Here is a 57,671-nt window from a genome sequence, read left to right as displayed (position 1 = left end):
GCGCTGTTCCGGTACGACAATACGATGCCGGCCAGCAGTCCGACCACGAGCGCTACCGCCGTCACCGTCCACGTGATGAATTTAATATGGTTCGCGTTTTCCATGAGCACGGCCTTGGGGATGCCGGCGCGGTACGTCCATCCCGTCTTGTCCGACTGGATGGCGATGACGAGGTCGTCGCCGTAAAACTGGCTCTGTTCGTCCGCACGCAAGCCGTCCGTCCCGTTCAGACGAGCGATTTCCTTTTCCTCAATGCCTTGCCTGCTGATCGTCTTGCCTTCGCGGTCGCTGATGTACGTCCAGCCGCCGTACCGGTCCTTCAGTCCCGTCAGCAGGCTCTGGATCGTCTTCTCGTCGATGATGACGACGACGGTCGCCGGCGACGCGTCGACGAAGCTGTCCAATGGAAGCGATTGCATATACGAAATGACGGATGTCTGTCCGTCGCCGTCCTCGAACGGGCTGAGCGGCAAAATCTCCCGGCTGTGCGGCTTGTTCAGAATCGTATTGCGCCAGTCGTCCAGCGTCATGTTGCGGTAATGCGCGGTCTCGTAATAATGCTCGGGACGGAAATAAGCGGAGCCCGGCGTCAGGACGACGTTATAATTTCGCAGATAAATATAGTAGTTCCGCAGGAAGTCGTTCGTCTGGCCGAAAACCATAACGTTCCGCAGCACGTTCCAGATGCTGTACAAATTGACGTCGCCGTCGCTCTTTTTCTCGTTCATGAGCACGAACAGATCCTGGTTCAGCGCCAACTGCCGCGTGAACCCCTCGACCTCGGCCATTCTGCGTTCCAGCAGCTGCTGCGCGTTCTGCAGCTGAGTAACGCCGTTCTCGATGGAGATCGTCTGCGTGACCTCGATCGAGGTCCGGTAGGACATATAACCCGCGATGCTGGGCAGGATCAGGATGACGAGGTAGGAGAGCAGAAAGTTGCGGTAAATCCTCGAATGCTTCGGCAACGCCCGACCCCCCTTTTTCTAGTAGCACCATTATACACGAAAGACAACTACCGGTCCGCCTGGATCGGCAGCCCCGTAGTTGTCGCAGCTTTGCGTTCTATCTTTCGGTTGGGAGCGCGGAGGAGGCGATCAGCTCGGCGTCCACGGCGACCGTCTCGCCGGCTTGCAGGTTCAAACGAATCTCGCGATTTCCGTATCGGAGCGCAGTCTGCAAGGGAGCACCGGCCCGGATCGTCGCGCCAGTCAGCTCTCCGTCCGCCCAGACAAGGTCGACCTCGGCGTTGCCCCTTGCCTTCAGGCCTCTTATGCTGCCGGTATGCCAGCTCGCGGGAAGCGCGGGCAGCAGATGGATGGCGCCGCCGTGACTTTGCATCAGCATCTCCGCGAAGGCGGCCCCCCCCCCGAAGTTGCCGTCCGCGACGAAAATATTGCTCTCCGCCCCCGCGATACCCGCCTTGGAATACGTCAGCAGATTGTCGAAGCAGAGCCTCCCGACGAGATAAGACAGCTGGCGCAGCGCCAGCTCCCCTTCGCCAAGCCTCGCGAAGCCGCCCGCGAACAGCGCGAGCGTGAACTCCACGTCCTCGAGCTCGGCCGCGTCCATCCGGTTCGCGAGCGTACGCTTCGCCGCTTCGGCCAGCGCAGGCGTATCGCGCGGGGTGATCTGCGCGCCGGGGAACAGCGCGTGCAGATGCGAGACGTGTCTGTGATCCGGCTGTGCTTCGCCGTAATCCTCCAGCCATTCCTGCAGCTGACCGCCCGCGCCGATCTGCAACGGCGGCAGCCGGCGAATCGCCGCGCTCAGTTGCGCCTGGAAGGCTGCGTCCGTGCCCAGCCGCTCGGCTGCATCCAGGCAAAATGCGAACAGATCGCGCACGAGCACCTGATCGAGCGTCGCGCCCATGGACAGCGCATAGCTGCGGTCGCGGTCTTCCCCGACGTAGAAGCTGTTTTCCGGCGAATTGGAAGGCCCGGTGACGAGCCAGCCCGTCTCCGGATGGACGCTCATGTAGTCCAGGAAAAACAGCGCCGCCTCCTTGAGCACCGGATAGGCGCTTCGCCGCAGAAACTCGTCGTCGAGCCCGTATTCATAGTGAACGCGCAGCTGCTCGGCCAGCCACAGCCCGCCCGTCACGTTCAGTCCCCACGAATAATGCCACCCCGGCGCGGTGAAGCCCCAAGCGTTGGAAAACACGTGCGCGACCCATCCCGGCGCGCCGTAGAAGTCGCGTGCGGTGCGGCGTCCCGCTTCCGCCAGGCGCTCCACGTAGCGCAGCAGCGGCAGGTGACATTCGGCCAGATTGGCCGCCTCGGTCGGGAAGTAGTTCATCTCCGTGTTGATGTCGAGATGATAATCGCAGCTCCAGGCCATGCGGTTCGCCTCGCCGTCGTTCCAGATGCCCTGCAGGTGGAGAGGCAGCGCCGAATCCTCTCGCGAGCCGGAGATCGTGAGATAACGTCCGTATTGGAAAAACAGGGCGAACAGGCCGGGATCGTCCACGCCTTCGCGCAAGCGGCTCATTCGTTCGTCGAGCGGCAGCCGTCCGCTCTCCCGGGGACTGCCGAGCGATACCGCCACGCGGTCGTACAGCTTGCGGTAGTCGGCGACATGATCCTCGCGCACCTTCGCGTACCCTTTGGCCGCCGCCCGGTCGACCGCGATCGCGCATTCGCCGCGCCAGTCCTCGCCTTCCCTGCCGTAATCCGTGCTCGCGGCGACGTAGATCCACGCCTCGTCCGCCCCCTCGACGACCAGCCGACCGCCATGCGCCGTCACTTGCCCGCCGCGCGTTACGACTCGGACGCGTCCCTCGGCCCGCACGCCGCATTGGCCGTCGCTATGCATCGTCTCGGTCGCCCGGCCCGCGAACGACAGGACGCCTGATGCGGCATCCGCCGACGAAGTGAAGCGCTCCGTCCGTCCCTCGAGCGCCAGCGCGAACGATACGCCGCCCGGTCTTGCGCTTGCCAGATGGCCGGCGATGACGCCGTCCGGATGGCTCGCCAGCGCTTCGCGGCGGATGCCCGTCCGATCCTCGCAAGCGAACGCGTACAGCGCCGTCTCCAGGTCGAGCTCCCGCGTCACGCCCCCGCCGATGACGTCCCTGAACGTCACGATCAGATCGCACAGCGGCATATGCGTGCCGAAGTTCCCTTTTTCCGACTGCAGCAGCGCTGCTGCGCGCTCCTCGCCGGCGGCATAGTCGCCCCGCCAGAAATTGTCTCTGAGCGCCTCCAGATCGGCTTTGTCCCGCGGCGCGAACGGCGTCTCCTCCGGCTTGCCCGACCAATAGGTGATCTCGGTCAGGCACCAAACCTCGCGCGCCGCATCTCCGTATATGACCGCTCCCATTTTTCCGTTGCCGAGCGGCAAGCCCTGCTTCCAGCCGTCCGCGCCTTTGTCGTACCACAGCTTCGTATCGTTCATCTTCCGTTCACCCTTCGCGTTTCGATCGCTTCCGCCGCTGGCCCCGATGCGATTTCATTTGTTTGATCGTCCGCAAGCTGACGCGAACGCTTTTCATATCGTCATTGATATCGTACCATGAGAGGAGCGTTTCGTATTTGTTAGCGCATCCACCAATTTGACGATTCATCCGGTCATTTTTTGTTCCGCAGGGAGGTTCCGATATGAAAAAGCTGTCCGAAATGACGCCTTATCTCGGCGATCTGATGCCGTACGTGTACGACGGCAGCGCGAACGAAGGGCTTCGGGTGTGCAGCGTGTACGCGATGCATCTGTTCCCCGAAGGCGGCGGAGAGATGGAGATCGAGGGCAGACGCTATCCGCTCGACAAAAGGGCGCTCGTCTTTTTGCGCCCCGGTCAGCCGCACGCGTTCCATATCTCGCCGGAGCGGCCGCTCTCTTCTTTTAATTTGTACTTCGACCTGTGGGATGCCAAAGACCCGGTCTCGCTGAACCGCGTCTTTATTTACGCGCCGGAGCCCTTTCGGCTGGGCGCCGTCTCCGTCGCCAGCCCTTGCGCCGAGCTGGACGCGCTTCCCGGGGTGTCATCGCTCCAGGACGAGCCGCAGCTCTACGACGAGCTGCTGCGCATCGTGCAGGTATACGAACAATCCCGCTACTATCGCAGCGAGATTCTGAACAGCATGATTTATGCATGGATGCTGAACTGGTACAATGCGCGCCATACGCGCCGTCCGAGCGATTACCGGATCGTAAGGCTGCTCGAGCGTCTCGAACGAGACCCCGGCCGGCGCGAGAGCGTCGGCGAATGGTGGGAGATGTGCGGCCTCAGCCGCACATATTTTCACGAGCTGTTCCTTCGGGAAACGGGGTACACCCCCAAAGCCTACCAGCATCGTCTTCGCATGCGAAGGGCGGCGATCCTGCTGCGGGAGAGCGACCTGACGATCACCGCCGTCGCGGACAAGCTCGGCTACCCGTCGATCCATCCGTTTACGCGCCACTTCGGCGCTTACTACGGCGTCAGTCCGATGCAGTACCGCCGTCGTCCTGCAAATCCGACGGGCGTGCCGCCCGCCGACCCTGCGCCCGCTCCTTAAGCGCGCGCACGACGTCCGCGTCGGCCGATCGCGAGCCGATCGGACCGTGGTACACCCGTCCCTTGCGCTCGCCGTGGAAGTCCGAGCCGCCGGTTGCGACGACGCCGTACCGCTCCGCCATAGCCGCATAACGCCGTTCGTCCTCGGCCGTGTGGTCCGAATGGTACGCCTCGACGCCGTCCGCGACGCCGCCGCGCAGCAGCGCTTCTACGGTCTCGTCGGCCCCGTACAATCCGGGATGGGCGACGACGGCTGCGCCCCCGGCTTCGTGAATCCAGGCGATCGCCTCTGCCGGCGCGATCCGCGGGGGCAGCACGTATGCCGGCTTGCCTTCGGCCAAATACCGGTCGAACGCCTCCTGGAGCGAGCCTACCGCCCCCATCCGCACCAGCGCCTCGGCGATGTGCGGCCGGCCGACCGTCTCGTCCGGTCCCCGGTCCCTTCCCGCCGCGCCCAGCACGGCTTCCCAGGAGAGACGCACGCCAAGCTCGTTCAGCCTGGCGACGATCAGCTCGTTGCGCGAATCGCGCACGCGGCGCTGGGAAGCAAGTCTCGCCAAAAATACCGGATCGCGGTCGTCGGCATAATAGCCGAGTATATGAATATCCTGGCCGTCCTGCGCCGTACTGATCTCGACCCCCGGCACGACTTCGACACCGAATGCCTTCGCGGCTTGCCTCGCTTCGTCGAGTCCGGCCACCGTATCGTGATCCGTAATGCCGATGGCGGCGAGGCCCGCCTCCGCCGCCATGCGGACATTGTCCGACGGCCTGTGAAGACCGTCCGACGCGGTCGTGTGGGTGTGCAGGTCCGCTCTGTTCAAGCTTGAATCCCCCTTAAGTAGTCTAGCAGCGCCGCGCCCCCGATCGGCAGATCCGACGATTGCTGGCGAACGGCGTAGAATTGCCGGCGAAACGAAACGCCGCGAATTTTCACCGGCGCGAGCAGCGAGAGCGCAGTCTCGTGACGGATCGTCCAGACGGACACGAAGGACAGCCCAAGTCCCGCCTCGACGGCCGACTTCACGGCGCCCGTGCTCCCGAAGTCGCTCACGACCCGCAGATCGGAAGGCAGCGCGCCATGCCGCAGCAGCTCCTCCTCCATGACCTGCCGCGTGCCGGAGCCCGTCTCGCGCAGCACCATCGGCTCCTTCAGCACTTCATCGAGCTCGACCTCGCCGCGCGCGGCGAACGGATGCCCCGCGGGCGCGACGAGCACAAGCTCGTCGTTCATGACCGGCTCGGCGAGCAGGCCCGGCCCTTCCGCGCGTCCTTCAACCAGTCCGAAGGCGAGACCGTGATTTTCGATCTCCTCTATAATCTCGGACGTGTTGATGATGCGCATGCTCAGCGACAGCTCGGGATACCGCTTCAAAAAAGGCGCGAGCAGCCTCGGCAGCACGTATTCGCCGATCGTCAGGCTGGCGGCGAACTTCAGCCGGCCCTTGAGCTGCTCGGCATGCGCGGCCATGATCGCGTCGGTCTCCCGCATCAGCTCCATCGCCTTGCGCGCTTGCGGCAGCAGGGCGCGCCCCGCATCGGTCAGCTCCAGCTTCTTCGCGGACCGCTGGAACAGCTTCGCCCCGAACCGCTCCTCGAGCGCCTGAATCTGCATCGTCACCGCGGGCTGCGTCATGTGCAGCGTCTGGGCGGCGGCGGAAAAGCTCCCCCTCTCCGCAACCGCGTAAAAGGTGTGGAGTTGATGCACGTTCAGCGCCATAATATCGAATTCCTGCCTTCCGGACATTTGAATGCATTATAACACAATCCGGCGCCGCGATCTTCGCGCTGCGGCCTTCGCCTTTGCCGCGCAAAAAAAAGCATGCCGCGCGGCATGCTTTAATATGAATAGGTTTAGCGACGCTTGCGGTTGTTCTTGATCAGCGTCATGCGACGCGAATGCCGCAGCCAGGAGTAGTACGTCTTCAGATCGCGCAGCTCCATCGTCTCCGACATGCGGCCCAGAAAGGTCACGACGATCATCTTGTGGAGCGGATTGCCGAGCAGGTCGACTTCCTTTTCCGAGACGGCGAACTCCGCCACGAACACAAGGTCGTCGTCGATCGTGTAGACATCCTCTTCGTTGCGATAGTAAGATACGACGCGGCCTTCTTTCAGACACTGCCACAAAAACTCGGCGATATCGGAAAATCCCGTTTTTTCGGATTCGACGCGGTCGGTCCAACGAACGCGAGCGTGATTCGTAATGATGATGTCCGCGACTTTTTTATCCCCAAGCTCAACGAAAAAAGGCTCGTACGTACTCCAACGCTCCGTTTGCTTGTCTTTCACGGGACTTCCCTCCCTCGATCGCATGAGCCAAAAGACCTATAAAGGGTTTGAGTTGCTAGGCATATATATACATTCTATCGCAATTATTCCCGTACATTCAACATTAAAAAAAATAGATTCCATACTTTACATTTATTTTATGTTCGCGCTCCCAAAAAAGCCTTATAAAAAAAGAGCGCCGCCCGGTCGCCGGCGCGGCGCTCCAATCGCTTGTCACTCGCTCAGAGCCCGTAAAACCGGGTCTTGTCCGGCACGTTGCTCTCGTACTCGGTCTTGATCTCGCCCCGGTAGGAGCGCTCGATCTTGCGGACGTAGGGCAGCCGCTGCAGGTTGCGCACCGTGTCCTCCGAGGTATCCGCGTCCATGTAGAGGACGGCGTAATTCATCTTGCGAGACATATAATGCAGGCTGCCGTACTTGTCCAGCGCGCGCGCCGCCTTCCAGTCGCTGAACCATACGATATAGCCGATCCGTTCGGCGAACATGATGCTCCTCCGTTCCGCAAGCCGGCCGAAGCCGGCGTCGTTATTATCCGCAGCCCCCGCTGCCGCAGGAGCAGCTGCCTCCGCTGCCGCAGCCCGACGCTTTGGGATTCGGATCGTTGTCCGGCACCTTGATCGTCTCGGACACCGAATGCGCGATCAGCAGCGACACTTCGTGAAGCAGCAGGTCGACCGCGCGCTCCGCTTCCTTGAAGCGGCGGACCTCCTCGATCTCCTCGAGCTTCGCCTCGGCTTCGTAAACCTTGTCCAGCGCCTCGTTGTAATCGGGGTGAAAGCGTCCGAAGCGCTCGCACTCGCTGAACTTGTCCTTGGCCTTGATAAACTCGCGGATGCGCCGCTGCGCTTCGCCGCTGCGTGCAACGGTACGCTTCCAATATACGTAATCCTCCGTCAAAGCGGAGTGCTTTATCAAATCTCCCAGCTCGAAGGCGCGTGCCGCGATCGCCGTCAGGTCGGCCGCTGGATCCGGCGAGTAGCCGACGGACGCCTCCGCCGCAGGGAGGGATTTAACCATGGTCAAGACTTAACCACCTGCCCTTATGCGCTTGGGATACATGGTCTATCATATCACATATTCGCATCGAGGGGTCAAGTAACCGGTCGGGAAGCGTCCTCACGCGCCGCTTCGGGAAGCAAAATCACCAGCGGGCCGATCTCCGCGGCTTCGAGCGCGACCGGGTGCTCGGCGAGCACCGGTCTGCCGCTGCCGGCCTCCCGGACGAACGGCCTGCCCCAGACGCACCAGCCGCCCGGTTCGGCAGGCATGAGGCGTTCCGGCGCGAAGTCCAGCCACGCGCGCTCCTTCATGAGCCGCAATCCGGCGCTCCAGCCGATCGCCCGCTCCACGATCTCTTTGCGCGTGGAGACGTGATACGGCGCGGGCTGCTTGAGCCAGCCGGGCGGCACGCGCTCGGCGCCGGGAAAAAGCTTGCTCGACAGGACGGGCGGCCTGACGTCCCAGGCTTGCGCCTCGGATGCGACGCGCTTGATGATAGCGGCGTCCACTTCCCCAAACCATTCGTCTCGTTCGCCGTCAAGCGCCTGCGCCTCCTCGGAGCGGTCGTCGGCTTCGTCGCCGGCAATCGGCCGCTCGGCGTCCGTAAGCGGCGAAGACGCATCCGATGGCGTCACGTCGGCTGGCGCGGGCGTTGGGTGAAACCAGTCGCGCAGCGCGACGTCCACCGCTTCGGGCAGCGGCTCGCCCGAGCCGCGCTCCAGCATCGCGCGCGCCTGCTCGAGGCTCGTTCCGCCCGCAAGCGCCCGGCGGCAAGCGTCCGCGTCGATCCGGTAGACGGCCACGACGTCCTCGGACAGGCGGCGCGCCAGCAGCTCGAGCTCCCACCGGGCGCCGGGCGGCACCTCCGGCGGCACGATCGCCTCGAGGTCGGGCATCAACTCGTAGTGTTCGTAGCCGCCCGCCGCCGGCCGCTCGGGAGTCGGATCGATGGTCCACCGCAAGGCGGCGCCTTCCGCACAGTTCCCCGTCTCCATCCAGCCTGCCGCACGCAGAAAGCGGATCCAGCCTTCCGCCGCCTTGGCCGCTTCCGGCGTCGGCATCGCCTTCGCCACATCGGCCCCCAGGTACCAGTGCATCGGCGCCAGGTCGCGCAGCGACTCCGCGGCCTGCCATGCGCCGGGCTCGTCTGCCGCGAGCAGACAGTCCGCCGCCTGCTCGAGCAGGTGCAGCTCCGCTTCGGCGGCGGGCAGCGCCAGCCAGGCCTTCGCGGCCTCGTTCGGCTCGGCCGCGATCGCGCGTCCGCGCCGCCGAAGCATGCCGACGGCATGGCCCAGTCGGAGCGCGAGCACCGCCGGCGCGGGCAGCGCGGCCCAAGCTGCCGGTACGGCCTGCGGCGGGATGTCCTCGGACGCAAGGCGCATCGCGGACGCGAGGCGGGCCGCATCCTGCTTGCGCGGCGCCCCCTTGGCCGTGAGCGGCAGGCCGGTCCGCCGAATCGCCGACCATGCGGCGATCAGTTCGTGGGACAGCGGCGATGCGACGGCATCGCAGCCGTCCGTCCACGTCTCCTCGGGCAGCGGCTGTATGCGCAGCGGGAGCAGCAGCCTGCGCCACACGGCGCACATGTCCGACGGCACGAGCAGCAGCCGGTCCCCCCAGGGACGGTCGATCGCGAACACGATGCCGTCGCGCCGAAGCAGCTGAACGGCAAGCCGCAGCTCGGCCCCCGTCCAGCCGAACGGCGGCTTGCCGCCTTCCGGCGCGAGCTTCTCCTCCGGAAACGGTGCGGGGCCGAAGCGCCTGACGATCAGCGCGAGCGTATCCCGCGCGAGCATCGGCGCTTTCCCGGCCCACTCGGTCGCCCGCGCCGGATCCGCCAGCACTTCCGCGAGGCTGCCGCCTTTCGCGGCTCTGCCGGCCGTCCAGGGGCCTTCGCGCAGCCAGCTCAGGGCGGCTTCGGGCAATTCGCCGACGATCTCCCGCACGTTCATCGCGCGCTGTCCGCGGTCGGCCGCTCCGCCGCGCTCCCGTCATCCGTCCAGTGCCGCACCTCGTAACGGTACCCCTGCTGGACGAGAAACCGCTGCCTGCGGCGCGCATATTCGACCTCGTCCGTATGCTCGCTGACAAGGGAATAAAACGAGGCCCCGCCGCCGTTCTCCTTGGGCCGCAGAATTCGCCCGAGGCGCAGCGCCCCCTCCTGCCTGGTCCCGAAGCTGCCGGAGATCTGGACCGCCACCGCAGCGTCCGGCAGATCGACCGCGAAGTTCGCGACCTTCGACAGCGCCAGCGCGCGGAGCTCGCCCCGATTGAAACGGTCGAACAACGCTTGCCGTTCGCCGTGCGGCATGTCGCCCGTCACGAGCGGCAGCCCCAGCTCCCGCGACATGCGGCGAAGCTGGTCGAGATATTGGCCGATGACGAGCGCCCGCTCGCCCTCGTGACGCGCCAGCAGCGCGCGGACGACTTCGGCCTTGCGCGGATTTTCGCCCGCGATCCGGCTGCGCAGACGCGCCGGCGCCGCCGCATACCGCTCGGCGCAGTCGGGCTCAAGCGGCACGCGCACTTCGCTGCAGGCGGCCTCCGCGATCCAGCCTGCTTCCTCCAGGCTTTTCCATGGCGCTTCGTACGCCTTCGGCCCGACCAGCGCGAATACGTCGCCCTCCCGGCCGCCCCCGCGCACGCTCGCCGCGGTCAGCCCGAGCCTACGTGTCGCCTGCAGCTCGGCGGTCAGCCTAAAGACGGGCGCAGGCTGCAGGTGCACCTCGTCATAAATGATGAGTCCCCAGTTGCGGTCTTGAAACAGCTGCCAATGCGCATTGCTGCCCCGCTCGCCGCCGCGGCTGGTCAGCACCTGGTATGTGGCGACCGTCACGGGACGGACCTCCTTGCGCTCCCCGGTGTATGCGCCGATCTGTTCGTCGCCGAGCGTCGTCGCCCGGCGCAGCTCGCGAACCCACTGGGTGACCGACACCGTGTTCGGCGTCAGGATCAGCGTCTCGCAGGCAAGGCGCGCGAGCGCGCCGATGCCCACCCACGTCTTGCCGGCACCACAGGGCAGAACGACGACGCCGCTGCCGCCCGTGGCAGCCGAGGCGGCTGCGCCGGCAAAGGCGTCGCCGGCAGCGTCTACCGCGACGCCCTCCCTGCCGAGCAGCGCGTCCACCGCCGCCTGCTGGTAATCGCGCAGTCCGGCCGACGGGCCGGTTCGACGCAATGCCAACGGCAGCGGCTCGCCGCTCCGGTAGCCTGCCTCGTCGTTGACCGGATACCCCGCGAGTGCCAGCTCGCGCTTGAGCCAGCCTCTCGCATCGGGGCGCACCACCGCGTATTCGCCTCCCGCTGACAATCGCAGCCAGCCGGACACCGCCTTCAGTTCGGCGACGGCCGCAAGCGTCGCGGGTTCCTTCGCATGCAGGCGGAGCTCTCCGTCCTTCACGCCGAGCCGCAGCTGCCCGTAGCGGGCGAACTGCGCCGCAAGATCCCGCTCAAGCGCCGCGGGCACGCCGTACCTGGACAAGGCGCGCAGGCTCGCCAGGGCTCGCGCGGCCGTCCAGCCCGCAGCCGCCGCATTCCATACGGTGATCGGCGTGACGCGGTAAGTGTGCAGATGGCCGGGGCGCTTCTGAAGCTCCGCGATCGCGCGCAGCAGCTCCTGCGCTTCGCCGAACCCCGGCAGCCGTTCGTCCAGCAGCAGCGTGCCGTCCGACTGGGCGATGATCGGCGCGGTTGGGTTGCGTGAGAGCGTCATAGGTCGGTCGCCTCCTTTTTATACCAAGGATGCCCCCGAATCTCGCTTTTATAAGCGCAGCCCCGGGCAGCCCCCTCCTTTCGCCGGCAGCAAACAAGCCGCCCCTCATCGCCTGGCGCGAAGAAGAGCGGCCTGTCCGTCCCGAAGAAAATGTTATCGTTTTTCCTGAAAGACTCTTGATGCATTTAACCCCTTGTTAACTCACGCCTGCGCCTCGTCCGCCGCGGCGTCGTCCGCCACCGCGATCAGCAGCTTGATCGCGTGCCGCAGCGCGCGCTCGTCGATATCGAAGCCCGGATGGTGATGCGGCGCGGATGAACGGTCGGTCCGGCCTGCGCCGACGAAGAAGAAGCAGCCCGGCCGTTCCTTCAAATAATAGGAAAAGTCTTCGCCGGCCATGATGCGTTCGCACTCGCGAACCTCGCCTTCGTCGTGCGCAACCGCGGCCACGCGCAGGACGCGCGCCGCCTCGCGCGGATCGTTGACGACCGGCGGATAGCCTTCGTAAAATTCGAATGTATAATCGACGCCGTGCAACGCGCAGGCATGCCGGATAATGTCGTCCATCCGGCTGCGCACAAGCTCGCGCACGCGCGGGTCGAAGCTTCGCACCGTGCCGCTCAGCCTGCAGCTGTCCGCGATGACGTTGCGCGCGGTACCGGCCCGGAATTGGCCGATGGACAACACCGCCGCCTCCAACGGGTCGACGCTTCGCGAGACGACGGTCTGCAGGGCGACGACCAGATGAGCGCCCGCGACCAGCGCGTCCTTCGCTTCGTGAGGCAACCCGCCGTGCCCCCCGCGGCCGCGGATCTCGATCTCGAACTCGTCCGGCTCGGCCATCAGCGGACCAGGCCGGGTCGCGATCGTACCGACGGGCAGCGGCGTCCACAGATGGATGCCGTATACGACGTCCACCCCGTCCAGCGCGCCGTCCGCGATCATGCCGATCGCGCCGCCGGGCAGCACCTCTTCGCCGGGCTGGAACAAGAAGACGCGCGTACCCGCCGTTTCATGCCGATGTTCCGAATAATATTTGGCCGTCGCGAGCAGCTGCGCCGTATGTCCGTCGAGCCCGCAGGCGTGCATGACCCCCGGCACCTGGGACGCGTACTCGACATCCTTGGCGTCTTGGATCGGCAGCGCGTCGGTGTCGGCGCGCAGGGCCACGGTTCTGCCGGGCAGCGTCCCCTTCAGCGTGGCGACGACGCCGGTTCCCGACACGCCGCGCCTGACGTTGAGTCCCCACGATTCCAGCAGATCGGCGATCATCGCCGCGGTATTCGTTTCCTTGAACGACAGCTCCGGATGCATATGCAAATGCCTGCGCCATTCGACGGCTTGCCCATGCAGCGACTGCAATCGTTGTTCATCGATGTCCACAGCGTCCGCCTCCTCTACGTAGCTCTTCATTGTTTCCTATTGTAACAGATCGGCGTCCGATTCGACACGGCATCCGCCCGCCCGGACGCTTGCGGCAGGGCGGAAGAACGCTTGCAGAAGGTGTCCAAACCGTCTATGATGGAGGGTGGAAACAAGCCTTGCCGCATTTTTAAAGGAGGAACTTGGGATGTTAATTGAAAATACCGGATTGAACGGAATCCAGATCGATCTGGCCACGCTGGACGAATCGGCCGAAAAAGTGGGCTTCATCCGCTGGCAGTGGGAATATACGCGCGCTACATACGATCTGAAGCTGACCGACGCAGGCACGAACAGCGACTACTTCCTGCGCTTCAGCACGCGCGCGGTCGAAGGCCGGCTGGAAAATCCGGACGCGATTCTGACGATCGAAGCGGTTTACATCGGACGCGCCACGTTCCCGCACGGCCTCGAGTACGAATCGCCGGTGCCCCAGCCGATCCTCAACACCGCGACCTTGCGCCTGAACGAGCTCAGACAGCTGCTCGCTTGACGTTCCGGAGCGACAGACCATGAAGACCTCCGAAGGCTCGCGGGGCGCGCCCGACTTCCTGCTGATGATTTTGACGCTGGCGCTGGTCGGTTTCGGTCTGGTCATGGTTTTCAGCGCGAGCTCCAGCATGGCGGGGGCAACGGAGAAGTTCGGCAACGACGCGTTGTACTTCACCAAGCGGCAGTTCGCTTGGGCGGGACTCGGCACATTTGTGATGCTCGTCATCATGAACGTGCCTTACGCCAAGTTCAAGAAGCTCTTTTTGCCCCTTATGCTATTCACGATCGTGCTGCTTATCATGGTGCCGTTTTTCTCGGCGATCAACGGCGCGAGCAGTTGGATCCGCTTCGCGGGCCTCGGCATTCAGCCCACAGAGCTCGCCAAGCTCGCCGTGATCCTGTATCTGGCGGCGATCATTACGAAAAAGGAGGACAAGTTCCGCGAGTTCAAGCGGGGACTGCTTCCCGTCATGATCGTGGTGGGCTTTATCGTCGGCCTGATCATTTTGCAGCCCGACTTCGGCTCGAGCGTCATCCTGCTGCTGACGGCGACGATCATCATCATCGCGGGCGGCGCCAACCTGAAGCAGGTGCTGCTGTCCGCCGCCGTTCTTGGCGGCCTCGCCGCGCTCGTGCTCAGCATCTACTTCCTCGTCTCGGGCGATGACGGCGGGTACCGCATGGAGCGGATCGCCGCTTATCGCGACCCCTTCTCGGATCCGCAAGGCAACGGCCTGCAGCTGCTTCGCTCGCTCGAGGCGTTCGGCCACGGCGGCTTCTGGGGCGCGGGGCTCGGCAACAGCGTGCAGAAGCTGTTCTACTTGCCCGAGGCGTACAACGACTTTATTTTTTCGGTCATCGCGGAGGAGCTCGGCTTTTTCGGCGTGACGATATTTTTGATTTTTTACGTGCTCTTCCTCTGGCGGGCGCTGATCGTCTCGCTGCGCTGCCCCGACATTTACGGCACGCTCGTCGGCATCGGTCTCGTCTCTCTCATCGGCATCCAGGCGCTGATCAACATGGGCGGTGTCAGCAATGCGATTCCGATGACGGGGGTCACGCTTCCTTTTATCAGCTACGGCGGCTCATCGCTAATGTCTCTGATGATCGGGATGGGCATCCTGCTTAGCATCTCCAGAGAATACAACCGGGTAGGCATCCAACGAACGGAACCTCGCAAAAAAAGCGCGTCGCTGCACGTATGAGCAGCAATGCGCTTTTTTTCGCTTTTTATGTATGCGCCGCGTTCACTTGACCCGAACGGTGAGCGCCTCCTCTTGTTCTGCGCCCGCTTCGTCCTTGAATGCGACGCCTTCCACTTTAACGTTCACTTCAACGACGCGAAGGCCCGTCATATTCTCGACGGCTTCCCGCACGTTCTCCTGAAGGCGGCGGCCCACTTCCTGAATCGGGCTGCCGTACAGCACGACGATGCGCAGATCGATGGCGGCTTCCAGCTGGCCGACTTCGACGGATACGCCCTTCTGCGCGTTTTTGCCGCTCAGACGCTTGGCCAGACCCTCGGACATACCGCCGGACATCGCGGCGACGCCAGGCGTCTCCAGCGCGGCCAGACCGGCGATCGTCGCGACGACGTCGTCGGAGATTCGTATGAGGCCTTCCTGCATTTGTTCCATCATCCGCGGACCACGCTCCCGTTTCGATAATGACTACATTGTAATGGATGTTGTGTGCGCGCGCAACCGATTGGGTATTGTACAAGTAGGCCGCCATTGGATATATTAAGAAATGCCGGTTCGTTACATATTTTTCCGACTCGAGGTGTCCAAAGTTGAAGAAGCTGTTTTTCCCGCTCTTGGCCGTCTTTTTCGTGCTAAGCGCCATCGCGCATTACGCGCACATGAACACCGTGTTCCAGTTCGTCGTCTCGGCGATCGCGGTCGTGTTCGTCGCAGGATTCCTCGGCAAGTCGACCGAGGCGGTTTCCCATTACGCCGGACAGCGGCTCGGAGGCTTCCTGAATGCCACCTTCGGCAATGCGGCAGAGCTCATCATCGCCATCTTTCTCGTCAAGGAAGGCTTGTTCGAAATGGTAAAGGCGAGCCTCACCGGCTCCATTATCGGCAACCTGCTTCTTGTACTCGGCGCCAGCGCGTTCGCAGGCGGACTCAAGTTCAAGGAGCAGAAATTCAACGTCCACTTAGCCGGGCAAAACGCTTCGCTGATGCTGCTCGGCGTAATCGCGCTGTTCGTCCCGGCGATCTTCGTCAAGACCGAGCATATCGGAAGCACCGATGCGTTCCGAATGAGCGAGATCGTCTCCGGCCTGCTTATCGTTGCTTATGTCGGATGGCTGATCTATTCGATGATCACGCACAAGAGCTTCCTGGAGGATCACGCGGACACGCAGGCGGCGCACGGTGAAGTCCCGACCTGGTCCAAAAGCCGCTCCATCCTGTTCCTGATCGTCGCCACCGTGATGGTGGCCTTCGTCAGCGAATGGCTGGTCGGCACGCTTCATACGTTTACCGCGGATTACGGCATGTCCGAACTGTTCGTCGGTGCGTTTATCGTCGCCATCATCGGCAATGCGGCCGAGCATAGCGCGGCGATCATGCTCGCCATGAAAAACAAGATGGGCGCCGCCGTGGAAATCGCAGTCGGCAGCAGCCTGCAGATCGCTTTGTTCGTCGCTCCCGTTCTCGTCTTCGTCAGCCTGCTGTTCACCGAGCAGATGGACCTGATCTTCACCACCGTCGAGATCGCGGCGATCGCCGTAGCGGCGCTGATCACGACTTCGGTCTCCCGCGACGGCTCTACGACCTGGTACGAGGGCAAGCTGCTGCTCCTTGTCTATATCATGCTCGGCGTCGCCTTTTACTTCATCTAAACGCAAAAAAGAAGAAAAGACCTTCGCTAGCGGCTAAATGCCGCTTGTCGAAGGTCTTTGTCGTGCGAGAGGCTTCAGGCTTCGAGCTCCGCCTTCTGCGCCAGCGCTTCGTATAGCAGAGCCAGATTGCGCTCCAATTGACTGATCAATTGCTTGCCTTCCAATTCCTCTACGAGACCCGCCCGCACCGCAAAGTCGACCGCCCGAGAAAAACCGTACATCTGCGTGTCCAGCACTTCTTCGTAAAGCGGGCATTTGCGAGTGGCCAGGTTCTCCATTTGGATGGCGATCAGTTTCTCGATCTTGCCGGCGTCGTCCTGCAGGAGGCGAAGCGCCTTCTCGTTCAGATTCAACATGACATCCGATGAAGCCATTCCCACTCCCCCTGTGCCTATCGTGCCGATTTAATTGCAAACGGCAGTGCCGCCTCTTGTATGCGATATGATGCTTCACTATCATATTAGACGAAAAGCGGCCCAAGCACAAGGACGGGAAAGCGAAAGAAGACGACAAGCGCGCGCGAAAAACCGAATCAGCCGTTATTCTTGCGAATCGCGTAACGCCGGAGCAGAAAAAGCAGGCCGCCCATGCCCACGAGCAGCACGAACGCCATCACCGCTTCGCGTTGGACATACAAGGCGCTCTCCCGCCAGTGCTCGCCGAGCAGCACGCCAAGCAGCTCGAACGTACTTGTCCAAGCGAGCGCGCCAAGAGATGCGTAAAAAAGGAATGGCCGATACGGATGCTTGCCCAGTCCGATGAACAAGGCGGTCATATGCCGAAGGCCAGGCACGAAGTAGCCGGCAAGGACGAGGATATGCCCCCACTTGGCAAAGCGTTCCTCGTGCCTTGCGAGCTTGTCCGGCGTCAACCGCAGCAGCGGTCCGTACTTCGTCAGCAGCGGGCGCCCTAGCCATCTGCCGAGCAAGTAGCTGAGCGACATGCCGGCTACGCTGCCCGTGATCGCGGCCACCATCGTGTAGCCGAGCTTCAGATGCCCTTGCGCCAGCAGGTAGCCCGCCGCCGTCAGCAGCGCTTCGTCGGGCACGGGTATGCCGACCAAGCCTAGCGCCATGGCGAGAAACAAACCGACATAGCCGTATTCGAACACGAGCCCTAGCAATGAATCGGTCATGGATCGTCTGCATCTCCTGGTGCGGGCAGCACGCTGCCCGGATATGTATCGGCGTTATCGCAAACTCGTTAGGTCCCCTGAAGACAAACACCCCGTCCGAATGGACGGGGGAAGCCGATATGGGCACTGCCTGGCACCGCTAGCCCGAAGGCGTCAGTCTACGATCGTGACGTTCAGGTTGTGCTTGGCGAACACGTCGCCGAGCTCCTTCTTCGCCTCGTCCGCGTCCGGACCGTGAACGTGCAGCTCATAAGCATGTCCGCCCACGAGCGTGGTAAACAGGCCCAGGATGCTTTTCACGTCGATGTACTTGTTGTCGGCTTGAAGAACGATTGAAGAACGGAACTTGTTCGCAGTTTGTGACAATTCCACGATTGCAGCGTTGTTGGTCAAGGCAATCCCTCCAAGAATTAGGGTTCACGATTTCATTACCCATCATACTCTGTATCGCGGAACGGTGGCAAGGGGTAAACGCTTCATTTGAGGTTGTCCGGATTTAACCCCTCAAGCTCAGGCAGGAGGAACAGTCCGTCTTTGCGGATCATGACATCGTCGAAATAAATCTCTCCGCCGCCGTATTCGGGCCGTTGGATGAGGACGAGATCCCAATGGATCGCCGAGCGGTTGCCGTTGTCGCAATCCTCGTAGGCTTGCCCGGGCGTGAAGTGCAGGCTGCCCGCGATTTTTTCGTCGAACAGTGTGTCCTTCATCGGGTGAAGAATGTACGGATTGAAGCCCAGACTGAACTCGCCGATATAACGCGCGCCCTCGTCGGTGTCGAGCAGGGCGTTGATCCGCTCGCCGTCGTTCGCGGTCGCTTTGACGATTTTTCCGTTTTCGAACGTGAATGTGACATTTTCATAAGCGAATCCATTATAAACGCTTGGCGTATTGTAAGCGATCGTGCCGTTCACCGAATCGCGGATCGGACATGAGTACACCTCGCCGTCCGGAATGTTGCGGGCGCCCGAACATTTTTTTGCGCCGATGCCCTTAATCGAAAAGGAAAGCTCGGTGCCGGGCCCTGTAATCCGCACCTTGTCGGTCTTCTTCATGAGCGCATGAAGCGGGTCCATCGCCTTGTCCATTTTGGCGTAATCCAGGTTGCATACGTCGAAGTAAAAATCCTCGAACGCTTCGGTGGAACGGCCGGCCAGCTGCGCCATAGAGGCGTTCGGGTAGCGGAGCACGACCCACTTCGTATGCTTGACGCGCTGCTCCAGATGGATCGGATGACGATGCACGCTGTCGAAAAGCGCCATCTTGTCCTTCGGGACGTCGGACAACTCGTTCACGTTGTCGCCGGAGCGGATGCCGATATAGCCCTGCATGCGCTTCATGCGGTCCATCTCGTACGCCGCCCACGTCTCGACCATCTCGGGACGGGCATGACGCAGCAGCTCCCGCGTGACGGAGCGGTCTTCGATCTCGACGTGCGGGTATCCTCCGCGCTTCGCGACCTCTTCGACGAGCGCCTTGAGCAGCTCGCGCTCCGGTCCGATCATCTCGATCAGCACATGTTCGCCGGGCTGCACGTTAACGGAATATCCGGCCAGATTGGCCGCCAACTGTTGAATTCGCGCGTCGCGCATCGATATGACCTCCGATTGATCTGTTCTTGTGCGTGCTAACATTGTACCACCGGGGACAGCGCAATGAAAAATCCCGCACGCAAAAAAGGACAAGCGGAGGACTCCCTCCCTTGTCCCCGGCTAAGCCCCCGCTCAGCCGACCGTCACGCAATTGCGGCCCTGGTGCTTGGCCTCGTACAGCGCCATGTCCGCACGGTAGAACAGCGATTCGACGCTAATCCGCTCGTCGCCCGACGACCACTCGGACACGCCGCACGACACCGTAACCTTTGGCGCGGTCTCTTCCTCTACGCGGCTGCGGATCCGCTCGGCCACCTTGAGCGTCTGGTCGAGGCTGAGCTGCGGCAAGTAGATCGCGAGCTCCTCGCCGCCCCAGCGCGCCGCGATGTCGCTCTCCCGGATCGCGCTGCGGATAATGGAGCTGACCTGGATCAGAATGGCGTCGCCGACCTGGTGGCCGTACGTGTCGTTGATTTTTTTGAAATGGTCGATGTCGACGACGATGAGCGAGCCCGACGCATCTTTTTCCTGCTTGCGCTGAATCCGCTCATTCAAGTAGTGACGCGCATACAGCCCGGTCAGGTTGTCCGTGATGACCATCCGCCGCACCTCGGCGTGCAGCGACGAATTCGACACCGCGAGCCCGATATGCGCGGATAGCACCTGGAGCAGCTTGTAATTTTCGTAGGAAAAGTGGTTCGGCTGACGATGCGTCACCATGATCGCGCCGATCACTTCGCCGTTGAGCAGCAGCGGCGACGCGATGAGCGAACGCGAGCGCGTCGATTCGAGCAGTCGGGATCTCACGGGCGTCGCCGAGTGATAATCCGACAGGATGATCGGCTCCTTGGTCGCCAGCATGACGCCGCAAAAACCGTAATCGATCGTAAAAACGTCGTTGTTCAGCTCGGGTACGTTGGAAGAGATAACATTGAAATGATTCAGCTGCATGTCGAGCTGCAAAATGAAGCAGAAGTCCGCGTTAAATATCGACAGCAGCTCGGACGTGGCGAACTGAATCGTGTCGGACAGCCGCAGACTGCTGTTGAGGCGCTGCGTCAGCTCGTTGATGAGGCGCAGCTCGCCGATCAGCACGTTCGCCTGCTCGTGCATCCGCGCCTTCTCGAACGCCGTACCCGCCCCGCTCGTCAGCGTGGAGACGAAGCGCATGTCGAGATCGTCGAACGGCTCGCCCGCCAGGTCGAGCCGCAGCACGCCGTATACGCCTTGCTTGCCCGCAAGCGGGAAAGCGATCCGGCGAAACTCGCCCGCGCCGTCTTCGCGCCGCTCCCCGTCCATGAACGCCCTCCAGCACAGGTCCATGTCCTGGTGGTGAAAAGCGAGCGGCTGCACGCGCTCGTTGATGCTGCTGTAATCCTGGGACAAAAAGAGATTCGTCCTGCAGGTCGGATACATCTGCTCGAGACTGCTGAACACTTCGACCAGCACGTTCTCCACGTCGATGTGGTCGTTCATCCGCCGCATAATCTCCAGCAGCCGGTCCTTGCGCTGATCTTCCTTGCTCGCCCGGCTAGCCGCATGCAGCTGGCCTTCGACGAACAGATGTTCGAAGCGCCGGTACAGGCAGCTCTTGAAATGCAAAGCCGCAGCCTGCAAAAGCTTGAGCTCTCCGGCGCCCGCCGCGCCGGCCGGCGCCGAGCAGGCGATCGCCGCGCATACGAAGCCGGTCGAACGGCTGAAAATCGGAACGGCCAGCGTGTCCCGGCTTCGAAGCGCCGGATGCTCGTGCTCCTCCGCGCGCATAAGGGCGGGCCTGCACGATTCAAGCGCCATGCCGGCCGCGGTCGGACCGGCGCTCTCGCGTCGCCAAGAGACGGGCAGCCCGGCGCTTGTGGATGCGCCGGCGACGGCAACGACGGTATAATCGGGATGAAGCAGCTCGATCGGCCATCCCGACAGCCACGGAAAGCCCTCGCTCTGCTCCACCCAGTCCGCGAAGCTTATCTCCAGCAGCGAATGTATGTAAGGAAGATCGGCTTCCGTTAAATCCTGTCCTGCGATCCACGACGGCAAGTCATCCGCAGCGCGCCTAAGCGCCGTTCCCGCACGAGGATGTCGAACCGAGTCTAAATTTTCCCTTGGTTGAACCATCCCGGACCCTCCTCGCCGCGCTTCTATTATTAACTATACAATGGACTCGTGATTTTTGCACTAGAAAGCGAGCAAATATCGGGACTTGCGTCTTGCGTCTCGACACTTATATATCTTACGTTTATTCCGAAAAAAGCAAGCTCCATTTAAGCTTTCCAGCTGTAAGCGCGGAGACCTTGACATTCGCCTCGTTTTTCTTATAATATCTATAGTTGAACATTGGGCTCATTGTTTGTGTCACCCTCACGGACGGTTCCCTCGGCGGGCAGCGGCTGAACTTCTTGCCGGGAAGAAAAGTGGTTGATCCATTTCCTCTTATGGAATGCGTTCGGCGCAACGACAACCCATTTTCAAAAATTCCCTTTTGAAAAAGGAGTCACACATTCATGTCCAGATATACCGGTCCTAAATTCAAACTGAGCCGCCGCCTCGGCATTTCCCTGAGCGGTACCGGCAAAGACCTCAAGCGCGCGTTCCCTCCGGGGCAGCACGGTGCGAACCAACGCCGCAAGATCAGCGGCTACGGCCAGCAATTGCTCGAAAAGCAAAAGCTTCGCCATATGTACGGCCTGAACGAAAAGCAATTCCGCAACCTGTTCGACCGCGCTTCCAAGCTGAAGGGCAAATCGGGCGAAAACTTCATGTTCCTGCTTGAGAGCCGCCTGGACAACCTGGTCTACCGCCTCGGCTGGTCCAACTCCCGCGCAGGCGCGCGCCAACTCGTGTCGCACGGCCACGTGACCGTGAACGGCAAGAAGGTCGACATCGCTTCGTACACCGTACAAGTCGGCGACATCATCGGTCTTCGCGAGCGCAGCCGCGGCCTGAAGGCGATCAAGGAAGCTTCGGATTCCCGTCACCACATCGCCGGCTACCTGGACTTCAACCAAGCCGCTATGGAAGGCAAGTACGTTCGCCTGCCTAGCCGCGAAGAGCTGTCCCAGGACATCGAAGAACAACAAATCGTCGAATTCTACAGCCGCTAATCGTCCTGTCATCGACAAGCAAGCGCTCCGGCCCAGCCGGGGCGTTTTTTTATTAAAGTCGAATTCGATGGGCAGCCCCTCATCTTGGATAGCTTGGATACGCGAACGGACCGAGGAGCCGCTAATTTAGTTCCAATCTCTATTCGCAGCCTGTTCGCGGACCCAGGCGCCGCTATTGCGAGATTGGCGGCTTTTTTTAGGCTTATTCCGGATCAATAACGTCCCTCCAGTCCGAAAAAATCGCAATGCGCCCTGTTTTAAAAAAATAACGTCGCCTGTGTCCGAAGTCCTCTGACGCACTTGTATCCAGCGTCTACGCGCACCCGCATCTTCCCCTCCCATTTAGCTCCCCGTCAATCGTCTCTTAAGGTCGGCGATTAAAGCCGTGATTCAGAAGAAAACCCGTCCGCTGACGCGGACGAGCTGCGACGAACCAATATTATGCCTTCGTGCCTTGCGAACCGTCGATCGGCTGCGACAAAACGGCAGGCGCGGGCGCCGGTGCCGCGACAGGCGCAGACGCAGTCTGCGCAGGCTGTCCCGGCTTCGTCAGCCGCTGGATGAGCTGGCCGATGTCGATGCCGGATACGTTCTTCAACATCTCCGGCGCGGTTGCCATCAGCGACGTCACGTAGTTGCTCACACGCGCCGCTCCTTCGCCATGGCCGGTGTCGACGACGGTAAGCTTGTCGATCGCCGAGATCGGCTCCGCCACCTTGCCGGCGAGCTCAGGCAGCATTTTTACGATGATGTCGAGCACGGCCGCCTCGCCGAATTTCTCGAAAGCCTGCGCGAGCTTTTCCTTCGCTTCGGCTTCGGCCAGACCGCGCAGCCGCACGACTTCGGCTTCGGCCGTACCTTTCGCCTTTGCCGCTTCGGCTTCCGCAAGACCGTTCAACCGCTTCTGCTCGGCGTTTGCCTTGGCCTCGGCCTCGATACGGTACTTCTGGGCGTCCGCTTCGTTGATCTGCCTGGCCTTGTCGGCTTCGGCCGCCTGAACGACCGCATAGCGGTCGGCATCCGCCTTTTTCTTCACCTCGGCGTCGTACTGCTTTTCGCGCCGCAAAATTTCCTTCGCCTCGAGGTCGATCTCTCTTTCCTTGCGTACGATCTCGACCTGCATCTGCTCCTCGACGACGCTCTGCTTCGAGCGCGCTTCCTGAATCGAATAGGCTTGATCCGCTTCGGCCTTCGCCAAGTCCGATTCCTTTTTAAACGAAGCGACCTTCAGCTCCTTTTCCTTCGTCGCTTCGGCGACGTTCGTGTCGCGCAGCAGCTCCGCCTTCTGGCCCTGCTCCTCCGCGGCCGCCTTCTGAATCCGCGAATCCCGGATCGCTTCGGCCTCGGCGATGTCGGCGTCCCGCTTGACGGCCGCGATCCGCGGCTTGCCGAGCGCTTCGAGATAGCCGTGCTTGTCGCGGACGTCCTTGATCGTGAACGAGACGATCTGCAGGCCCATCTTCTTCAGGTCGCGCGCCGCTTGTCCCTGAACCTCCTGCGCGAATCGCTCGCGGTTGCGGTACACCTCTTCGACCGTCATCGTGCCGAGTATGGCGCGCAGATGGCCTTCGAGCACTTCCTGGGCTTCGCTGCGCAGCGCCTCCGTCGGCTTGCCCATGAATTGCTCGGCGGCCGTCGCCACGTCCTCCACCGCGCCGCCGATCTTAATGATCGCGACGGCGTCGGTCAGCACCGGCACCCCTTGTTCGGTATACACTTCAGGCGTACTTACGTCGAGCTTGTGCGACAGCAGCGATAAAAATTGAGCTTGCTGGAAAATCGGCAAAATAAAAGCGCCCCCGCCGCGCACGATTTTGATTCTGCGGCCCGATTCGTCCACCGACACGTTTTTGCTGCCGAGAAACGAACCGGTCACGATCATGGCCATGTCCGGCGCCACCGTCTTGTACCGGGCCCAAAAAGCGATGCCCAGCACAAGCAGCACGGCGACGACAATGATCGGGATATAAAGCGCTTCATCGATCGTTTGCATTTGCATTCTCCTCTACTCGCGAAAGTATGATTTCCAGTGCTACTCCAGCCGCGATACGCCGAGCACGTCATCCTTTACCCGGACGACGACGACCTTCGTACCTTCGGCCAGCGCCTCGCTGTCGAAGCTTTCGGCGATGTGATTGGCGTTGCCGGCGCCCACGCGAACGAGCACCTCGCCGAAGCCGACGGCCGGGATGGACGTGATGACCTCCGCCCGCTTCCCCTCCAAGTCCCGAATCGAGTACGCGACCGAATTTTCGCTGTTCTTCATCGGTCTCACGTATACGAAGTGCATCGCCAGACCTCCGAGCGCGGCTGCGGCTCCGGCGCAAGCGTACACGCCGCCGGCCTGCAGGGCGGAGTACCGGTCAAGGAGCAGCCCTGCGCCACCGAAGATCGTGATGCCGCCGGCCAGGACGACCGGTTCGAACAGATCGTGGGGCAGAAAATCGAACGCGCCGCCGATGTCTCCGACGATCAGCGTCGCGAGCGCCATCAGCACGCCGAACGCCAAACAGCTCCAGAACACTATTTCCACGCTACCCTCTCCTTCTGCGCCGGAAATCCGTTATCGTCGACCCTTAATACATACGACAAGCATTCCCAAAAGTTTCTCACCCTCCCCTTAAATCGTCCAATCGGAGAAATATTTGGAAGCGCTCGTCCGCTCGGCCGCTGCGAGAATGCTCGAACGGAGAAGCGTGAAGTCAAACAATCGCCTACTGTGGTATAATAAGTCTGTTTTGTTGAAGGAGGATACATAAAATGAACGATAGCAAGCAGCCTTCCAAGAAGCCGAAACGCAAAAAACGCTCGCCATGGGTCATGGCCGCCAAATTGTTCTCTTATACGATTCTGTGGCTGATCTTCTTCGCCGTGCTGGCAAGCTTGGCCGCGGGCGGCGCGGTCGGCGGATATATCGCGGCGCTGGTCAAGGACGATCCCGTCCGATCCCGGGCGCTGATCGAAGAGAAGATCAACGAGAACAATGCAACCGGTTTCGTCTATTTCCGCGACGGAACGCTGATCGGCCAGCTGCGGACCGAGGAGGACCGGCAGCCAATCACTTACGACAAGATTCCCAAGGTCATCATCGATTCGGTCTTGTCCATCGAAGACAAAAATTTCTACAATCATATCGGCGTAGACACCAACGGCCTGTTCCGCGCCGTCAAGCAGCAGCTGCTGAACGAGGATGTGCAGACCGGCGGCAGTACGATTACGCAGCAGCTTGCACGGCGCGTATTCCTGAGCCTCGACCAGACGCAAAGCCGCAAAGCCAAGGAGATCTTCCTGTCGCTTCGGCTCGAGCGTTTTCTCGGCAAAGAAGAGATTCTTACCGCCTATCTAAACAAGATCCCTTACGGCAACGGCGCCTCCGGCTACCAGGTATACGGCATCAAGGCCGCGGCCAAAGGCATTTTCGGCATCGAGGACCTCAGCAAGGTCAATCTGGCGCAGGCGGCTTATCTGGCCGGGCTGCCGCAGCGTCCGTCCGCCTATTCGGCCTTTACGGGCAAAGGCGACTTTAACGAAGCCAACTTCAAGCGGGCGCTCGCCAGACAGAAGCTCGTCCTTCAGAAAATGCTCGAATACGGCAAGATCGACCAGCAGCAGTACGACCAGGCGATCGCCTTCGACGTTTACGACTCGCTCGCCAAGCCGACGGAGAAGGCATACAACACCTATCCTTATCTGATGCTGGAGGTCGAACGCCAGGCTGCGATGCAGCTCGTGCTGCAGCAGAACCCGACGCTGACCATCGACGATCTGAAAAAGAAGGAAAACGCCTCTCTTATCGAAGACGCGCGCGAGCAGCTGCTGCGCGGAGGCTACAAGATCACGACGACCATCGACAAAAAAGTATACGATACGATGCATGCGGTGGCGGAGGATCCGAAAAACTTCTCGCCGGACAGCAAAACGAAGGGCGTCGAGCAGACGGCCGCCGTCATGCTGGACCACAAGACGGGCGCGATACTCGGCATGATCGAAGGCCGGGACTTCCATATCGAGCAGCTTAACTTCGCGACGCAGATGGAGCGCCAGCCCGGTTCGGCCATGAAGCCGATCGGCGCTTATCTGCCGGCGATCGACAAAGGACTCATCAGTCCGGCCAGCATTCTGGACGACGCGCCGATCATTTTGAAAAACAGCGGCTCGAGCTTGCACATCCCGAAAAACTCGAACAACCGGTATTCCGGACTGGTCACGGCCCGATACGCGCTCAACCAGTCGCTCAACCTGCCGGCGCTTAAGATCTTCCTCGACAAGGTGACGATCAAGGGCGCCTGGGACTTCGCTCGTCAGCTGGGCATCACGACGCTTGTGCCGGATGACGACTACGCGCAGACCGGCGTTATCGGCGGTCTAAAATATGGCGTCACCGTCGAGGAGCTGACCAACGCTTACGGCGCGATCGCCAACAAAGGCGTATTCAACGACGCTTACCTGATCGAGAAGTTGAAGGATTCTTACGGCAACATCGTCTACGAGCACAAAGCGACGCCGAAGCGCGTCGTCTCCGAGCAATCGGCCTACCTGATGACCGACATGCTGCGCACGGTCGTTAAGGACGGAACTGGCAAATCCGTCAAAAATGGATTCAAAAACTACGGCAAAATCCCGATCGTCGGCAAGACGGGCACGACTTCCAATTATGCGGACGTCTGGTTTGAAGGCTTCACGCCGGATATTACCCTCGGCGTCTGGGCCGGCTACGAAAAATCGGTCAACACCCTGTCCACCGACGGGCATGCGCGCGCCAGAGAGATTTGGACCAAGGTCATGAACGAAGTCACCGAAGCGAAGCCGGAGCTGTTCCCGACCAAGGAATTCGCGAAGCCCGACGGCATCGTATCGATGACCGTGTCCAGCGTCAGCGGCAAGCTGCCGACCGAGCTCACCCGGTCCGCGGGCAAGCTTGTGACCGACATTTTCAACAAAAAATACATTCCGACGGAGGAAGACGATGCGCTTGTCGCCGTCAAGTATATCTCCTACAACGGCGTGAACTATCAGCCGTCGCCGGAGACGCCGGAGGATATGCTCCGCCAATCGGTCATGACGAAGCGGGAAAAGCCGCTCGACGAGCTCATCGAACAGCTCAAAGCCGCTCTCGACAAAGTGCCGGCCTCAAGCCGGAAGCCGTTGTCCTACTATTTGCCGAAGGACGCCTCCGGCGGCGCGCCGTCGAAGCCGGATCCGCGCGTGGACGACGGCTCGGCGCCGAGCGCGCCCGGCAATATCGCCGTCGAACAGCTGGGCGGCGGCAAAGTGCGCATCTCGTTCACCAAGAGTCCGCAAGCCGATGTCGTCGGCTACCGCCTCTACCGCTCGGTTGGCGGCGGCTCCTACGTCAAAATGGGCAAGTCGGTGCTGACCGGCGAAGAGACGCGCTTCATCGACTATTCGTCCTCGGGCAGCGTACGGTATGCGGTAACGGCCGTCGACGTCGCCGGCAACGAATCCGGACGCAGCGAATCCGCTTCGGCCGGCGGCGGCGGGGGCGGCGGGGGCGATGCCGGAGGCAATGCCGGGAACCCCGACGAACAATCGCCACCGCTTGGCGGCGAGGACGCCGGCCAGACCGATCCGAACACGAACGGCGGCGAACAGCCTTCGAACGATCCGGGCCAGGTGCAAGCAGCCGCGCCGTCCGTGCCGAGCGGCCTCGTCGCTCAGGCGACGGCCAGCGGCGCGACGCTCAGCTGGAACCCCAACCCCGGCAGCGACAACGTCACGCGGTACGAGGTGTGGTACAGCGCCAGCGAGCAAGGCAATTATCGGCGCGTCGAATCTACCCAGTCCACCCAATACGCAGTGTCCGGCAATAACACAGCCGGATGGTATCGCGTCAGAGCAGTGAACGATACCGGCGCTTCAGACGCCTCGCCGTCCGTAGAGATCAAAAACAGCTAGCTTTCCAAACAAGAAAAAGAACGCTTCGGTCGTGCAGCATGCCGGAGCGTTCTTTTTTTGCGCAAAAAAATAGCCTTCCGTCCGGAGAATCGCTTCTCCGGCCGAAAGGCCGCGCCGGTCTGGCTCAGTCCTCGATCGTGGACAGATCGCCCGTCGGCAGATTCAGCTCCCAAGCCTTAAGGACGCGCCGCATGATCTTGCCGCTGCGGGTCTTAGGCAGTTTGTCCTTGAACTCGATCTCGCGCGGCGCCGCGTGCGCCGACAAACCGATTTTGACGAACTTCGAGATATCGGCCTTCAGCTCCTCTGAAGGCTCAAAGCCCTCGCGCAGCGAGATGAACGCCTTGATGATCTCGCCGCGAAGCGGATCGGGCTTGCCGATGACGCCCGCTTCGGCGACGGCCGGGTGCTCGACCAGCTTGCTCTCCACCTCGAACGGTCCGACGCGCTCGCCGGACGTGTTGATGACATCGTCGATCCGGCCCTGGAACCAGAAGTATCCCTCTTCGTCCATGTATGCAGAGTCGCCGGACACGTACCAGCCCGGGATACGGAAGTATTCTTCGTATTTGGCCGAGTTGTTCCAAATCTTGCGCATCATCGAGGGCCATGGCGTGCGGATCGCGAGGTTGCCCATGCGCATCGGCGGCAGCTCGTTGCCCTGATCGTCGATGATGGCCGCCTGGACGCCCGGGATCGGCCGGCCCATGGAGCCCGGCTTGATCTCCATGCTCGGGTAATTGCAAATGAGCTGTCCGCCCGTCTCCGTCATCCACCATGTATCATGGATACGCTGGTTATAAACTTTGAGGCCCCAACGGACGACCTCGGGGTTAAGCGGCTCGCCGACGCTGAGCACATGCCGCAGATTGGACAGATCGAACGGGCCGACCGCATCGTCCCCTGCGCCCATCAGCATGCGGAAGGCGGTCGGCGCGCTGTACCAAACCGTAACCTTGTACTTTTCGAGCGTGGAATACCAATCCTGCGGGCTGAAGCGTCCGCCGCGGATAACGTTCGTCACGCCGTTCAGCCAAGGCGCGAACACGCCGTAGGACGTGCCGGTCACCCAGCCCGGATCGGCCGTGCACCAGTATACGTCGCCTTCCTTGAGGTCAAGCACGATGCGTCCGGTATAATAATGCTGGATCATGGCGTTTTGCACGTGATAGACGCCCTTCGGCTTGCCCGTAGAGCCGGACGTATAATGCAGGATCAAGCCGTCCTCGCGGTCGAGCCATTCGATCTCGGCCGACTCCGACGCCTTTTCCATCTCGGCCTTGAAATCGACGATGCCGTCGCCCGCCGCGACGTCGTCGCCGAACACGATCAGATGCTTCAGCTCAGGCAGCTCCGCGCGCGAGATGCGCGGCAGCAGCGCCGGCGTCGTCACGATCGCCACCGCGCCGCTGTCCTGCAGGCGATCCCGGACGGCGGTCTCCATGAACGCTTCGAACAACGGTCCGACGACGGCGCCGATCTTCAGCGCGCCGAGCAGCGCGAAGTACAATTCGGGCGTACGCGGCATAAAAATGAAGACCCGGTCTCCCTTGCCGATGCCGAGCCCGCGAAGCACGTTGGCAAAGCGCGCAGAGTGCCTCGACAAATCGGCGTACGTATAGCTCTCCTCGCGCTGCGCGTCGCTGTAATGCAAAGCGATCGTATCGCCTTTGCCTGCTTCGACGCGGCGGTCGATAGCCTCGTACGCCATATTGACCTTCCCGGTTTTGGACCAGGAAAATTGATTTTCGATGTTCTCCCAGTTAAAATTGCGCACCGCATCTTCATAAGAGCCGAGATTCGCGGTTGTGGCCGTAACGGCCAATTTCTCATCCTGACTTAACGTCATTACCAATCACCTTCCCGTTGATTTTGCTGCAAACCCGATGCTAAGTATACGAATGCGCTTACACGAAGAACAAAGCCTTTTGGCTTGCTGTTGCCATTATACCACGCGTCCGACATACCAACGCAACCGAAGGCGGGAAATTTTCTCCAGTCTGAGGACGACAATGGCAAATTGTCGCGCCAATCCGGCAAAAAAGCGCACGATACCGGCTTTACTGTATAATGCTATATAATGAGAATCGTCGAAGCCCGGCGCTAGACGTATTCGATTCGGCAAAAGGAGCGTGCGGCATGGAACATTACAAGCGCTATCAGCGCGTCGCCAGGCCCGGACGGGCGGGTCCGATCGTCATCGAGGGGCCGGTCGAGCCCGAGCGGCTGAAGGGCTACCGGCTCCACGACAAGCTCGACGCCTTCCGGAGGCCGCGGGAGCAGCACGAGGCGCTCGTGGAGATCGCGGGACTTCCCGAAGGCAGGGTCATCGTCTCCCGCGAGGAAGACACGATCGTCGGCTACGTCACCTTCCACTATCCCGACGAGCTGGAGCGCTGGTCCGAAGGCGGCATGGACGACCTGATCGAGCTTGGCGCCATCGAGGTGGCCGACGAGTACCGATCGCTCGGCCTCGGCAAAGCGATGATCGTCGCCGCTTTTGCGGAGGAGCAGCTGGACAATGCCATCGTATATACAACCGAATATTATTGGCACTGGGATTTGGAGAAAAGCGGTCTTAACGTCTGGCAGTACCGAGAGATGATGGAAAAATTGATGAAGTGTGTCGGCATGGTCTGGTTTGCCACGGACGATCCGGAGATTTGCGCGCATCCGGCGAATTGCCTCATGGTGCGCATCGGCAAGGACGTGCCGCTGTCGTCGGCCGAGCAGTTCGACCGCGTGAGATTCCGCCAGCGGTTTATGTATTGACGAAAGGCAGGCGACCCCTGTGTCATCGAAAAGCGATCACGCGCGCTGGATCGATTGCAGCGCCGTACGGCGGTACTCGTTTCGCGAAGATCACCCGTTTCACCCGATCCGGCTCGCCTTGACCGAGGAGCTGCTTGAAGATTGCGGCGCGCTCGGACCCGAGGACAAACTGCTGCCGACCGCGGAGGGCGCGGCCGAAGCCGTGGACACGATTCACCGGGCCGACTACATCGAGACGGCGCGGGCGCTCAGCGAAGCCGCTCCGGCCGTTTCGTACCAGGATGTGGCCGAGCAGTTCGGTCTCGAAGAGGACGGCGACACGCCTTATTTTCCGGGCATGCACGATGCTGCGCTGGCGATCGTTCAAGGCTCGCTGAGCGCCGCCGAGGCGGTCATGTCGGGAGCGACGCGGCATGCGCTGCATCTCGGGGGCGGCTTGCATCACGCCTTCCGCGAACGCGGAGCAGGCTTCTGCGTATACAACGACGCCGCATGCGCGATCTCCTGGATTCACCGCAAATACGACGCGAAAGTGCTCTATATCGATACCGACGTGCATCACGGAGACGGCGTTCAATGGAGTTTTTATACGGACCCGGACATCTTCACCTATTCGATTCACGAGACGGGCAAGTTCCTTTTCCCGGGCAGCGGGTTCGCGCATGAACGCGGCGAGGGCAGCGGCTACGGCGCCTGCCTCAACATCCCGGTGGAACCGTATACAGAGGACGAGTCCTGGCTCGAGAGCTTCGAGCGCGGCCTCGCGCAGGTCATGCGCGCCTTCAAGCCCGACGTCATCGTCAGCCAGCATGGCTGCGACGCCCATGCGCTCGATCCGCTCGCGCACGTTCATTGCAGCATGCGCATCTACCGGGAGATGCCAAGGCTCATTCATCGGCTCGCGCACGAGCATACGGACGGACGCTGGATCGCGCTCGGCGGAGGCGGCTACGAGCACTGGCATGTGGTGCCCAGGGCATGGAGCCTGCTGTGGCTCGAGATGAGCGACCATCCGCTGCTCGCGTCGATCGACGCGGCCCCTGACGGCGGGCCGCTCCCTTCCTCCTGGCCGCGTTTACAGTCGCCGAACCGTCCCGCGGAGCTGCCGCGCACTTGGCTTGACGATACGTCGCTATGGACGCCGATGCCGCGCAGGGCCGAGATCACGGCCAAAAATCGCGAGATCGCCGCGCTCGCCATCCAGCATTTGGGTTAACCTCAGAGAAGCATATTGCACTAATCTCGCTTACACAAACACAAAGCAGAGGGCGTCTCGCCGGCTTAGCCGGATGAGGCGCCCTCTGCTGTAGCGTTCGATCGCTTATTCGCCCAAGTGCTGCAGCATCTCGTTCACAATCGCGAACGAACGGTTGGAGGCCGTCACCGTAAACGCCGCGAAGTTCACGTCCGCCGAGCCGTCCGCCTTGTCCGAGATGGAGCGGATGACCACGTAAGGCACCTCGTTCATGGCGCAAACCTGCGCGACGGAGGCTCCCTCCATTTCGACGCACGCGCCGTTCAGCTCGTTCCGAAGACGCGCGACCAGCTCCCGATCGGCGATGAACTGGTCGCCCGACAGCACCTTGCCCGTCTTGATGTGGCCGGGGAACAGCTTGTCGCCGGCTTCGCGCGCCGCATGAACGAGCGCTTCGTCCGCCGCCCAATCCGACGTCTCCTGGTAAGGGATGACTCCTCGCGCGAATCCGAGCGCGGTCACGTCGATATCGTGCTGCAGACTGCTCGAGGATACGACGATATCCCCGATATTTAGCTCGGGATCGAGCGCGCCCGCCACGCCGGTAAATATAATCTTGTTCACATTGAACCGGTCGATGAGCACTTGCGTGCAGATCGCCGCATTCACCTTGCCTACGCCCGACTTGCATACGACAACCTTGCGGCCGTGCAGGCTGCCCGCCACATACCGAATGCCCGAACGCTGCATCTCCACCGCGTCCTCCAAGGCGCCGAGCAGCAGGTCGATCTCTTCCTGCATCGCGCCGATGATGCCGATCATGAGCATTTCTCCTTCTAATTCGAATAAGAAGCCCCGCTGCGGGCGATAAAGATCCCGCGCAGGGCGATCAAGCTGGTTATAAACCGGGCAGGGCCGGCGAACGAGATCAGCCGCGCGGCGCGACCGAATTGCGCACGATGAGCTCGTGATGAAGCGTTACTCTCGCCTGCTCGACGTTTTCCTTTTTCATCAGCTTGGTCAGCAGACGCATCGAGACGGCGCCGATATCGTACATCGGCTGGGCGACGGTCGTCAGCAGCGGACGCACCATCGAAGCCAGGCGGATATTGTCTACGCCGATGACGGATATATCGCCCGGCACCGACAAGCCCGCATCCTGGATACCGTGAATGGCGCCGATCGCCATCTCGTCGGTAGCCGCAAATATTGCAGTCGGGCGCTCCGCCAGCTCAAGGAAATACTGGGCGGCCTCGATGCCGGATTCGTACCGGTAATTGCCGACGCGGACGAGCGACTCCTCGAACGCAATGCCGCTCTCTTCAAGCGCGCGCTTGTAGCCCTGGTAGCGGGCGAAGCCGTTCGCCGGGTCCTGGAGCGTGCCGCTGATCATCGCGATGCGCGTATGGCCTTCGTCGATCAGCTTGCGGACCGCATCGTATGCGGCCGTCTCGTGGTCGATGTCGACGGACGGCATCGTGCCCTTCTCGTCGGTCGTCGCACAAAGGACGATCGGCACGTTGGACGTATTAAATGCCTGAATATGCTCGTCCGTCACGACGCCGCCCATGAAAAGGAGCCCGTCCACCTGCTTCTCGAGCAGGGTGTTGATGACGCGAATCTCCTTTTCCTTGCGCTTGTCGGCGTTGCAAAGGATGATGTTGTAATGATACATATTGGCGATATCTTCGATGCCGCGCGCGACTTCTGCGAAGTTGGCGTTCGCGATATCGGGGATGACGACGCCTACCGTCGTCGTCTTCTTGCTGGCGAGGCCCCGAGCTACCGCGTTCGGCCGATAGCCGAGGCGCTCGATCGCTTCGTATACTTTTTTCCGCGTTTGCGGCTTTACGTTAGGATTGTTATTGACGACGCGGGATACCGTCGCCATCGATACGCCGGCCTCGCGGGCTACGTCATAGATCGTTACCGTCACATCTCACCGCTCCATTTGTTCATGTCAGGTCTTTGTCCGGTTGGAGGACCCGTCCATGGTATATTAAGGTAATGATACGACAAAAGGGGCGATTCCGCAATGGCAAGCCCCGACATCAATCGCGTTTTTAGCCTTCCGCGCCGACGCGTTCGTTCAGAAAATCCGAGGTAATGCGCCAATGCGATTCGTCCCATACGGATCGTCCGTCGCGGACTAGAATCGCCTGCGGCGACTTGTGCTGCACCTGCAGCGCCTCCGCGATCGCATTGCTCACGGGCCGTTCCTCGATCACATGCACGATCGCAACGTCAACAGGCAGCTCCGCCCGCCCGCCGACGAAGCGGTCGAGCTCGTCGTGCGCGCCTGCGCTGATCGGACAGGAGGTGCTGTGCTTGAAGACGAGCAGCGGCTTGTCCGACGTATTCTTAAGCGCTTCTTCCCACTGTTCGACGGTTTGCAGTCTCATTACTTCCGACATCGCGTGCATCCTCCTTGAAAATAAGTTTCATTGATTTTCATGGTATCAGAAATGAAAAAGTTTCGCAAAAAAAAGAAAAGGAGCGCGAGCGCTCCTGCATCGTTCGACTAGGTTATGTATTGTCCGTTAAGCTGCGCAAGCTTGCCTTCAAGTTCGCGCTTCCACGCCTGATCATCCAGGGAAGCGGCGATCAGCAGCAGATCGAGCAGCTCGTTCGTCCGCTCTTCCGTCAGTCTCGCGATTCTGGCGGCGCTCAGCGGCAGGCTGGCGGAAGAAGCCTGGCTTAGCATCCGGGCCCATTCGTGCACATCGTCGAAGCGGATCTCCTGGGGCAAAGGCTTGGCCCCGAGATCCGACAACAGCCGGCTCAAATCCAATTTGACGCCCGGGTACACCTCGCTGCGCGAGCAATGCCCGCAAGCGTATACGGGCACGCCAGTGATGCTGACGGTCCTGGAATAAAAAACTTTGCGAAGACCGAGCGCCATCGATTCCCCGCATATACACCGTTTGAACAAACTGACTCTCTCCTTACGCGCCGCGCGCGCGGTTCCAAAATCCCGAGAGGGACGTTGAAAAAGTATATTCGCCGATCTCTTCGCCAACTCCTTCTTAGCAAACGACTGTAAATTATGGAAACGAATCGGTATTAAAACCATACCGCAACGTATGCTCCCACCTGACGATTGTGCTAGGATAGAAGAAACCGATGCGCCTAAATAGGAGGAATCGAAATTGACCGAAGCCAAACGCGTCATCTGCCTCATCGACGACGAATTCGAAGACTTGGAATTGTGGTACCCGGTGTACCGCGCCCGCGAAGAAGGCGCAATCGTTCAGTATGCCGGACCGGAGAAAGGCCGCAAGCATATCGGCAAGTACGGCGTCCCCGCCGTCGCCGACCTGTCCTACGAAGAGCTGGACGCCGAGCGCTGCGACGGCCTGCTCGTGCCGGGCGGCTGGGCGCCGGACAAAATTCGCCGCAGCGAACGCGTGCAGTCGTTCGTGCGGGAGATCGACGCCGCGGGTAAGCCGATCGGCCAGATCTGCCATGCGGGATGGGTGCTGATCTCCGCCAAGATTCTGCAGGGCCGCAAGGTGACCTCCACGCCGGGCATCCGCGACGACATGGAAAATGCGGGCGCCGTCTGGTTCGACGAAGCCGTCGTCGTGGACGGCAACCTGATCTCCGCGCGGCGTCCGCCGGACCTGCCGGAATATGCGAAGGCGTTTTGCGACGTACTGTACGGGAGACGTTCCTGATACGCGGCGTCCGGCACCAAAAAAAAGATCCGCATGCGGGCGATTGCGTCCCGTTGTGCGGATCTTTTTTTCTCAAGTCGATTCGTTTTATCGTTTGCCCGGATGGAGGCGTTCGTCCTGCACGGCGGCGCCGGCGTGGAACCGTTCCAGCCGTTCCTTGATCTCGGCGGCCGTTCCGAGGGCGAACAGCTCCTCCGTCACTTTTTTGCAGGCCATGGCATTCGTGCGCAGCATCGTCGCCTTCACCGGCAGCACCGATTGAACGGACATGCTGAGCATCTGGATGCCGAGGCCGACCCAGAGCGGAATCGCGCGGACATCGCCGGCCATCTCCCCGCATACGCTGACCGGAATGCCGTTTCTGGCGGCCGACTCCGCGACGGTGCGAAGCATGCGCAGCACGGCGGGATGATAGGGCTCGTAAAGATGATTGATCTGATCGTTCATCCGGTCGACCGCAAGCGTAAACTGGATCAAATCGTTGGTGCCGATGCTGAGGAAGGCGACCTCCTTCGCGAGCAAATCGGCGATCATCACGGCGGCGGGCACCTCGATCATCGCCCCGGTCGGCAGGCCGCTCCTGAAGGGCAGGCCCTCCGCCGCAAGCTCCCGCTCGGCTTCGGCCAGCAGCGCGTTGGCCGCACGCACCTCGTCGACCGACGCGATGAGCGGGTACATGATGCGGATGTTGCCGAAGACAGCCGCCCGCAGGATCGCCCGCAGCTGCGTCTTGAACAGGTCGCTCCGGTCCAGACTGAAGCGGATCGCGCGGTAGCCGAGAAACGGATTGTTTTCCTCGGGCATATCGTAATAATCCAGCTGCTTGTCTCCGCCGATGTCGAGCGTGCGGATCGTCAGCGCGGCGCTTCCCAGACGTTCGGCCGCCGCCTTGTACACCTCGAACTGCTCATCCTCCGTCGGAAACCGCGAGCGGTCCATGTACAAAAACTCGGTGCGGAACAAGCCGACGCCGTCCGCGCCGCGCGACAGCGCCGCTTCCAGCTCCTTGATCGAGCTGATGTTGGCCGCCAGGTACAGCTTCTCGCCGTCGGGCGTAACCGACGGCACCTGGACGAGCTCCTGCAGCCGCTCCTTGGCATCCAGATGCTGCTTGCGCAGCTCCGTGTATTTGCCGACCGTCTCCGCGTTCGGCATGACCGCAAGCGTCCCTGCGCCTCCGTCCAGAATGAGCAGATCGCCCGTCACGATCGGCTCGGGCAGCTTGCCTTCGACGCCCATGACGAGCGGGATGCCGAACGCCCTGGCCATGATGGCCGAATGCGAGCTGGCGCTGCCGATCATCGTCACGATGCCGAGGACGACGTCCGGCTTCAGATGGATCAGCTGCGACGGCGTGAGCTCCCGCACGACGAGTATGAACGGCTGCGTATCGGTCGGCAGCGCGATCTCGGGGGCGCCGAGCAGATGCTTGAGCAGCCGGTTGCCGACGTCCTTGATGTCGAGCGCCCGCTCCTTCATGTATTCGTCGTCGAGCAGGTCGAACATCGTCACGAAGTGGTCGATCGCTTCCTTTACCGCGACTTCGGCCGCCTTGTACTGGCGTTGAATGATGCCCTGGATCTCGTTCATGAAGACGGGGTCGTCCAGGATCGCCAGATGCGCGTCGAATATGCTCGCTTCTCCGGCGCCTACCGCTTCGTCCAGCTCGTTTTTCATCTGGCGGATCTCGGTCTTCGAACGCTTGACGCCTTCGTACAGCCGTTCGAATTCGAGCGCGAGATCGAGCGCGTCGATCTTCTGTTCGGGCAGCTCCCATTCCCAGTTGGGCAGCACGAACGCCTTGCCGATGGCGATGCCCTCCGAGCCTCCGATCGCTTGGATCATATGTCCGCCCCCCCGTTTTCTCTCTCTCTTACGACAACCGACATGACCGCCGCCTGACCCTTTTTAACCGCCTTGAACGGCGCGAAGCGCCAGGAGCGGACGATATCCGAATTGGTGATGACCATCGGGGTCGCCAACGACTTGGCATGCGCTTTGAGCGTAGGCAGGTGAAACCGGATGAGCGGTTGCCCCGGCATGACCTCGTCGCCCTCCTTCACGAGCGCCGTGAAACCTTCCCCGTTCATCTGGGACGTGTTGATCCCGATGTGGAGCAGCACCTCGAGCCCTTCCGGCGTCTCGATGCCGATCGCGTGCTTGGTCGGATACAGGTGAATGATTTTTCCGCGCACCGGCGCAACCAGCTCCCCCTTATCGGGAATGAAGGCCACGCCCTTGCCCACGAGCTTCTGCGCGAAAATCGGATCGTCGACTTCCTCGAGCGGAATCATCCGCCCCTGCAGCGGCGCATGGAATTGCACCTGGTGCACGTCGAGCTGCATCAGCTTAACGATCTCGCCCCGGATCAGATCCGAATAGGTGCCGAATACGACCTGCACATGGCCGCCTCCCAGCCGGATGACGCCGGCCGCCCCCAGGTGCCGCAAGCTTTTCGCATCGACCCGCCGGTCGTCGTTCAGCGTCAGGCGAAGCCTCGTGATGCAGGCTTCTATCCGCGAGATGTTGTCCTTGCCGCCGAGCGCCTGCAGAACGAGCGGCGCCCGGTACGGAATATCGCCACCCCAATCGTCCAGCCGCGTAGAGTCCTCGCGACCCGGTGTCGACAGCTGGAACTTGCGAATGCTCCAGCGGAACAGCACGTAATAAACGACGCCGACCGCAAGGCCGATCGGAATGATCAACCAGCCCCGCTCTGACAGCCTGAAGTTGATAATATACTCGAGCGCGCCCGCGGAGAACGTAAAGCCTTCGCGGATGCCCAACTCGTAAGTGAGCCACATGATGCCCCCGGACAGCAGCGCATGCACGATAAACAGATACGGCGCCACGAAAAGAAAAGCGAATTCGACCGGCTCGGTCACGCCCGTGACGAAGGCCGTGAGCGCCGCCACTCTGAACTGCTTGGCAGTCTTCGGCTTCAGGTCTTCGCGCGCCTCGTGAATGATCGCGAAGGCGATGGCCGGCAGAGCGAACATGATGACCGGATACAGCCCGGTCATATAGACGCCGGCGGTCGGATCCCCGGCGAAAAACCTCGGCATGTCTCCAAAATATACGCTGCCGTCGGGCGCCGTATAATCTCCGATCTGGAACCAGAACAGATGATTAAGCAAATGATGCAGGCCGAAAGCGACCAGAATGCGATGCAAAAATCCGTACAGGAATATGCCGAAGCCGCCCGCGGAATTCACCAAGCCGCCGGTCGCGCCGATCCAGGCCAACAGCCCCTGGCCGATGCCGATCATGAGCCATGCAAAAAGAAAAGCGAAGGCGCTCATGAAAATCGGCACGAACCGGGTTCCGCCGAAAAACTGCAGCGATTCGGGCAGTTGGAACGACTTGAAGCGCTCGTTGGCCCAGCCGGACAGCATCCCGATGACGACGCCCGCGAACATGGAGGGCTGGACGCCGCCGGGATCGTAAGCCTGCGTCACGGCGCCGAATATAATCATGGCGACAAGGGCCGCCATGCCCGCTTGCACGGATTGGTTCGACAGGCCCAGCGCGATGCCCACCGCAAATACGTAAGGGACATAGGCAAATATCGCCATGCCCGCCGCGTGAAGCAGCGTCGGCGCCGACTGAAGACCGACAGCGTCCCAGGGCAGCCGCGACAGCATGAGGAAAATGGCGGCTGCAGGCAGCACCGTCATCGGCAGCATCATCGCCCGGCCGAGCCTTTGCAAATAACCGATTCCGAACATGCGAGAATTCCCTCCTCCTCTCCCGCAGTTGGTTCAAAAAGATGTTAACGGCCGTGCAAGCCGGCAAAAGCAAGGACGGACCGACCGCAGCGCTTATAGCTTGGGGTGCGGTCCGTCCGCGAATGCGTTAGCTCCGGATAGTCAGCCTCGGCCTTGCGGCAGCAGGATCGAATCCTCGACCTTGATGCAGCGGTCCATCACGACGGTCAAACCGCCCTCCGCCGCGATCGCCGCGGCTTCGTCGTTCACGATGCCAAGCTGCAGCCAGAGCACCTTGGCCCCTGCGGCGACAGCCTCCGATGCAATCGGCGGCGTATGCTCCGGACGGCGGAAGACGTTGACGATATCGATCGGCTCGGGGATGTCCGCCAGCGACTTGTAGCACTTCTCGCCGAGAATCTCGGATTCCTTCGGATTGACGGGGATGATGCGGTACCCTTTGGCCTGCATGGCGGCGGACACCATATGGCTCGTCTTGTCCGGATCGCCCGACAGGCCGACCACGGCGATATTTTTCGTTTCCTGCAAAATGCGCTTGATCTCGTCCCGGCTTGGATTTTCGAACGGCATGCTCATCTGCCTCCTAAGAGTCGATTAAATGCTGGTCGGGCGGTTTGTCCGTCGTTGTATGCGAAAGTTCGTCCGTCGTCTTATTCCGACCAACGCACGTTGGCGCCGAGCGCGGTCAGATGGTCGAAGTAATTCGGATAAGACTTCGCCACATGATGCGCATCCTTGATCGTCAGCGGCGCCTTCGCGCGCAGCCCGACGACCGTGAGCGCCATGATGACGCGGTGATCGAAGTGCGCGTCGATCGTCACGCCGCCCTCTACGCCTTCAGGACGCCCGTGGACGATGATCTCGTCCCGCTTCTCCTCTACGTTTGCGCCGGCTTTGCGCAGCTCGGCCAGGTAATCGGTGATGCGGTCGCATTCCTTGAAACGGAGGTTCTCGACGTTGTAAAAGCGGGAGGTGCCTTCGGCGAACACGGCCGCGGCCACCATCGCGAGCACGCCGTCCGTGAATTCGTCACCGTCGAATTCGACGGCGCGCAGCTTGCCGTTGCCCTGGACATGGACGACGCCGTCCTTGTGCGTAAGCGGCGTGCCCATCGCCTTCAGCACGTCGACGACGGCCCGCTCGCCCTGCTTGCTCTCCTCGAGCAGCCGGTGAACGGTGACGTCGGACTCGGTGACGGCCGCAGCCGCCAGGATCGCCGCCGATCCGGGATAGTCGCCCTGCACGACATACTCCTGTGCGCGGTAGCGCTGGCCGCCGGGCACCTTGAATCGCATCAGATCGCTCGACGCTTCGACGACGATGCCCGCTTGAGCGAGCACCTCGAGCGTCTGGCCGACGACGACCTTCGACTTGAGATCGTTCAGCACCTCGATCTCGCTGTCCTCCTTGAGCAGCGGCGTCAGGAACAGCAAGGCGCTTAAAAATTGGGAGCTTACGCTGCCCGACACTTGAATCTTCCCGCCGCGCACGGCGTCGCCGCCGCGGATCGTGATCGGCAGCTTGCCTTCGCGGTGCTCGATCGTCGCGCCCATGCTCTCCAGCGCCTTGATCAGATCATCGTGGGGGCGCTTGCCGAGAGATTCCGGGTATTTGTTGACGAACGTCACCTCGGGCAGCAGCGCAGCCACGGCCATCAGGAAGCGAAGCACGGCGCCCGCGTTGCCGACGTCGAGCTCCTTCACGGGCTTCGGGTGGCTGCCGAAGCCTGTGACAACGATCTTCTCGTCGTCCTCCTCGAGGACGGCGCCAAGATCGCGCACGCAGCGGCGCAGCGCGTCGCTGTCCTCGCTGTGCGCCGGATAGCGGATGACGCTCGTGCCCTCCGCCAGCGCGGCGACGAGCAAATACCGGGTCGTATAATTTTTGGACGATAAGGCTTGAATCTCTCCCGCGAGCCGCGGGGTCGGCGTGACGATCATATCCATGGGGCAGCGTTCTCCTTCCGCTAATGAGGGAATCGGTTATGTAGGTCGTTCGCGCGCCACGCAAGTTGACTTGCGCCGCGTCGTGTCCGTATGATGGGACTGTAGCCAATCGAACGATGGAGGAAAATCCAGATGAGCACTTACGATACGACGACCGTCGAGCAGCTCAAAGCGCGGCTGGACGCCGGCGAGAAGCTGCACCTGATCGACGTCCGCGAGGACGAAGAAGTGGCGGCCGGCATGATCCCCGGCGCCAAGCACATCCGTCTCGGGACGCTGCCGGACAGACTGTCCGAGATCCCGAAGGACGAGGAAGTCATCTTCATCTGCCGCAGCGGCGGACGAAGCGGCAGAGCCTGCGAATATTTGAGCGAGCTCGGGTACGGCAACACGGTCAATATGATCGGCGGCATGCTGGCCTGGAACGAGCTTTAAGCAGGCGGCGGCAAAAGGGACGCAGATCGCGCGGCAGCGCAGCCTGCGTCTTTTTGTCATTTCCGCGAGCGGCAGAACGTCTCGCCCATCATCATAGCATATTTGACGCAAGCTTACCCGGGATTCGCCTTGTCCGCATATCGCAGGGAAGGCCGAAGGAGACCCGGATTAGATGGGCTCGATCGGCCGTCCTGATTAACGACTATGCGGGCTTCGACTTAATTGTGCAGCCAGTTGTGGTGGAACGTGCCTTCCTTGTCCAGCCGCTTGAACGTATGCGCGCCGAAGTAGTCGCGCTGCGCCTGCAGCAGGTTGGCCGGCAGACGCTCGGAGCGGTAGCTGTCGTAGTAGGCCAGCGCGCTCGCGAACGCGGGCACCGGAATGCCATACTTGACCGCAGAAGCGACGACTTCGCGCCAAGCGTCCTGGTACGATTCGACGACGCCCTTGAAGTATTCGTCGAGCAGCAGGTTCCGCAGACCCGGGTCGCGGTCGTAGGCATCCTTGATGTTCTGCAGGAAGCGGGCGCGAATGATGCAGCCGCCGCGGAAGATCATCGCGATGTTGCCGTACTGCAGATTCCAGTTGTACTCCTCCGAAGCTGCGCGCATCTGCGCGAAGCCCTGCGCGTAGGAGCAGATCTTGCTCGCGAACAGCGCCTTGCGCACGCTCTCGATGAACGCGGCGCGATCACCGGAGAACGCCGCCTTGGCAGGACCCTTCAGCACCTGGCTGGCGGCGACGCGCTCTTCCTTCATCGCGGACAGGAAGCGCGAGAAGACGGACTCGGTGATGATGGACAGCGGCACGCCCAGGTCGAGCGAGCTTTGGCTCGTCCACTTGCCGGTGCCCTTCTGGCCGGCCGAATCGAGGATCACGTCGACCATCGGCTTGCCGGTCTCCGGATCCTTTTCCGCGAAAATGTCGGTCGTGATCTCGATCAGGTAGCTGTCGAGCTCGCCTTTGTTCCACTCGCCGAAAATCTCGTGGAGCTCGTCAGGCTGAACGCCGAGCACGTCCTTCAGCAGCTGGTACGCTTCGCAGATGAGCTGCATGTCGCCGTACTCGATGCCGTTGTGGACCATCTTGACGTAGTGGCCCGCGCCGTCCGGACCGATGTACGTGCAGCACGGGTCGCCGTTGACCTTCGCGGAGATGCCCGTCAGGATCGGCTCGACCAGCTTGTACGCTTCCTCGGGGCCGCCCGGCATGATCGAAGGACCCTTCAGCGCGCCCTCTTCGCCGCCCGATACGCCGGTGCCGATGAAGTGGAAGCCGCGAGCGGTCAGGTCGTTGCTGCGGCGCTGCGTGTCCGGGAAGTAGGCGTTGCCGCCGTCGATGATGATGTCGCCCTTGTCGAGATGCGGCACGAGCGATTCGATCGTCGCGTCCGTGCCGGAGCCGGCCTGGACCATGATCAAAATCTTGCGCGGCTTCTCGAGCGAAGCCACGAACTCCTCGACCGAGTATGTAGGCACGAGGTTCTTGCCCTTGCCGTCCGTATTCATAAGGTCGTCCGTCTTCTCCCGCGAACGGTTGTAGACGGCTACCGTAAAGCCGCGGCTCTCGATGTTGAGTGCCAGGTTGCGTCCCATGACGGCCATGCCGACGACGCCGATATTTGCATTAGACATGTTTCGTTTCCTTTCTCCAAGCCGTTAAGCCTTTATTTTCTGCGCGTTTTCAGCCAGTCCTTATTGTACTCTTTTTGGCCGAAGATGAAAACCGGCCGCCGCGGCGCGCAATCATCGGCGGCGCGAAGCGTTCTGCGGCGTCGCGCGAGCGCGGTGCTGTTTAGGCTTTCACCGCGCCGTCCCACGAGAAGTCGAGCGCGTCCAGAAACGCCTTCGCCAAAGCAACATGTCCAGAGGCGCTCGGATGGACACGATCCCAGGCGATCGTCGCGGGGTAGATATGCGCGAGCATCTTGTCGAACGCGGCCTGCGTATCGACGAACAACGTGCCGTGATTTTCGGCGATCCGCTTCACGATGCCGCCGTACTGGTCCATCGTCCGGCGCATCGCGTCTTCGCGGTTCGGCTCCAGGTAAAAAGGCGTCATGAGCACGATCCCTTTGACGTGGGTAAGCGTCTTTTCGACCAGTTCGCTAAGCGTCTCCTCGTATTCTTCCGCGTATACGTGAGACTCCTTGATGTAAGGCTGGTCGAATTGCCGCCAGACGTCGTTCGTGCCGATCATGACGGACACCCAGTCGGGCGACAAGTCCAGCACGTCGGTCTGCCAGCGTCCGGCCAGATCCCTCACCGTATGCCCGCTCGTGCCGACGTTGACCACTCGCACCGCGAGCTCCGGATAGACGCTTTGCAGCAGGCCCGCCGCCACCGATACGTACCCGGTGCCCAGTCCTGCGCCCAGTCCTTCGCCGAACGGCCTTCCCCGTCCGCAATCCGTAATCGAGTCGCCGATCATGACCAGCTTGTCATTTGAAGTCAGCTTCATTCGAATATCCTCCTCCGAGTCGCTCCATGTCATCCTTGCTCTCAATCGCGTCGCCGCTTGCCGCCGGCCTGCGTTGCCGTGCCAGCTTTTCTCATTTATCGTTGCCATCCCACATTTTAACCCGCTGATGCGTCGCAGGACAACACCAATCGCGATTCGAGCGCAAAAAAGACGCTCCTTCCGGAGCGTCCTGCGTCCATGCTATATCGTGCGTCTTAAAGTTCGAGCTGAAGACTCTCGAGCCGCATCGAGGCGAGCTTCGCCTTGGCTGCTTCGGCGCCCTCCGCGTCTCCCGACTGGAGCGCTTCGTGCAGGACGGCCAGCTCGTAGTCGATCTCAAGCCGCAGCACACCCGCGCGCTGCTCGGCACGCCTTGATTTGTAAGCCTGAATCATATCTTCTACCGTGATCTGAGGGCGCTTCTGGAATATAATCCGATGCTCCATGCCTGACACCTCCACGAGTCGTATGATTTCCCCGAACATAATATTTTCTATCAACAAGTGACGGTCGCGAAAACGCTTGACGACGGCATGGCCTCTCGAATCGTTGATCAGCTTCTCCAGCCACAGCGCGAACTTCTCGTCCTTGACCAAATAGTCCCCGACCATCTTGTAGCGTCCGCTCGTTCGCTGGAATCGCAGCTTCAGCAGTCTTCTCCCCGTGCGGACGGATACGAGAAAATACGACTCGCTCTCGTTCCAGTATAGGGAATAGCCTTCTTGGATCAAATCCCGAATCAAACTCTGAATCTGTCCGCGATCGAATCGAAGCTCCAAATTGCAATATTCGACTTCATGGCTGCGGTTCACGGGCATCCCCCCTCCTGCAGTATGGGCAGCGATCGAGTTGTTGACCGAATGTTCAGACTATTTGTTCTTACCCTTATCTTATACTTCATCTTATGTTATGGCTACTTGGTTTCTTGACTATTTTCCGGTATAGTGAGGGCAAAATAGCAAACTGAAATTTGCTTCAAGAGGTGACTGGCATGTCCACACTAATTAACGCCGGATTCGCGGGCTTTGCGGATTCGGACTTCGACGCCCTGGCCGTCCCCGGCCTCGAAGGACGGATGGAGGCGATCATCCGGCAGGTCAGGCCCAAGCTCGAAGGGCTCGGGAACGCCTTGGCGCCGTACTTGGCAGAACTATGCGCGGAGCCTATGTATCCGCACGTGGCCAAGCACGCCAGGCGGTCGGTCAATCCGCCGGACGACACTTGGGTCGCGTGGTCGCGTCATCCCCGCGGCTACAAAGCGCATCCTCATTTTCAGATCGGACTGTGGTCCACGCATCTGTTCATCCAATTTGCCATCATCTACGAAAGCGGCAACAAGACGGTATTCGCTTCAGCGGCGGCGGACGAGCTCGATTCGATCCGCACAGCGATTCCCGCCTCGTTCGTCTGGTCCAAGGACCATACGCTGCCGGACGGCGTGCCTCATGCCGACCTCTCCGGCGAGTCGTTGACCGAGTGGCTGGCCAGGCTCAAAACGGTCAAGGCGGCCGAGATTACATGCGGCCTCCACCTCGCGCGCGGCGACGAACGCCTGCAGGATCCGGATCTCCTGCTTCGGACGGCCGAGGATACGTTCCGCCGGCTGCTGCCGCTGTACAAGCTATCCTTCTAACGGAAGCTTAACCCGTCGTCCGCCCTACTCATTCATACACCAAAATTCGCCAAAGCCAAACAGCGCGCAGCGCAAAAGCAGCCCCTCCGAATACTCGGAGGGGCTGCTTCGTATGCCGGCTTATTGCCGGTTTCGGCTCTTGGCGGCCGATCAGGCCGCGGCCGACTGGCTCGCCGCGCGCCGCTGGCGCTTCGCCTTGCGGAAGTGGAGCAGCTCGTATACGCATGGCACGAGCACCAGCGTCAGCAGCGTCGCGACGATCAGGCCGCCGATGACGACGATGGCAAGGCTCTGCGATACGATGCTGCCGCTCTCCGACGTGCCGAACACCAGCGGCAGCATGGCGCATACGGTGGCGATCGCCGTCATGAGAATCGGACGCATCCGCGTGCCGGCCGCTTCGATCAGCGCTTCGCGGATCGGCATGCTCGCTTCGTTTTTCTTGACGCGGTCGATGAGCACGATCGCGTTCGTGACGACGATGCCGATCAGCATGACGACGCCGAAGATCGCGGTGAAGTCGGGCGTCACGCCGGTGACGATCAGGCCGAGCACGGCGCCGATCGGCACGAACAGAATCGAAGCCATAATCGCGAGCGGCGCCCGCAGTGTCTTGAACGTAAATACCATGATCAGGTAGACGATGCCGATCGAGACGAGCATCATCATGAACAGGCTCGCGAAGTCTGCGTTCTGGTCGGCGGAAGCGCCGCCTACGTACAGCTTCACGCCGTCCGCCGGCTTGACGTCCTTCATCGCGTCGGAGATTTTGCCGCCGACGATCGACAGCTGCGCCGGCTCGACCGTGGCGCTGACGCGAACATACGTCTTGCCGTCCTTGTGGTAGGCTTCGGTCGGCTGATCGCTCTTGACCCACTCGGCGATCTGGGACAGCTTCTTCGGACCTGCGTCCGTCGCGACCGTCAGATCGTTCAGCTCGGCGGACGCGCCGGGCTTGAGCAGCGGCTCGAGCGACACGGGCAGCAGCTGGCCGTCCTTGACGACGTTGCCGAGCGGCACCGCGTTCAGCATGCCCTGCAGCTGGGAAGCGATGTCCGACGCCTTGGCGACCGTCGGGTCGACCTGCAGCGTATAGACCGTTTTGCGCTCCTGCTGATTGCTGGCGACCTTGAGCACGTCTTTAATCGGCTTGATCTTGCCCATGACGAGGTCGGCCGTCTTGGTCAGCTCCGCCGGATCGTCGCCGACGATGTCGACGAACACCTGACTGCCGCCGCCTCCGAACATGAGCGAGCCGGCGGACGCGGACAGTTCGGCGCCGGGATAGTTCGCGCGCTCGTTTTTGACCGCTTCGATGATTTTCTCCGCGTCGGCCTTCGGCTTCATCTGAATCGTATAGTCGACCTGGGTCGGCGACTTGACGTTGCCGTACATGGCGCCTTCGGCGCTGTTGCCCATGTCCATGCTCACCCACTCTTGGCCCTCCTGCTTCAGGAGGAACGCCTCGAGCTTTTTGCCGTTGTCTAGCACTTCGCCGACCGGCGTATCCTGCGGGTACGACAGCTGCACGTTGACGTTCGAGGCGTCGGACGAGTCGATCGCGCCCTTCGGCAGGTTGAAATAAGTGGCGATCGAGCCGACGAGCAGGAACAGCGCGACGAGCAGCGGCAGCCACTTGTGCTTCAGGTTCCATTCGAGGAAGCCGCCGAAGCGTTTGGACGGCTGGTGCTCCTTGATCTCTGAGCGCTTCAGCAGTCCCGCGCTCATGAGCGGGATGACGGTCAGCGCGACGAGCAGCGACGACAGCAGCGAATAGGTGACCGTCAGCGCGAAGGGCAGCAGGAACGATTGCAGCGAGCCGCGAAGCAGACCCATCGGCAGGAAGACGGCCACTGTCGTAAGCGTCGAGGCGGTGATCGCCGTGGACACTTCCTTCGTCGCGTCGATGACGAGCGAGACGGAGAACTTTTCCTTCTGGAGCCTGCGGAAAATGTTCTCGATGACGACGATGCTGTCGTCCACGAGCCGCCCGACGGCGACCGCGACGCCGCCCAGCGTCAGGATGTTCAGGCTGATGCCCGACAGGTCGAGCAGGTACAGCGTCAGCCCGAGCGACAGCGGAATGGATACGATCGTGACGAGCGTCGCGCGCAGGTTGCGCATGAACAGCAGAATGACGACGGTGGCGAACAGCGCGCCCATGAGCACTTCGCGCATCATGCTGTTCACGGAATGAACGACCTGGTCCGAGGTGCTCAGGATAACCTTGAGCTCCATGTTGCCGTTCTCTTCCATGAGCCGGTCGGCCGTCTTCTGGACGTCCTTGCCTACGCTGACGGCGTTCGCGTTCGCGCCTTTGGAGACGACGATCATAAGCGCGTCCTTGCCGTCGATGCGGCTCACGCTCTCCTTGTCGTCGGACTGCGTCACGGCGGCGACGTCGGACAGCTTCACGCCGGGAGCCACCGGCAGCTTGGCGACTTCCTCGGCGCTGCCGAGCTCGGCGTTAACATTCAGGTTGACCGCTTCGCCGTCTAGCACGGCCGCGCCGACCGATGCCGAAGCGGTGCGGCCTTGCAGGACCGCGTACAGCGCCTGCGCCGGCACGCCCTTGGCCGCGAGCTTCGCCGCATCCGGCACGATCGTGATTCGCGGGCTCGACTTGCCCGACAGTTGAACCTGGCCCGCACCGTCGATCGCCCGGAAGGCGTCTACCGCGCGCGCTTCGGCCGTGGCCTTGTCCGCGTCGCTCAGGCCGTCTTTGAACGTCAGCGACAGGAACGAGATCGGAATCATCGACGTGTTGTACTGGATGACGTAAGGCTTCGAGACGCGCTCAGGCAGTTGTACGGCCGCGGCCGCCTTCTCGACCTCGGCTTTGGCCTCCGACATGTCGGTTTTCGCGTCGAAGTTCAAATTCAGCTGCGAGTAACCGTCTCCCGACGTCGAGAGCATGCCGGTCTTGCCCTTGATCGCGGACAGCGCCTGCTCGAGCGGATCGGTCACCTCCCGCTCCATCGTGGCCGTGTTGTAGCCCGGTCCGATGACGCTGACCGTCACTTGCGGGTTGTCGGCTTCGGGCAGAAACTCCATGGGCAGCTTGAAGTAGCTGAACACGCCCAGGCCCAGCGTCATCACGACCAGGATGACGACCGCCGCCTTGTTTTTGAATACGCCTTGAATAAATGAACTCACGTTAAAATAGCCCCTCTCCTCTAGCTTGCATCAGCTACGATCAAGCATAAAGGAGAAAGGGCCGCCGGCAACAACGGCCAGAGACCGGACCTTCTCTCCGACTAAAGTCTGAGATGAAATCGGACCCGGGCCGCTTCCAACGTCTTCCTGCGGGCAAAGCAAAACCGCCCCCAGGGGGGCGGCCCAGAAGCCGTTCTATGCGTCGCGCGGTCAGGCTCGCTGCGAACGAGACGCCGTGCGGTCGGAGCTCCGGTAGCCGGCCAGCAGGCCGAGCGCGCCGAGCGACAGCAGCCCGGACACGATAAAAGGAAGACCGGCCTGCGCGGACAGCAGCGCGGCGCCAAGCAGCGGGCCGACGATACGCCCGAGGCTGTCCATGGAGGAGCTAAGACCGGAGGCGACGCCCTGGGAGACGGTCGTCTTTTGCGTGATGAGCGAGGTGACGCATGGCTTGATGAGCGAATTGCCGACGCCGAAGATGCAGAGGTACACGGAAGCGGCGATCCAGTTCTGCGCCGTCAGCAGCAGGAAAAAGCCTGCCGCGGAGATGACGAGCCCGATCGCGATGTAGCGGCTCTCCTGCCCCGGCTTGACGCGCCGCCGCACGATCCCTCCTTGCACGAGCGCGCCGACCAGGCCGCAGAAAAAGAACATGAGGCCGATCTTGCGCGGCGTGACGTCGAACTTGTCGATGCCGTACAGCTGCAGCGTACCCTCCAGGATGGCCAGCGAAAACGTGACGAAAAAGGCCAGCACGTAAAGCTGCTTGAGCGGGCCCTGGAAGGCGGTCCAGCGGGACTCGCGCCTCTGCAGCCTGGCCGCCTCGCGCTTGTCCGCCGTGAGCGATTCGGGCAGCTTGAGCCAGGCGGCCAAAAACGTGAGCAGCGACAGCGCGGCCGCGGCGAAAAACGGCGTGTTCAGGGAAAACCAATTGCTCAGCTCGCCGCCGATAAAAGGACCGAACGTAAAGCCCATGCCGATACTCATGCCGACGACGGCCATCCCCTTCGTCCGGTTCTCCTCGGACGTAATGTCCGCGACGTAAGCGACGATGCAGGCGGTGACCGCGCCGGAGAACAGGCCGCCGAGCAGCCGCGACGCGTACATGATCCACAGATTGCCGTCGGCGAGACCGAACATCAGGAAGCTGACGGCGAAGCCGAGCACGCCGATCATAATGACCGGCCTGCGTCCGATCCGCTCGGAAAAGCCGCCCCATACCGGAGACAGCAGGAACGACACGAACGAATAAAGCGACAGCATGCCGCCCGTATGCCAGTTCGCCGATTCCGGGCTGGCGTTCGTCACCAGCTGCGGCAGGATCGGAATGATAATGCCGAATCCAACGAATACGGTGAACAACATAAGTCCTACGATGATCAGCCTGCTTTTCACGTTTTTTTCTCCTTTAACCCTATTAAAGACCCGCGCCCGATTCGTTCGGGAGCCGGCCTTCATCTATACTCCATATCGTAGCACAACGCCCGGTCCGTTCCAAATGAAAGCGCATGACGTTTTCGTGACGGTCCGACACCCGCGACATCCGAGCTCAGCACACTCTCCGGGCGCTCTCCGAACGCTCTGTCGCTCGTCCCGACGGCTTCCCCGACGGTTGCAATCCCCCGCGGTTTTGCTATACTCATGCTTGTTCGCAATCTATGTTCGGCATTGAAAGGCAGTGAAACTATAGTGGACCATACCCGCACGCCCTTGTTCGACGCGCTGCTGCGCCACAAGGAACGCAATCCCGTCCAGTTCCACATTCCCGGCCACAAGAAAGGCGCGGGCATGGATCCCGAATTCCGCAGCTTCGTCGGCCAGAACGTCCTGGACATCGACCTGATCAATATTGCGCCGCTCGACGACCTCCACCAGCCGGTGAGCGTCATTCTCGAGGCGCAGCGGCTCGCCGCGGACGCGTTCGGCGCGGACGCGACCTTCTTCTCCGTCCAGGGCACCAGCACGGCCATCATGGCGATGATCCTGTCCGTCTGCGGCCACGGCGACAAGATCATCGTGCCGCGCAATGTGCACAAGTCGATTTTGTCGGCGATCATCTTTGCGGGCGCGCGGCCCGTCTTCCTGTCTCCTGCGCGCGACCGCAATCTCGGGATCGATCACGGCGTGACGACCCAGTCGGTGCGCAGGGCGCTAGAACGCCATCCCGACGCGGCTGCCGTGCTTGTTATCAACCCGACCTATTACGGCGTATGTGCCAACCTGAAGGAGATCGTCGATCTCGTTCACGAATACGACATCCCGGTGCTCGTCGACGAAGCGCACGGCGCGCTTATCCATTTCTCGGACGAGCTGCCGCTGTCCGCGATGGCCGCCGGCGCCGACATGGCCGCGACGAGCGTCCACAAGCTCGGCGGCTCGATGACGCAGAGCTCGGTGCTCAACGTAAAAGGCGCGCTCGTCAACATCCAGCGCGTGCAGACGATCCTTAGCCTGCTGACGACGACGTCAACCTCGTATCCGCTGCTCGCTTCGCTGGACGCGGCGCGCCGCCACCTGGCAACGAACGGCCGCGAGCTGGCGGCGGGCGCCGTCGCGAGAGCTTCGCAGGCCCGCGCGGAGATCAATGCGATTGCCGGACTTTACTGCTTCGGCGAGGACATTCTGGGCGAGGAAGCGACCTTCGACTATGACCCGACCAAGCTGACGATTCACGTCCGCCACCTCGGCATCACCGGCTACGACGCGGAGAACTGGCTGCGGGATCGATACCGCATCGAAGTCGAGCTGAGCGATATGTACAATATTTTGTGTCTCGTGACGCCGGGCGACGACGACGAGTCGATGGGCATCCTGCTCGCCGCGCTTCGCGAGCTGTCGAACACTTATATGGGCAAAGGCGAGATCAAGGAGCTGGTCGTCGAGATTCCGCAGATTCCGCACCTCTCCCTCACGCCGAGAGACGCCTTCTACGGCGAGACGGAGATCGTGCCGTTCCGCGCGTCGGCGGGCCGGATCATCGCTGAATTTATCTATGTCTATCCGCCGGGCATTCCGATCCTGCTCCCCGGAGAAGTCATCTCCCAGGACAACATCGACTATATCGTCGACCACCTGGAGGTCGGGCTCCCCGTCAAAGGACCGGAAGACCGCAACGTCGAGTTCGTCAAGGTCATCGTCGAGGAGACCGCCATCTCCTGAGCGAACACAAAAAGAGCCAATCGTTCGAATGCCGGCTTCGTCGCCCATTCGAACCGATTGGCTTTTTTGCGCGAGCGTTCAGTCCGCTTCTTGCGCGGCCAGCTCCTCGTACACCTTCATGACGCGTTCCCATTCTTCGTCGTCTTCGATGTTGACCAGGACTTCGTCTTCGCCGTCTTCCTCGATTCGGAAGATAACGCCGTCGTCGTCCGGGTCGTTGCGGTCGAGCAGCACCGCATATGCCTGGTCCCCGCTCTCGAACGTATACACCAGCACCATCTCGTGCTCGTTGCCATCCTCGTCGGTCACGACGAATACGGCTTCGTCATGCTCGTGATCGCAGTTTTCGTCATGAACATGGTCGCTCATGGGAGAACCTCCGTTCATTGGTTAAATTAGTCTTCGCCCTATCCTAACACTAACCCCGTACCGGGTCAAACGACGCGCCAAGAGCCGCGATCCAGGCTCGCGGCTCTTGCGTGATCCGCGCCCGGCGCGGTTTATTTGGCGAAAACAGTCTTCTCCGACACGACCTGATACGCGCCGCCGTCGGCCGACTTCATCCAGAAGCGGATCGTGTACTTGCCTACGCTGCTGAAGTTGTAGGCGTACTCGCCGCTCGTGAACCAGAAGTTGTCCTTGTCCGTCGGAAAGTCGCTTTCTTTGCTCGTGTGCGTCTCGATCTCTTTTTCGTCGCCGTAAGGGTCCGCGATCGTCACCTTGAACGCGTTGATCGACGTCGTCAGATTGTCCACCTGCGAGAACACTTTAAAGCTCTTCTTGCCGCGCTCCACGCCTCCGAACGGCTTGCTGCCGTCCATCAAAAACATGTGCACGTTCGGCTTGACGATCGACACCTTCTTCGCGGCGTCGTCCCAAATGACGAGCGCCTTCATCAGATCGGCCAGGCTGCGGACGCCGACGTACGCCTTGCCGTCCTCAAGCATGCCCTGGTCGTCCAGCTCCTGCTTGTTGATGACGATCCGAACCTTCTGCGCGATCGTGTCCGCGTATATGGCGGAGCCGCCGACCAGCGAGAGCGCGACCGTCAATATCAGAAGCCTGCGCAGCTTCATTACATATCCCTCCGTATTCGCCGCAAGTTGACAAAGGTCTTTTTTCCGTTATGTAAACGTATATACCGCGTTCGCGCACAAAAGTTGCGGTAAGGGGAGAGATTAAAGTTTCGGGACGATTCGACCGATAATCCGAAGTGTCGGCAGGCCGGCTCGGAATATGCGGTTGCCCGGGAAATGCTCTCCCCTTCCGTTTATTTCCCCGTTCGCTTCAGCCTTTTTTGGGAAGCGTAAGGACGCAGGGAACGCCCTTGCCCAGCGCGCCCGGCTTCGTCATCCGTTCGAGGTAAGCGATGCCCCGGCTGCAGGGCGTCGGACAGACGGCGCATACGTCGGACAAAACGACCTTCATCTGCGGCTGGACATGCTCGGCATGCACTTTCTTTTTAGCTCCGCCTTTTGCGCTTTTACTCTGGCTGGCTGGCTTGCTCATCTCGCGCTTCTCCTCCGGCGGCCGTGTGCGGAGCGCCAGAATAACTTATGCATGCCAAAGCCCGGACGCCACTGCCGGTCCGGTATGCGAATTGACATCTTCTGAAACCTCTTAAATTATGGTACAGTAATTTAGAATTTACGGTCGGAGGCTTGTTGGGACTGGTCACGGGAGGCTGCAGATGGATATTCGGATGTTGGGTTGCGGAAGCGCGTTCGCCAAGGAATTTTACAATAACAATGCCATCGTATACGCAGGGGGCAAGAAGCTCCTGCTCGACTGCGGGACGACCGCGCACGTGGCCATGCGCAAGCTCGGCATCTCCCTGCCGGAGCTCGACGGCGTGCTGATCACCCATATTCACGCGGATCACGTCGGCGGACTGGAGGAACTCGCTTTTCAATTGAAGTTCCAGTTCAAACGGCGAATTCCATTATATATCGCAGATACGCTGACCGGCATCTTGTGGGAGCATTCTCTGCGGGGCGGCCTCGAACAGGAAGGCCTGCTCTCGCTCGCCGATTACTTCGACGTACGGCCGATCCGCGAAGGCGTACCCTATGAGGTACTGCCCGGGCTTACCGCGGAGCTGCTGCGAACGCCGCATATCCCGGGCAAGCTCAGCTATTCGATCTTGTTCGGATCTTCGTTTTTCTACTCGTCCGACATGATCTTCGAGCCCGAGCTGCTTCGGCGGCTTGTCGATGAGCGAGGCGTGGAGACGATCTTCCACGACTGTCAGCTGGAATCCCCGGGCGTCGTACATACTTGCCTACCCCAGTTGCTGACGCTGCCCGAGGACCTGCAGCGCAGAATTTACCTCATGCACTACGGAGACGCCCAGCCGGCTTACGTCGGCCGCACCGGCACAATGACGTTTGTCGAGCAGCATCGCCTGTACAGCTTCTGACCTGCAGCGGGCGGAAAGACCGGGGACGATTCATCCAAGAAGGAGGCGAAACGAATGGTTGGATTGTGGATCGGAGCGGCGATCGTCGTAGCCGTCATCATCTGGCTGACGATCTGGGTAACAAAAAAAGCCTACTCCAAAAAGTGGGAAGGCGACAGCGACGAATAAACGTCCTGATCGACGGACGGCGCATGAGGTGCATAAGGCGCATAGGGCGCGTATACGGTCGTCAGCACGGGAGCCGTATCGTCCGGCTTCGGAAACAGGCTGCAGCCGGCCAGCGTTGCGGCCGTTCCGGCGATCATCAACAACTTGGCCGCACATTGAGCGCAGCTCGTCTTGCGAACGTTCATGGGGGATTCCTCTTTTCTGATGTCGGATATCCCCAGTGTTTGCCGATCGCTCCGCTTCTATCCTTCGCGATCGAGCAGGCGAACGACGGCGATCAGCACGGCGCCGATCAGGCCGAACAGCAATAGGAGCCAAAGCGTTAATAGCGGGATATTGTCCATTCCCGGGAAGCGCCTCCGTTTTCGGCTATTGTAACCCTAGATATTGACATGATCATTTTACGCCGTGTCGGGGCGATTCATCCCGATTCGCCTTAAATTTTGTGAAAACAGGGTGTTGACTTCGATCGCTTGTCCTGCTATTATATAAGAGTTCCTTCCGATACGATCTGATAGCTCAGCTGGGAGAGCACTACCTTGACAGGGTAGGGGTCACAGGATCGATCCCTGTTCAGATCACCATACTTAATGATAATAGAAGCCTTGCGATACAGGCTTCTTTTTATTTGCGTTCACCCGCTCTCCCCCTTCTCCTGATTCACCTCTACCTTGCGTAGCGGCTCCTTCCCGATCCGTTTTTCCTGTCATTTCTTTTCACCCCGTTTAAAGTCACTCTCTCCTGCTCACAATAAGAACCGAAGGAGGGAATTTCACCATGTTAAAAGCTTCTCGCCGCAACGTGCTATTCGCGGCGGTGCTGCTGCTCGCTCTCGTCTCTCCGACGACGGCAGGCAAGGCCAACGCCGAATCGCCCGCCGGAGACTGGCCGACAGCCGGACAGCAGCTCCAAACGCCTGCCTCAGCCCTGCCGGCCCCACACGCCGAACGCGTGCATCGCGAAGGGCATCACCACGGGCGCAAGCACCATCGCCGCCTGAACGATATCGCGGAGGTGCTCGGCATGACGCCGCCGCAGCTGATCGACGAGCTGAAAAAGGGCAAATCGATCGCTCAAATCGGCAAAGCCAAAGGCATGAGCGAGGACCAGTTGATCAGCAAGCTGCTCGACAAGGAACGCGTTCATCTGAAGGAACAAATCAACCGTTCCTGGACGGCCGAAGCGAAGAAAAAAACGTAATGCGATCGAGTTCGAATCGGCGGGAATAACGCACAGTCCGCTCGCCGATTCGGACTCTCTTTATTTTTTAATTTTTTTCCGAAAAACACTTTACAGCACGTCAATCTTCCTCTATAATCAATCAAGTCGCCACCACACATGATCTGATAGCTCAGCTGGGAGAGCACTACCTTGACAGGGTAGGGGTCACAGGTTCGATACCTGTTCAGATCACCATTCTTAACTTTCCGGAAGCCCGCGAGGGCTTCCTTTTTCGTCTTCTGCAACCTTTCGGCTCATGCGTGCGTTTGAGTGGATGAGCGTTCGGGAAAACCATCCATACGAGGAGGACATGATCATGAAAAAGTCGTACAAGAGCTTGTTCGTTCTACTCGCCGTCTTGCTGCTCACCTTGACTGCAAGCGGTTCGGCGTTCGCCTTCAACGACATTCAGAAGGACGCAGGCAAAAGCTACATCGAGCAACTTCAAAAGAAAGGTTTGATCAAAGGCGACGGCAGCGGGATGTTCAAGCCGAAAAGCGCGCTCACGGCGCAGTCGGCCGTCCTGCTCATCGTGAACGGCTTCGGTCTCAACATCGACAACATTCGGTTCATCAAGGAGCCGAAAGCGAGCGACTTCTATACGAAGGTTAAGGACGATGCTTACTACGCCAAAGCCTTCATCGTCGCGAACCTGAACGGACTCGAGATTCCGCGCGATATCGACCCGAACGGCAAAGTGACGCGCGAGCAATTCGCGCACTGGGTTTTTAAAGCGATCAGCAAAAAAGGCGACTATGCGTGGATCGAGATGTACCAAACGTTCAAGGACGAAGATAAAGTCACGAAAACGTACATGGACAGCGTTCAAAAGCTGCTGATCGGAAAAATCGCTTCGCTCGATAACAACGGAAAATTCCGTCCGAAGGACGCGATCACCCGCAGCGAAGCAGCGGTCATCCTCGCCAAAGCGCTTTCGTTCGTCAAAAACACGCAGCCGCTGCCGCCTGCGGAGCCTGAGCAGCCGGTATCTCCGCTGACCGACTTGAAGCTGACGAGCGAGGCGTACGGCAGCGAAGCGCAAAAAGTGACGGTATCCGCCCAGGCCCCGCATCCGGGCTACGGGATCGAGATCGCGAACGTCGCGTTCAAGGATAAGCAGGCGATCGTCACCTACCGGATTTTGAAGCCCGATCCGGCAGCTCTTTATCCGCAAGTGATCACGACAGTCAAGGCATCCGTCTACGTCAGCAACGGCTACACCCCGGTTCTCGGGGGCGAAGCCCAATAAACGGCCATGCTTAAACGAGCCGCCGGGGAAATCCCCGACGGCTCGTTTTTTCGTTTTTTCCTTTGGCCGGTTCAAACGCGGGGGTCCGAATCGAATCGCTCGGCCGACGCCGCCGTTTCCAGCCGCATATGCTCCCGCTCTTCTCCCGCCAGCTCAGGCACGCACCAATCGATCGGTTCAAGACCGGCTTCCTTCAAGTAGTCGTTTGCCCTGGAAAACGGCTTGCTGCCGAAAAATCCGTTGTGGGCGGACAGCGGACTCGGATGCGCGGAAGCGATCACAAAATGCTTGCGCTTGTCGATAAACGCGGCCTTCTTCTGCGCATGGCTGCCCCACAAAATAAACACAAGCGGCTCTTCCCGTTCGTTGAGCGCCGCGACGACGGCATCCGTAAACCGCTCCCAGCCTAATCCCTTATGCGAGTTGGCCCCGCCTTCACGCACCCCCAGCAC

52 protein-coding genes and 2 tRNA genes (1 of these 54 running past the window's edge) are annotated in these 57,671 nt (G+C 61.0%); 17 read left to right on the top strand and 37 right to left on the bottom strand.

Annotated features, from left to right (window positions below):
- Positions 1-965: the start of an AraC family transcriptional regulator gene (locus KVT38_RS03665; RefSeq protein WP_217592339.1), read on the bottom strand. It extends 1,330 nt beyond the left edge of the window; only the first 965 of its 2,295 coding nucleotides appear in the window; its start codon is at positions 963-965; the stop codon falls past the left edge of the window.
- A gap of 97 nt (positions 966-1,062) precedes the next feature.
- Positions 1,063-3,393: a glycoside hydrolase family 95 protein gene (locus KVT38_RS03660; RefSeq protein ID WP_217592338.1), complete on the bottom strand. Its 2,331-nt coding sequence runs from the start codon at positions 3,391-3,393 to the stop codon at positions 1,063-1,065.
- A 203-nt stretch (positions 3,394-3,596) separates the two neighbouring features.
- Here KVT38_RS03660 and KVT38_RS03655 point away from each other — a divergent pair, with 203 nt between their 5' ends.
- The gene (locus KVT38_RS03655) at positions 3,597-4,493 is read left to right on the top strand and encodes a helix-turn-helix transcriptional regulator (RefSeq protein WP_217592337.1); all 897 of its coding nucleotides are present in this window, start codon (positions 3,597-3,599) and stop codon (positions 4,491-4,493) included.
- Here KVT38_RS03655 and KVT38_RS03650 read toward each other — a convergent pair.
- From KVT38_RS03650 to KVT38_RS03615, 8 genes are all read right to left on the bottom strand, one after another.
- Positions 4,417-5,316 (bottom strand): PHP domain-containing protein, encoded by a 900-nt coding sequence (locus tag KVT38_RS03650; protein WP_217592336.1) that lies wholly within the window; start codon positions 5,314-5,316, stop codon positions 4,417-4,419. The genes KVT38_RS03655 and KVT38_RS03650 overlap by 77 nt on opposite strands.
- Complete coding sequence (locus KVT38_RS03645; protein ID WP_217592335.1) at positions 5,313-6,212, bottom strand: LysR family transcriptional regulator; 900 nt, start codon at positions 6,210-6,212, stop codon at positions 5,313-5,315. Before KVT38_RS03645 ends, KVT38_RS03650 begins: the two co-directional genes overlap by 4 nt.
- Positions 6,213-6,346: 134 nt before the next feature.
- Positions 6,347-6,784, bottom strand: a complete 438-nt coding sequence (locus KVT38_RS03640) for a hypothetical protein (protein WP_217592334.1) — start codon at positions 6,782-6,784, stop codon at positions 6,347-6,349.
- A 221-nt stretch (positions 6,785-7,005) separates the two neighbouring features.
- Complete coding sequence (locus tag KVT38_RS03635; protein ID WP_217592333.1) at positions 7,006-7,269, bottom strand: YlbG family protein; 264 nt, start codon at positions 7,267-7,269, stop codon at positions 7,006-7,008.
- A 43-nt stretch (positions 7,270-7,312) separates the two neighbouring features.
- The gene (locus KVT38_RS03630) at positions 7,313-7,801 is read right to left on the bottom strand and encodes a YlbF/YmcA family competence regulator (protein ID WP_217592444.1); all 489 of its coding nucleotides are present in this window, start codon (positions 7,799-7,801) and stop codon (positions 7,313-7,315) included.
- 74 nt (positions 7,802-7,875) lie between these two features.
- Positions 7,876-9,735 carry a helicase-associated domain-containing protein gene (locus KVT38_RS03625; RefSeq protein ID WP_217592332.1) on the bottom strand — a complete coding sequence of 620 codons (1,860 nt, stop codon included), beginning with the start codon at positions 9,733-9,735 and terminating at the stop codon, positions 7,876-7,878.
- Positions 9,732-11,495, bottom strand: coding sequence for a DNA repair helicase XPB (locus KVT38_RS03620; protein ID WP_217592331.1), 1,764 nt, complete (start codon positions 11,493-11,495; stop codon positions 9,732-9,734). Before KVT38_RS03620 ends, KVT38_RS03625 begins: the two co-directional genes overlap by 4 nt.
- Positions 11,496-11,696: 201 nt before the next feature.
- Entirely contained in the window at positions 11,697-12,908 is a 1,212-nt protein-coding gene (locus KVT38_RS03615; protein ID WP_217592330.1) for an amidohydrolase, read from the bottom strand.
- A 157-nt stretch (positions 12,909-13,065) separates the two neighbouring features.
- On the opposite strand from KVT38_RS03615, the gene KVT38_RS03610 reads away from it, so the two are divergent.
- The gene (locus KVT38_RS03610) at positions 13,066-13,410 is read left to right on the top strand and encodes a YugN family protein (RefSeq protein ID WP_217592329.1); all 345 of its coding nucleotides are present in this window, start codon (positions 13,066-13,068) and stop codon (positions 13,408-13,410) included.
- A 19-nt stretch (positions 13,411-13,429) separates the two neighbouring features.
- Positions 13,430-14,614, top strand: coding sequence for a putative lipid II flippase FtsW (gene ftsW, locus KVT38_RS03605; RefSeq protein WP_217592328.1), 1,185 nt, complete (start codon positions 13,430-13,432; stop codon positions 14,612-14,614).
- 42 nt (positions 14,615-14,656) lie between these two features.
- Here the strand turns inward: ftsW and KVT38_RS03600 are convergent, their stop codons facing one another.
- Positions 14,657-15,049: an Asp23/Gls24 family envelope stress response protein gene (locus KVT38_RS03600; protein ID WP_217592327.1), complete on the bottom strand. Its 393-nt coding sequence runs from the start codon at positions 15,047-15,049 to the stop codon at positions 14,657-14,659.
- A gap of 152 nt (positions 15,050-15,201) precedes the next feature.
- On the opposite strand from KVT38_RS03600, the gene cax reads away from it, so the two are divergent.
- A complete protein-coding gene (gene cax, locus KVT38_RS03595) occupies positions 15,202-16,260 on the top strand; it encodes a calcium/proton exchanger (protein WP_217592326.1) in 1,059 nt (352 codons plus the stop codon).
- Between the two features lie 74 nt (positions 16,261-16,334).
- Here cax and KVT38_RS03590 read toward each other — a convergent pair whose 3' ends face one another.
- From KVT38_RS03590 to KVT38_RS03570, 5 genes are all read right to left on the bottom strand, one after another.
- Complete coding sequence (locus KVT38_RS03590; RefSeq protein WP_217592325.1) at positions 16,335-16,634, bottom strand: Fpa/YlaN family protein; 300 nt, start codon at positions 16,632-16,634, stop codon at positions 16,335-16,337.
- Between the two features lie 158 nt (positions 16,635-16,792).
- Positions 16,793-17,395: a DedA family protein gene (locus KVT38_RS03585; RefSeq protein WP_217592324.1), complete on the bottom strand. Its 603-nt coding sequence runs from the start codon at positions 17,393-17,395 to the stop codon at positions 16,793-16,795.
- Between the two features lie 153 nt (positions 17,396-17,548).
- Positions 17,549-17,788, bottom strand: coding sequence for an HPr family phosphocarrier protein (locus KVT38_RS03580; RefSeq protein WP_217592323.1), 240 nt, complete (start codon positions 17,786-17,788; stop codon positions 17,549-17,551).
- A gap of 83 nt (positions 17,789-17,871) precedes the next feature.
- Positions 17,872-18,987, bottom strand: coding sequence for an aminopeptidase (locus tag KVT38_RS03575; protein ID WP_217592322.1), 1,116 nt, complete (start codon positions 18,985-18,987; stop codon positions 17,872-17,874).
- Positions 18,988-19,119: 132 nt separating this feature from the next.
- Positions 19,120-21,099 (bottom strand): GGDEF domain-containing protein, encoded by a 1,980-nt coding sequence (locus KVT38_RS03570; RefSeq protein ID WP_217592321.1) that lies wholly within the window; start codon positions 21,097-21,099, stop codon positions 19,120-19,122.
- A gap of 386 nt (positions 21,100-21,485) precedes the next feature.
- On the opposite strand from KVT38_RS03570, the gene rpsD reads away from it, so the two are divergent.
- On the top strand, positions 21,486-22,085 hold the full coding sequence (rpsD, locus tag KVT38_RS03565) for a 30S ribosomal protein S4 (RefSeq protein WP_217592320.1): 600 nt from the start codon (positions 21,486-21,488) through the stop codon (positions 22,083-22,085).
- Positions 22,086-22,524: 439 nt separating this feature from the next.
- Here the strand turns inward: rpsD and KVT38_RS03560 are convergent, their stop codons facing one another.
- Together KVT38_RS03560 and KVT38_RS03555 are read right to left on the bottom strand one after the other, a co-directional pair.
- Positions 22,525-24,078 carry a flotillin lipid rafts scaffold protein FloT gene (locus KVT38_RS03560; protein ID WP_217592319.1) on the bottom strand — a complete coding sequence of 518 codons (1,554 nt, stop codon included), beginning with the start codon at positions 24,076-24,078 and terminating at the stop codon, positions 22,525-22,527.
- A gap of 39 nt (positions 24,079-24,117) precedes the next feature.
- Positions 24,118-24,618 carry an NfeD family membrane protein gene (locus KVT38_RS03555; RefSeq protein ID WP_217592318.1) on the bottom strand — a complete coding sequence of 167 codons (501 nt, stop codon included), beginning with the start codon at positions 24,616-24,618 and terminating at the stop codon, positions 24,118-24,120.
- A 227-nt stretch (positions 24,619-24,845) separates the two neighbouring features.
- Here KVT38_RS03555 and KVT38_RS03550 point away from each other — a divergent pair, with 227 nt between their 5' ends.
- On the top strand, positions 24,846-28,001 hold the full coding sequence (locus KVT38_RS03550; protein ID WP_217592317.1) for a transglycosylase domain-containing protein: 3,156 nt from the start codon (positions 24,846-24,848) through the stop codon (positions 27,999-28,001).
- 124 nt (positions 28,002-28,125) lie between these two features.
- On the opposite strand, the gene acsA is transcribed toward KVT38_RS03550, so the two are convergent.
- Positions 28,126-29,850, bottom strand: a complete 1,725-nt coding sequence (gene acsA / locus KVT38_RS03545; protein ID WP_217592316.1) for an acetate--CoA ligase — start codon at positions 29,848-29,850, stop codon at positions 28,126-28,128.
- A 290-nt stretch (positions 29,851-30,140) separates the two neighbouring features.
- On the opposite strand from acsA, the gene KVT38_RS03540 reads away from it, so the two are divergent.
- Positions 30,141-30,773, top strand: a complete 633-nt coding sequence (locus KVT38_RS03540) for a GNAT family N-acetyltransferase (RefSeq protein ID WP_217592315.1) — start codon at positions 30,141-30,143, stop codon at positions 30,771-30,773.
- 19 nt (positions 30,774-30,792) lie between these two features.
- Positions 30,793-31,989, top strand: coding sequence for an acetoin utilization protein AcuC (locus KVT38_RS03535; RefSeq protein ID WP_217592314.1), 1,197 nt, complete (start codon positions 30,793-30,795; stop codon positions 31,987-31,989).
- Between the two features lie 105 nt (positions 31,990-32,094).
- Here KVT38_RS03535 and KVT38_RS03530 read toward each other — a convergent pair whose 3' ends face one another.
- The 4 genes from KVT38_RS03530 to KVT38_RS03515 all read right to left on the bottom strand — a co-directional run bounded on the left by KVT38_RS03530 (position 32,095) and on the right by KVT38_RS03515 (position 34,900).
- Positions 32,095-32,790, bottom strand: a complete 696-nt coding sequence (locus tag KVT38_RS03530) for a 5'-methylthioadenosine/adenosylhomocysteine nucleosidase (protein WP_217592313.1) — start codon at positions 32,788-32,790, stop codon at positions 32,095-32,097.
- 106 nt (positions 32,791-32,896) lie between these two features.
- Complete coding sequence (gene ccpA / locus KVT38_RS03525) at positions 32,897-33,904, bottom strand: catabolite control protein A (protein ID WP_217592312.1); 1,008 nt, start codon at positions 33,902-33,904, stop codon at positions 32,897-32,899.
- 127 nt (positions 33,905-34,031) lie between these two features.
- Entirely contained in the window at positions 34,032-34,382 is a 351-nt protein-coding gene (gene ytxJ / locus KVT38_RS03520; protein ID WP_217592311.1) for a bacillithiol system redox-active protein YtxJ, read from the bottom strand.
- 107 nt (positions 34,383-34,489) lie between these two features.
- A complete protein-coding gene (locus KVT38_RS03515; RefSeq protein ID WP_217592310.1) occupies positions 34,490-34,900 on the bottom strand; it encodes a hypothetical protein in 411 nt (136 codons plus the stop codon).
- Between the two features lie 217 nt (positions 34,901-35,117).
- Between KVT38_RS03515 and KVT38_RS03510 the strand changes: the two genes are divergently transcribed.
- Positions 35,118-35,645, top strand: a complete 528-nt coding sequence (locus KVT38_RS03510; RefSeq protein WP_217592309.1) for a type 1 glutamine amidotransferase domain-containing protein — start codon at positions 35,118-35,120, stop codon at positions 35,643-35,645.
- An 87-nt stretch (positions 35,646-35,732) separates the two neighbouring features.
- On the opposite strand, the gene ptsP is transcribed toward KVT38_RS03510, so the two are convergent.
- From ptsP to aroA, 4 genes are all read right to left on the bottom strand, one after another.
- Positions 35,733-37,490: a phosphoenolpyruvate--protein phosphotransferase gene (gene ptsP, locus KVT38_RS03505; RefSeq protein WP_217592308.1), complete on the bottom strand. Its 1,758-nt coding sequence runs from the start codon at positions 37,488-37,490 to the stop codon at positions 35,733-35,735.
- The gene (locus tag KVT38_RS03500) at positions 37,487-39,373 is read right to left on the bottom strand and encodes a glucose PTS transporter subunit IIA (protein WP_217592307.1); all 1,887 of its coding nucleotides are present in this window, start codon (positions 39,371-39,373) and stop codon (positions 37,487-37,489) included. Before KVT38_RS03500 ends, ptsP begins: the two co-directional genes overlap by 4 nt.
- Before the next feature lie 141 nt (positions 39,374-39,514).
- Positions 39,515-39,943, bottom strand: coding sequence for a CoA-binding protein (locus tag KVT38_RS03495; RefSeq protein WP_217592306.1), 429 nt, complete (start codon positions 39,941-39,943; stop codon positions 39,515-39,517).
- An 80-nt stretch (positions 39,944-40,023) separates the two neighbouring features.
- Positions 40,024-41,319, bottom strand: a complete 1,296-nt coding sequence (gene aroA, locus KVT38_RS03490; protein ID WP_217592305.1) for a 3-phosphoshikimate 1-carboxyvinyltransferase — start codon at positions 41,317-41,319, stop codon at positions 40,024-40,026.
- Between the two features lie 132 nt (positions 41,320-41,451).
- Here aroA and KVT38_RS03485 point away from each other — a divergent pair, with 132 nt between their 5' ends.
- Positions 41,452-41,754 (top strand): rhodanese-like domain-containing protein, encoded by a 303-nt coding sequence (locus tag KVT38_RS03485; protein ID WP_217592304.1) that lies wholly within the window; start codon positions 41,452-41,454, stop codon positions 41,752-41,754.
- Between the two features lie 218 nt (positions 41,755-41,972).
- On the opposite strand, the gene gndA is transcribed toward KVT38_RS03485, so the two are convergent.
- The 3 genes from gndA to KVT38_RS03470 all read right to left on the bottom strand — a co-directional run bounded on the left by gndA (position 41,973) and on the right by KVT38_RS03470 (position 45,026).
- Complete coding sequence (gene gndA, locus KVT38_RS03480) at positions 41,973-43,388, bottom strand: NADP-dependent phosphogluconate dehydrogenase (protein ID WP_217592303.1); 1,416 nt, start codon at positions 43,386-43,388, stop codon at positions 41,973-41,975.
- A 160-nt stretch (positions 43,389-43,548) separates the two neighbouring features.
- Positions 43,549-44,214 (bottom strand): SGNH/GDSL hydrolase family protein, encoded by a 666-nt coding sequence (locus tag KVT38_RS03475; protein ID WP_217592302.1) that lies wholly within the window; start codon positions 44,212-44,214, stop codon positions 43,549-43,551.
- Between the two features lie 215 nt (positions 44,215-44,429).
- The gene (locus tag KVT38_RS03470; protein ID WP_217592301.1) at positions 44,430-45,026 is read right to left on the bottom strand and encodes a hypothetical protein; all 597 of its coding nucleotides are present in this window, start codon (positions 45,024-45,026) and stop codon (positions 44,430-44,432) included.
- Between the two features lie 179 nt (positions 45,027-45,205).
- Between KVT38_RS03470 and KVT38_RS03465 the strand changes: the two genes are divergently transcribed.
- Positions 45,206-45,847 carry a YktB family protein gene (locus KVT38_RS03465; protein ID WP_217592300.1) on the top strand — a complete coding sequence of 214 codons (642 nt, stop codon included), beginning with the start codon at positions 45,206-45,208 and terminating at the stop codon, positions 45,845-45,847.
- A 150-nt stretch (positions 45,848-45,997) separates the two neighbouring features.
- Here the strand turns inward: KVT38_RS03465 and KVT38_RS03460 are convergent, their stop codons facing one another.
- On the bottom strand, positions 45,998-49,003 hold the full coding sequence (locus KVT38_RS03460) for an efflux RND transporter permease subunit (RefSeq protein WP_217592299.1): 3,006 nt from the start codon (positions 49,001-49,003) through the stop codon (positions 45,998-46,000).
- A 210-nt stretch (positions 49,004-49,213) separates the two neighbouring features.
- Complete coding sequence (locus tag KVT38_RS03455) at positions 49,214-50,398, bottom strand: MFS transporter (RefSeq protein ID WP_217592298.1); 1,185 nt, start codon at positions 50,396-50,398, stop codon at positions 49,214-49,216.
- A 294-nt stretch (positions 50,399-50,692) separates the two neighbouring features.
- On the opposite strand from KVT38_RS03455, the gene KVT38_RS03450 reads away from it, so the two are divergent.
- Positions 50,693-52,162, top strand: a complete 1,470-nt coding sequence (locus KVT38_RS03450; protein WP_368859048.1) for an aminotransferase class I/II-fold pyridoxal phosphate-dependent enzyme — start codon at positions 50,693-50,695, stop codon at positions 52,160-52,162.
- A gap of 78 nt (positions 52,163-52,240) precedes the next feature.
- On the opposite strand, the gene KVT38_RS03445 is transcribed toward KVT38_RS03450, so the two are convergent.
- From KVT38_RS03445 to KVT38_RS03435, 3 genes are all read right to left on the bottom strand, one after another.
- Positions 52,241-52,531: a DUF1292 domain-containing protein gene (locus tag KVT38_RS03445; protein ID WP_090115327.1), complete on the bottom strand. Its 291-nt coding sequence runs from the start codon at positions 52,529-52,531 to the stop codon at positions 52,241-52,243.
- Between the two features lie 131 nt (positions 52,532-52,662).
- On the bottom strand, positions 52,663-53,238 hold the full coding sequence (locus KVT38_RS03440) for a stalk domain-containing protein (RefSeq protein WP_217592296.1): 576 nt from the start codon (positions 53,236-53,238) through the stop codon (positions 52,663-52,665).
- 211 nt (positions 53,239-53,449) lie between these two features.
- A complete protein-coding gene (locus tag KVT38_RS03435) occupies positions 53,450-53,671 on the bottom strand; it encodes a hypothetical protein (RefSeq protein ID WP_217592295.1) in 222 nt (73 codons plus the stop codon).
- A gap of 175 nt (positions 53,672-53,846) precedes the next feature.
- Here KVT38_RS03435 and KVT38_RS03430 point away from each other — a divergent pair, with 175 nt between their 5' ends.
- The gene (locus tag KVT38_RS03430; RefSeq protein ID WP_217592443.1) at positions 53,847-54,581 is read left to right on the top strand and encodes an MBL fold metallo-hydrolase; all 735 of its coding nucleotides are present in this window, start codon (positions 53,847-53,849) and stop codon (positions 54,579-54,581) included.
- 131 nt (positions 54,582-54,712) lie between these two features.
- Here the strand turns inward: KVT38_RS03430 and KVT38_RS03425 are convergent, their stop codons facing one another.
- On the bottom strand, positions 54,713-54,934 hold the full coding sequence (locus KVT38_RS03425) for a hypothetical protein (RefSeq protein WP_217592294.1): 222 nt from the start codon (positions 54,932-54,934) through the stop codon (positions 54,713-54,715).
- A gap of 323 nt (positions 54,935-55,257) precedes the next feature.
- Here KVT38_RS03425 and KVT38_RS03420 point away from each other — a divergent pair.
- From KVT38_RS03420 to KVT38_RS03405, 4 genes are all read left to right on the top strand, one after another.
- Positions 55,258-55,333: transfer RNA gene (locus tag KVT38_RS03420), tRNA-Val, on the top strand.
- Between the two features lie 193 nt (positions 55,334-55,526).
- On the top strand, positions 55,527-55,949 hold the full coding sequence (locus tag KVT38_RS03415; protein ID WP_217592293.1) for a hypothetical protein: 423 nt from the start codon (positions 55,527-55,529) through the stop codon (positions 55,947-55,949).
- A gap of 140 nt (positions 55,950-56,089) precedes the next feature.
- A tRNA-Val gene (locus tag KVT38_RS03410) sits at positions 56,090-56,165 on the top strand.
- Between the two features lie 121 nt (positions 56,166-56,286).
- Positions 56,287-57,219, top strand: a complete 933-nt coding sequence (locus tag KVT38_RS03405) for an S-layer homology domain-containing protein (protein WP_254638953.1) — start codon at positions 56,287-56,289, stop codon at positions 57,217-57,219.
- Positions 57,220-57,290: 71 nt separating this feature from the next.
- Here the strand turns inward: KVT38_RS03405 and KVT38_RS03400 are convergent.
- Positions 57,291-57,671, bottom strand: a 381-nt coding sequence (locus KVT38_RS03400; RefSeq protein ID WP_306795284.1) for a uracil-DNA glycosylase, incomplete at its 5' end; no start/stop codon positions are given.

This window comes from Cohnella sp. GbtcB17 (genome assembly GCF_019091135.1).
Lineage (GTDB): Bacteria > Bacillota > Bacilli > Paenibacillales > Paenibacillaceae > Cohnella.
This window is presented reverse-complemented; position numbering and strand designations above follow the sequence as displayed.

Coding starts and splice junctions, on each gene's coding strand:
- acsA (WP_217592316.1), bottom strand. CDS start 29,850: ATGACGTTAAGTCAGGATGAGAAATTGGCCGTTACGGCCACAACCGCG.
- KVT38_RS03570 (WP_217592321.1), bottom strand. CDS start 21,099: ATGGTTCAACCAAGGGAAAATTTAGACTCGGTTCGACATCCTCGTGCG.
- KVT38_RS03600 (WP_217592327.1), bottom strand. CDS start 15,049: ATGATGGAACAAATGCAGGAAGGCCTCATACGAATCTCCGACGACGTC.
- KVT38_RS03445 (WP_090115327.1), bottom strand. CDS start 52,531: ATGAGCGACCATGTTCATGACGAAAACTGCGATCACGAGCATGACGAA.
- KVT38_RS03575 (WP_217592322.1), bottom strand. CDS start 18,987: ATGCGCGACGCGCGAATTCAACAGTTGGCGGCCAATCTGGCCGGATAT.
- KVT38_RS03530 (WP_217592313.1), bottom strand. CDS start 32,790: ATGATCGGCATCATCGGCGCGATGCAGGAAGAGATCGACCTGCTGCTC.
- KVT38_RS03550 (WP_217592317.1), top strand. CDS start 24,846: ATGAACGATAGCAAGCAGCCTTCCAAGAAGCCGAAACGCAAAAAACGC.
- KVT38_RS03500 (WP_217592307.1), bottom strand. CDS start 39,373: ATGTTCGGAATCGGTTATTTGCAAAGGCTCGGCCGGGCGATGATGCTG.
- KVT38_RS03630 (WP_217592444.1), bottom strand. CDS start 7,801: ATGGTTAAATCCCTCCCTGCGGCGGAGGCGTCCGTCGGCTACTCGCCG.
- KVT38_RS03440 (WP_217592296.1), bottom strand. CDS start 53,238: ATGAAGCTGCGCAGGCTTCTGATATTGACGGTCGCGCTCTCGCTGGTC.
- aroA (WP_217592305.1), bottom strand. CDS start 41,319: ATGGATATGATCGTCACGCCGACCCCGCGGCTCGCGGGAGAGATTCAA.
- KVT38_RS03435 (WP_217592295.1), bottom strand. CDS start 53,671: ATGAGCAAGCCAGCCAGCCAGAGTAAAAGCGCAAAAGGCGGAGCTAAA.
- KVT38_RS03415 (WP_217592293.1), top strand. CDS start 55,527: ATGTTAAAAGCTTCTCGCCGCAACGTGCTATTCGCGGCGGTGCTGCTG.
- KVT38_RS03620 (WP_217592331.1), bottom strand. CDS start 11,495: ATGACGCTCTCACGCAACCCAACCGCGCCGATCATCGCCCAGTCGGAC.
- KVT38_RS03475 (WP_217592302.1), bottom strand. CDS start 44,214: ATGAAGCTGACTTCAAATGACAAGCTGGTCATGATCGGCGACTCGATT.
- KVT38_RS03560 (WP_217592319.1), bottom strand. CDS start 24,078: ATGCAAACGATCGATGAAGCGCTTTATATCCCGATCATTGTCGTCGCC.
- KVT38_RS03615 (WP_217592330.1), bottom strand. CDS start 12,908: ATGAAGAGCTACGTAGAGGAGGCGGACGCTGTGGACATCGATGAACAA.
- KVT38_RS03590 (WP_217592325.1), bottom strand. CDS start 16,634: ATGGCTTCATCGGATGTCATGTTGAATCTGAACGAGAAGGCGCTTCGC.
- ftsW (WP_217592328.1), top strand. CDS start 13,430: ATGAAGACCTCCGAAGGCTCGCGGGGCGCGCCCGACTTCCTGCTGATG.
- KVT38_RS03635 (WP_217592333.1), bottom strand. CDS start 7,269: ATGTTCGCCGAACGGATCGGCTATATCGTATGGTTCAGCGACTGGAAG.
- KVT38_RS03405 (WP_254638953.1), top strand. CDS start 56,287: ATGAAAAAGTCGTACAAGAGCTTGTTCGTTCTACTCGCCGTCTTGCTG.
- KVT38_RS03585 (WP_217592324.1), bottom strand. CDS start 17,395: ATGACCGATTCATTGCTAGGGCTCGTGTTCGAATACGGCTATGTCGGT.
- KVT38_RS03660 (WP_217592338.1), bottom strand. CDS start 3,393: ATGAACGATACGAAGCTGTGGTACGACAAAGGCGCGGACGGCTGGAAG.
- KVT38_RS03645 (WP_217592335.1), bottom strand. CDS start 6,212: ATGGCGCTGAACGTGCATCAACTCCACACCTTTTACGCGGTTGCGGAG.
- rpsD (WP_217592320.1), top strand. CDS start 21,486: ATGTCCAGATATACCGGTCCTAAATTCAAACTGAGCCGCCGCCTCGGC.
- KVT38_RS03495 (WP_217592306.1), bottom strand. CDS start 39,943: ATGCCGTTCGAAAATCCAAGCCGGGACGAGATCAAGCGCATTTTGCAG.
- ptsP (WP_217592308.1), bottom strand. CDS start 37,490: ATGATCCAAGCGATCGGAGGCTCGGAGGGCATCGCCATCGGCAAGGCG.
- KVT38_RS03465 (WP_217592300.1), top strand. CDS start 45,206: ATGTCCACACTAATTAACGCCGGATTCGCGGGCTTTGCGGATTCGGAC.
- KVT38_RS03425 (WP_217592294.1), bottom strand. CDS start 54,934: ATGAACGTTCGCAAGACGAGCTGCGCTCAATGTGCGGCCAAGTTGTTG.
- KVT38_RS03540 (WP_217592315.1), top strand. CDS start 30,141: ATGGAACATTACAAGCGCTATCAGCGCGTCGCCAGGCCCGGACGGGCG.
- KVT38_RS03625 (WP_217592332.1), bottom strand. CDS start 9,735: ATGAACGTGCGGGAGATCGTCGGCGAATTGCCCGAAGCCGCCCTGAGC.
- KVT38_RS03610 (WP_217592329.1), top strand. CDS start 13,066: ATGTTAATTGAAAATACCGGATTGAACGGAATCCAGATCGATCTGGCC.
- KVT38_RS03485 (WP_217592304.1), top strand. CDS start 41,452: ATGAGCACTTACGATACGACGACCGTCGAGCAGCTCAAAGCGCGGCTG.
- KVT38_RS03655 (WP_217592337.1), top strand. CDS start 3,597: ATGAAAAAGCTGTCCGAAATGACGCCTTATCTCGGCGATCTGATGCCG.
- gndA (WP_217592303.1), bottom strand. CDS start 43,388: ATGTCTAATGCAAATATCGGCGTCGTCGGCATGGCCGTCATGGGACGC.
- ytxJ (WP_217592311.1), bottom strand. CDS start 34,382: ATGTCGGAAGTAATGAGACTGCAAACCGTCGAACAGTGGGAAGAAGCG.